The sequence below is a fragment of the Acetobacter tropicalis genome (assembly GCF_001580915.1).
Taxonomy (GTDB): Bacteria; Pseudomonadota; Alphaproteobacteria; order Acetobacterales; family Acetobacteraceae; genus Acetobacter; species Acetobacter tropicalis.
This window is the reverse complement of the sequence record NZ_LHZQ01000222.1, coordinates 57,672-115,342: the sequence shown is the minus strand read 5'-3', so window position 1 is coordinate 115,342 and position 57,671 is coordinate 57,672. Positions and strand designations below refer to the sequence as shown.

General features: G+C 54.3%; 48 protein-coding genes, 1 tRNA gene and 1 riboswitch (1 of these 50 only partly in view). Of the genes, 30 read left to right on the top strand and 19 right to left on the bottom strand.

The features are described from left to right. Window positions 1–23 precede the first annotated feature (23 nt). On the top strand, window positions 24–1,364 hold the full coding sequence (locus tag AD944_RS15345; protein WP_201785456.1) for a cation:dicarboxylate symporter family transporter: 1,341 nt from the start codon (window positions 24–26) through the stop codon (window positions 1,362–1,364). Between the two features lie 62 nt (window positions 1,365–1,426). After that, complete coding sequence (locus AD944_RS15340; RefSeq protein WP_045542976.1) at window positions 1,427–3,796, top strand: TonB-dependent receptor; 2,370 nt, start codon at window positions 1,427–1,429, stop codon at window positions 3,794–3,796. A gap of 322 nt (window positions 3,797–4,118) precedes the next feature. Here AD944_RS15340 and AD944_RS15335 read toward each other — a convergent pair whose 3' ends face one another. Then, the gene (locus AD944_RS15335) at window positions 4,119–5,639 is read right to left on the bottom strand and encodes a UvrD-helicase domain-containing protein (protein ID WP_045542975.1); all 1,521 of its coding nucleotides are present in this window, start codon (window positions 5,637–5,639) and stop codon (window positions 4,119–4,121) included. Between the two features lie 66 nt (window positions 5,640–5,705). Further along, on the bottom strand, window positions 5,706–7,070 hold the full coding sequence (locus tag AD944_RS15330) for a retropepsin-like aspartic protease (protein ID WP_082741282.1): 1,365 nt from the start codon (window positions 7,068–7,070) through the stop codon (window positions 5,706–5,708). Window positions 7,071–7,283: 213 nt separating this feature from the next. Here AD944_RS15330 and AD944_RS15325 point away from each other — a divergent pair, with 213 nt between their 5' ends. The 4 genes from AD944_RS15325 (at window position 7,284) to AD944_RS15310 (ending at window position 11,960) form a co-directional block, all read left to right on the top strand. Beyond that, complete coding sequence (locus AD944_RS15325) at window positions 7,284–8,747, top strand: AMP nucleosidase (RefSeq protein ID WP_035377945.1); 1,464 nt, start codon at window positions 7,284–7,286, stop codon at window positions 8,745–8,747. A 46-nt stretch (window positions 8,748–8,793) separates the two neighbouring features. Continuing rightward, the gene (locus tag AD944_RS15320; protein WP_006558448.1) at window positions 8,794–9,222 is read left to right on the top strand and encodes an acyl-CoA thioesterase; all 429 of its coding nucleotides are present in this window, start codon (window positions 8,794–8,796) and stop codon (window positions 9,220–9,222) included. Between the two features lie 459 nt (window positions 9,223–9,681). Beyond that, a complete protein-coding gene (locus AD944_RS15315) occupies window positions 9,682–10,506 on the top strand; it encodes an acyl-ACP desaturase (protein ID WP_006558449.1) in 825 nt (274 codons plus the stop codon). Between the two features lie 413 nt (window positions 10,507–10,919). Beyond that, window positions 10,920–11,960 (top strand): SDR family oxidoreductase, encoded by a 1,041-nt coding sequence (locus AD944_RS15310; protein WP_045542973.1) that lies wholly within the window; start codon window positions 10,920–10,922, stop codon window positions 11,958–11,960. Window positions 11,961–12,282: 322 nt separating this feature from the next. Here the strand turns inward: AD944_RS15310 and AD944_RS15305 are convergent, their stop codons facing one another. The 3 genes from AD944_RS15305 to AD944_RS15290 all read right to left on the bottom strand — a co-directional run bounded on the left by AD944_RS15305 (window position 12,283) and on the right by AD944_RS15290 (window position 19,296). Beyond that, window positions 12,283–14,907, bottom strand: a complete 2,625-nt coding sequence (locus AD944_RS15305; protein ID WP_045542972.1) for a TonB-dependent receptor plug domain-containing protein — start codon at window positions 14,905–14,907, stop codon at window positions 12,283–12,285. Between the two features lie 399 nt (window positions 14,908–15,306). Then, entirely contained in the window at window positions 15,307–16,626 is a 1,320-nt protein-coding gene (locus AD944_RS15295; protein WP_052427231.1) for an alpha/beta hydrolase family protein, read from the bottom strand. A 120-nt stretch (window positions 16,627–16,746) separates the two neighbouring features. Next, complete coding sequence (locus AD944_RS15290; RefSeq protein WP_045542971.1) at window positions 16,747–19,296, bottom strand: TonB-dependent receptor; 2,550 nt, start codon at window positions 19,294–19,296, stop codon at window positions 16,747–16,749. 519 nt (window positions 19,297–19,815) lie between these two features. On the opposite strand from AD944_RS15290, the gene AD944_RS15285 reads away from it, so the two are divergent. Then, window positions 19,816–20,202 (top strand): VOC family protein, encoded by a 387-nt coding sequence (locus tag AD944_RS15285; protein ID WP_035377939.1) that lies wholly within the window; start codon window positions 19,816–19,818, stop codon window positions 20,200–20,202. A gap of 28 nt (window positions 20,203–20,230) precedes the next feature. Here the strand turns inward: AD944_RS15285 and AD944_RS15280 are convergent, their stop codons facing one another. Next, entirely contained in the window at window positions 20,231–20,665 is a 435-nt protein-coding gene (locus tag AD944_RS15280) for a CrcB family protein (RefSeq protein ID WP_035377936.1), read from the bottom strand. 90 nt (window positions 20,666–20,755) lie between these two features. After that, window positions 20,756–20,821: riboswitch (Fluoride riboswitch) on the bottom strand. Between the two features lie 278 nt (window positions 20,822–21,099). On the opposite strand from AD944_RS15280, the gene AD944_RS15275 reads away from it, so the two are divergent. Together AD944_RS15275 and AD944_RS15270 are read left to right on the top strand one after the other, a co-directional pair. Continuing rightward, complete coding sequence (locus tag AD944_RS15275) at window positions 21,100–22,071, top strand: DMT family transporter (protein ID WP_176364844.1); 972 nt, start codon at window positions 21,100–21,102, stop codon at window positions 22,069–22,071. A 245-nt stretch (window positions 22,072–22,316) separates the two neighbouring features. Continuing rightward, window positions 22,317–23,090 (top strand): prephenate dehydrogenase, encoded by a 774-nt coding sequence (locus AD944_RS15270; protein ID WP_045542970.1) that lies wholly within the window; start codon window positions 22,317–22,319, stop codon window positions 23,088–23,090. A gap of 128 nt (window positions 23,091–23,218) precedes the next feature. Here AD944_RS15270 and AD944_RS15265 read toward each other — a convergent pair whose 3' ends face one another. From AD944_RS15265 to cobW, 5 genes are all read right to left on the bottom strand, one after another. Next, window positions 23,219–23,986 carry an SDR family NAD(P)-dependent oxidoreductase gene (locus tag AD944_RS15265; protein WP_145912872.1) on the bottom strand — a complete coding sequence of 256 codons (768 nt, stop codon included), beginning with the start codon at window positions 23,984–23,986 and terminating at the stop codon, window positions 23,219–23,221. 215 nt (window positions 23,987–24,201) lie between these two features. Beyond that, window positions 24,202–25,770 (bottom strand): cobyric acid synthase, encoded by a 1,569-nt coding sequence (locus AD944_RS15260; RefSeq protein ID WP_045543048.1) that lies wholly within the window; start codon window positions 25,768–25,770, stop codon window positions 24,202–24,204. Between the two features lie 14 nt (window positions 25,771–25,784). Next, a complete protein-coding gene (gene cobO / locus AD944_RS15255) occupies window positions 25,785–26,411 on the bottom strand; it encodes a cob(I)yrinic acid a,c-diamide adenosyltransferase (RefSeq protein ID WP_035377932.1) in 627 nt (208 codons plus the stop codon). A 196-nt stretch (window positions 26,412–26,607) separates the two neighbouring features. Next, window positions 26,608–27,195 carry a histidine phosphatase family protein gene (locus AD944_RS15250; protein WP_035377929.1) on the bottom strand — a complete coding sequence of 196 codons (588 nt, stop codon included), beginning with the start codon at window positions 27,193–27,195 and terminating at the stop codon, window positions 26,608–26,610. Between the two features lie 418 nt (window positions 27,196–27,613). Next, complete coding sequence (gene cobW / locus AD944_RS15245; protein WP_045542968.1) at window positions 27,614–28,663, bottom strand: cobalamin biosynthesis protein CobW; 1,050 nt, start codon at window positions 28,661–28,663, stop codon at window positions 27,614–27,616. A gap of 572 nt (window positions 28,664–29,235) precedes the next feature. On the opposite strand from cobW, the gene AD944_RS15240 reads away from it, so the two are divergent. From AD944_RS15240 to AD944_RS15220, 5 genes are all read left to right on the top strand, one after another. After that, a complete protein-coding gene (locus AD944_RS15240; protein ID WP_045542967.1) occupies window positions 29,236–32,439 on the top strand; it encodes an efflux RND transporter permease subunit in 3,204 nt (1,067 codons plus the stop codon). Beyond that, window positions 32,439–33,638, top strand: coding sequence for an efflux RND transporter periplasmic adaptor subunit (locus AD944_RS15235; protein ID WP_045542966.1), 1,200 nt, complete (start codon window positions 32,439–32,441; stop codon window positions 33,636–33,638). The genes AD944_RS15240 and AD944_RS15235 overlap by 1 nt, the downstream gene beginning before the upstream one ends. Beyond that, complete coding sequence (locus AD944_RS15230; protein ID WP_045542965.1) at window positions 33,635–35,248, top strand: efflux transporter outer membrane subunit; 1,614 nt, start codon at window positions 33,635–33,637, stop codon at window positions 35,246–35,248. Before AD944_RS15235 ends, AD944_RS15230 begins: the two co-directional genes overlap by 4 nt. A gap of 251 nt (window positions 35,249–35,499) precedes the next feature. After that, window positions 35,500–35,979, top strand: coding sequence for a MarR family winged helix-turn-helix transcriptional regulator (locus AD944_RS15225; RefSeq protein WP_061474885.1), 480 nt, complete (start codon window positions 35,500–35,502; stop codon window positions 35,977–35,979). Window positions 35,980–35,992: 13 nt separating this feature from the next. Next, the gene (locus tag AD944_RS15220) at window positions 35,993–38,221 is read left to right on the top strand and encodes an FUSC family protein (RefSeq protein ID WP_045542964.1); all 2,229 of its coding nucleotides are present in this window, start codon (window positions 35,993–35,995) and stop codon (window positions 38,219–38,221) included. Window positions 38,222–38,228: 7 nt separating this feature from the next. On the opposite strand, the gene AD944_RS15215 is transcribed toward AD944_RS15220, so the two are convergent. After that, window positions 38,229–39,281, bottom strand: a complete 1,053-nt coding sequence (locus AD944_RS15215; protein ID WP_045542963.1) for a glycosyltransferase family 61 protein — start codon at window positions 39,279–39,281, stop codon at window positions 38,229–38,231. A 147-nt stretch (window positions 39,282–39,428) separates the two neighbouring features. Between AD944_RS15215 and AD944_RS15210 the strand changes: the two genes are divergently transcribed. After that, entirely contained in the window at window positions 39,429–39,920 is a 492-nt protein-coding gene (locus AD944_RS15210; protein WP_052051153.1) for a hypothetical protein, read from the top strand. Here AD944_RS15210 and AD944_RS15205 read toward each other — a convergent pair. Beyond that, window positions 39,883–40,902 carry an enoyl-CoA hydratase/isomerase family protein gene (locus AD944_RS15205; RefSeq protein ID WP_045542962.1) on the bottom strand — a complete coding sequence of 340 codons (1,020 nt, stop codon included), beginning with the start codon at window positions 40,900–40,902 and terminating at the stop codon, window positions 39,883–39,885. The two genes, AD944_RS15210 and AD944_RS15205, sit on opposite strands and share 38 nt — an antisense overlap. A 60-nt stretch (window positions 40,903–40,962) precedes the next feature. Here AD944_RS15205 and AD944_RS15200 point away from each other — a divergent pair, with 60 nt between their 5' ends. Together AD944_RS15200 and AD944_RS17620 are read left to right on the top strand one after the other, a co-directional pair. Beyond that, complete coding sequence (locus AD944_RS15200) at window positions 40,963–41,457, top strand: flavin reductase (RefSeq protein ID WP_035378175.1); 495 nt, start codon at window positions 40,963–40,965, stop codon at window positions 41,455–41,457. A gap of 85 nt (window positions 41,458–41,542) precedes the next feature. Further along, window positions 41,543–41,674, top strand: a complete 132-nt coding sequence (locus AD944_RS17620) for a hypothetical protein (RefSeq protein ID WP_254907003.1) — start codon at window positions 41,543–41,545, stop codon at window positions 41,672–41,674. A gap of 268 nt (window positions 41,675–41,942) precedes the next feature. Here the strand turns inward: AD944_RS17620 and AD944_RS15190 are convergent, their stop codons facing one another. The 3 genes from AD944_RS15190 to AD944_RS15180 are packed head-to-tail and all read right to left on the bottom strand — an operon-like array spanning window position 41,943 to window position 44,468. Continuing rightward, window positions 41,943–42,791: a metal ABC transporter permease gene (locus tag AD944_RS15190; RefSeq protein WP_045543046.1), complete on the bottom strand. Its 849-nt coding sequence runs from the start codon at window positions 42,789–42,791 to the stop codon at window positions 41,943–41,945. Then, a complete protein-coding gene (locus AD944_RS15185; RefSeq protein WP_045542960.1) occupies window positions 42,784–43,596 on the bottom strand; it encodes a metal ABC transporter ATP-binding protein in 813 nt (270 codons plus the stop codon). Before AD944_RS15185 ends, AD944_RS15190 begins: the two co-directional genes overlap by 8 nt. Further along, window positions 43,593–44,468: a metal ABC transporter solute-binding protein, Zn/Mn family gene (locus AD944_RS15180; protein ID WP_035377910.1), complete on the bottom strand. Its 876-nt coding sequence runs from the start codon at window positions 44,466–44,468 to the stop codon at window positions 43,593–43,595. The genes AD944_RS15185 and AD944_RS15180 overlap by 4 nt, the downstream gene beginning before the upstream one ends. Before the next feature lie 328 nt (window positions 44,469–44,796). On the opposite strand from AD944_RS15180, the gene AD944_RS15175 reads away from it, so the two are divergent. From AD944_RS15175 to AD944_RS15165, 3 genes are all read left to right on the top strand, one after another. Continuing rightward, window positions 44,797–45,360, top strand: coding sequence for a Fur family transcriptional regulator (locus AD944_RS15175; protein ID WP_045542959.1), 564 nt, complete (start codon window positions 44,797–44,799; stop codon window positions 45,358–45,360). Between the two features lie 189 nt (window positions 45,361–45,549). After that, window positions 45,550–45,966, top strand: coding sequence for a hypothetical protein (locus AD944_RS15170; protein WP_145912871.1), 417 nt, complete (start codon window positions 45,550–45,552; stop codon window positions 45,964–45,966). An 8-nt stretch (window positions 45,967–45,974) separates the two neighbouring features. Further along, window positions 45,975–47,000, top strand: a complete 1,026-nt coding sequence (locus tag AD944_RS15165; RefSeq protein WP_045542958.1) for an asparaginase — start codon at window positions 45,975–45,977, stop codon at window positions 46,998–47,000. 228 nt (window positions 47,001–47,228) lie between these two features. On the opposite strand, the gene AD944_RS17290 is transcribed toward AD944_RS15165, so the two are convergent. Continuing rightward, window positions 47,229–47,909 carry a hypothetical protein gene (locus AD944_RS17290; RefSeq protein ID WP_052427229.1) on the bottom strand — a complete coding sequence of 227 codons (681 nt, stop codon included), beginning with the start codon at window positions 47,907–47,909 and terminating at the stop codon, window positions 47,229–47,231. Window positions 47,910–48,214: 305 nt separating this feature from the next. Between AD944_RS17290 and mtnA the strand changes: the two genes are divergently transcribed. The 3 genes from mtnA to AD944_RS15145 all read left to right on the top strand — a co-directional run bounded on the left by mtnA (window position 48,215) and on the right by AD944_RS15145 (window position 51,293). Further along, entirely contained in the window at window positions 48,215–49,309 is a 1,095-nt protein-coding gene (gene mtnA / locus AD944_RS15155; protein WP_045542957.1) for an S-methyl-5-thioribose-1-phosphate isomerase, read from the top strand. A 433-nt stretch (window positions 49,310–49,742) separates the two neighbouring features. After that, window positions 49,743–50,237: a Cys-tRNA(Pro) deacylase gene (gene ybaK / locus AD944_RS15150; protein ID WP_045542956.1), complete on the top strand. Its 495-nt coding sequence runs from the start codon at window positions 49,743–49,745 to the stop codon at window positions 50,235–50,237. Window positions 50,238–50,393: 156 nt separating this feature from the next. Continuing rightward, window positions 50,394–51,293 (top strand): DUF2272 domain-containing protein, encoded by a 900-nt coding sequence (locus AD944_RS15145; RefSeq protein ID WP_045542955.1) that lies wholly within the window; start codon window positions 50,394–50,396, stop codon window positions 51,291–51,293. A 41-nt stretch (window positions 51,294–51,334) separates the two neighbouring features. On the opposite strand, the gene AD944_RS15140 is transcribed toward AD944_RS15145, so the two are convergent. Continuing rightward, entirely contained in the window at window positions 51,335–51,760 is a 426-nt protein-coding gene (locus tag AD944_RS15140) for a rhodanese-like domain-containing protein (RefSeq protein ID WP_236709262.1), read from the bottom strand. A 119-nt stretch (window positions 51,761–51,879) separates the two neighbouring features. Here AD944_RS15140 and AD944_RS15135 point away from each other — a divergent pair, with 119 nt between their 5' ends. Together AD944_RS15135 and AD944_RS15130 are read left to right on the top strand one after the other, a co-directional pair. Continuing rightward, entirely contained in the window at window positions 51,880–52,920 is a 1,041-nt protein-coding gene (locus AD944_RS15135) for a cysteine synthase A (RefSeq protein WP_045542954.1), read from the top strand. A 73-nt stretch (window positions 52,921–52,993) separates the two neighbouring features. Beyond that, the gene (locus tag AD944_RS15130; RefSeq protein WP_052427228.1) at window positions 52,994–53,515 is read left to right on the top strand and encodes a DUF3574 domain-containing protein; all 522 of its coding nucleotides are present in this window, start codon (window positions 52,994–52,996) and stop codon (window positions 53,513–53,515) included. A gap of 124 nt (window positions 53,516–53,639) precedes the next feature. On the opposite strand, the gene guaA is transcribed toward AD944_RS15130, so the two are convergent. Further along, a complete protein-coding gene (guaA, locus tag AD944_RS15125) occupies window positions 53,640–55,241 on the bottom strand; it encodes a glutamine-hydrolyzing GMP synthase (protein WP_045542953.1) in 1,602 nt (533 codons plus the stop codon). 220 nt (window positions 55,242–55,461) lie between these two features. On the opposite strand from guaA, the gene AD944_RS15120 reads away from it, so the two are divergent. The 5 genes from AD944_RS15120 to AD944_RS15100 all read left to right on the top strand — a co-directional run. Continuing rightward, window positions 55,462–55,929, top strand: a complete 468-nt coding sequence (locus AD944_RS15120; protein ID WP_052427227.1) for a TMEM14 family protein — start codon at window positions 55,462–55,464, stop codon at window positions 55,927–55,929. 74 nt (window positions 55,930–56,003) lie between these two features. Beyond that, a tRNA-Arg gene (locus AD944_RS15115) sits at window positions 56,004–56,080 on the top strand. 237 nt (window positions 56,081–56,317) lie between these two features. After that, window positions 56,318–56,731: a hypothetical protein gene (locus AD944_RS15110; RefSeq protein WP_045543039.1), complete on the top strand. Its 414-nt coding sequence runs from the start codon at window positions 56,318–56,320 to the stop codon at window positions 56,729–56,731. A 97-nt stretch (window positions 56,732–56,828) separates the two neighbouring features. Next, window positions 56,829–57,230 carry an Ivy family c-type lysozyme inhibitor gene (locus AD944_RS16490; RefSeq protein WP_236709261.1) on the top strand — a complete coding sequence of 134 codons (402 nt, stop codon included), beginning with the start codon at window positions 56,829–56,831 and terminating at the stop codon, window positions 57,228–57,230. 166 nt (window positions 57,231–57,396) lie between these two features. Then, window positions 57,397–57,671: the beginning of an MBL fold metallo-hydrolase gene (locus AD944_RS15100; RefSeq protein ID WP_201785455.1), read on the top strand. 616 nt of this gene lie beyond the right edge of the window; the window shows 275 of its 891 coding nt (coding positions 1–275); the start codon lies at window positions 57,397–57,399; the stop codon falls past the right edge of the window.

The following is a 57,671-nucleotide window of genomic DNA, read 5'->3' as shown; positions in this document are numbered from 1 at the left end:
GCCAACGCTATGGGTCTGTCATTGTGAAAGCCTTTTTTCCCATGCGCTCCCTGTTCCTGCAGATTGTGGTCATGACAGTGCTCGGTGTGCTTGCAGGCGTATTCACGCCGCACGCCGCTCAGCATTTCAAGCTGCTGAGTGATGTCTTCCTCAAATTGATCTCCATGATTGTCTCTCCGCTTGTTTTCTGCGTGATTGTGCAGGGCATGCAGGGGGCAGGCACCATCCGCACGGTCGGGCGGCTGGGCAGCAAGGCGCTTCTGTATTTTGAGGCCATGACAACTGTGGCGTTAGGTGTGGGGCTTCTGGCTGCCGTCACCCTGCATCCCGGAACAGGCCTATCCCTGCCGCAGCAGGATCTTTCTCAAGCCGCCCAGCAGGCACATCAGCAAGCCTCTGCCCTGAAGACAGGTGGCGTGGACGCGTTCATTCTGCACCTTATCCCCAAAAACCCTGCTGATGCCTTTGTGCATAATGATGTCATGCAGGTGCTGGTTTTTGCGCTTATCTTCGGGTGCGCCCTGCTCCTCGCCGGGGAACAGGCAGCCCCCGTGACACGCCTTGTTCAGGCGCTCAGCACCATCTTCTTCCGTATCATGGGTATTATCGTCCGCTTTGCACCTCTGGGGGTGTTTGGGGGCATCAGCTACACCATCAGCCATTACGGTCTTGGCTCTATCGAGCCTCTGCTCCGCTTCCTGTTTGTCTATTTTCTGGCCGTCATTCTGTTTATTGGGCTGATACTGGGCGGCCTGCTACGCTGGTATTGCGGCGTCAATATCATCTCTCTGCTGCTCTATCTGCGTGAAGAAATGAGCATCGTGCTGGCCACAACATCGTCTGATGCAGTTCTCCCCCAGATCATGCAGAAGCTGATTGATATGGGCGTGGGCCGCAAAACGGTGGGGATTGTCATTCCCGCCGGTTATTCCTTCAATCTTGATGCGCTCTCCATTTACCTGGGCCTTTCCATTCTTTTTCTGGCACAGGTTGCGCAGGTTACGCTGAGCTGGCCCCAGTTGCTTCTGGTGATTGGCATGGCACTCATAACATCCAAGGGGGCTCATGGCGTACCGGGGGTGGCAATTGTCATTCTTGCCGCCACTGTGTCTCTGGTTCCTGAAATTCCTACCGTTGGCCTTGTGCTTCTGGTGTCTGTGGACTGGTTTGTGGGAATTGCCCGCGCCTTTGGCAATATTGTGGGCAATTGCGCCGCCGCCATTGTGGTCGCAACATGGGAAAAAGACATAGACCTACAGCATGTTCGCAAAACGCTGGCCCATGCGTCTACCTCAGAAAACACCAGACGAACCAACACGCATACTCTGAAAAACATCCCTAACGACGATATCGGGGGAGAATGAGATGTAACGCTTCCGCGCCCCCATCCTTTCCCCACCCGTTCTGTTTTCCCCTGAGGTTGACGATGTCTCTTCGTGCGCCAACGCCCAAGCTTTGCCTGAAACTTGTTCTCTCCTGCACCTGCCTGAGCGCCATTCCGCTTTTTGAAACAATGGCGGCCACAACGCCTTCGCATCATGCTGCGCCCCGCACCGTGCAGGCAAGCACGCACCATGCAGGCCCCACGGCCAGAAAACCCACCCACGCACGCCGCAACACCGGGCCGCTCACCGCGTCTCAGGGCGAAGATGTGCAGGTCAGCATTCATCGTGATCCTTTCCGCAATCAGCAGCATGTGCCTGATTCCGCCACCCGCTTGACCGGCAAGGATTTGCAGGAACGCAACGTAAGGCAGATGACTGATCTGATCCGCGTTGCACCCAACCTCACCGTCCAGCCCTCCAACGGATCGGCCGGGCTGAACTTTGCCCTGCGCGGCGTAGGCATGGCGGACCTGACCCAGAACAACCTGCCCTCCGTGATGCCGTATGTGGATGATGTGGCCATGCCCATCAGCATCATGACCTCCGGCATCATGTTTGATATGGACAATGTGACCGTCAATCCCGGCCAATCCGGCCTGACACATGGGCAGGTTACAACCGGCGGGGAAATCAACTTCCATACCGCAGACCCGACCCGCACTTTCCATGCTGGCATTACAGAAGATATTGCCAGCTATGGCCGCAACCGGGTTGAAGGTTATCTGTCCGGCCCCATTGGCAAATCACTCTCCTATCGTGTCTCCGGCCAGTCCCTTACCGGCGGCGGATTTCAGCACAACACGCAAGGCAAAGGTTTTGGTAATGCGGATCTGGGCGCGTTACGGGGCAAGCTGCGCTGGCAGATAGATGATACCACCCGGTTGGATATTGGCGGCCACTGGACAAGTGACCAGTCCGACGCCCCCGCGGGCGCCATCATGACCAACAGCTACGGCATTCCCACCAACCAGAATGACATCATGGCCACCAACTGGGGGCTAAGCCAGCAATTTGCCAACGCCATTGGTATCAGCGCCAGCAATCAGAAACCACGGGAAGACAATCTGTTCTGGGGCGCGAATGTCCGCTTCACCAAGGATTTCTCATGGGGAAGACTGACCACTGTCAGCGCCTATGAAAGCATGGACGAACATGAACTGTCAGACCAGACCAACACAGTTGGGGCCTATGGCAACATGTACCGCAACAATCAGACCAACTTCTTCTCGCAGGAAGTAAAACTGGCATCCAACAACATGGCAGACCGCCTGCAATGGGCTGTTGGCATGTATTACAACCGCGGCAGAACCAATTCTAATTTCTGGTATGACATGTCAGACCGTTATGCCTCCACAGATAACGGGCTGTATTTCTACAAAACGGCATACGGACAGAACCAGCAAACCTTCAACCAATATGCACAGGTTTCCTACCGGCTGATCAAGGGATTGCGTCTGATTGGCGCCATCAGCCATGAATCTGATGATCGCCAGTTGCTCAATCTGGTTGGCACAACCTACAGCGGGGCCAAAGCCACAACGTCCACCGTATTTGGCTCAAGCGGTGCGCTGGCCAACCAGTTCTCAGGCCGGGTGGGGCTGGAATATCAGGTAACACCGCACATCCTCACCTATGTTGACTTCCGCCGTGGCTTTAAGCCTGGTGGGTTCTCTGCCAACATGACCAGCGTGCCCGAACAACTTAAACCCTTCAAACCGGAACAGGTTCTGACCTATGAAGGCGGTTTCAAAACCTTCTTCCTGAACGATAAACTCCGCTTCAATGCGGCCGGTTTTTATTATGACTACCGAGACCAGCAACTTCTTGGCAGTATTGTGGTGCCTGTTTATGGCGTGCAGGGCGCATATGTTAACGCCCCACGGTCCTATATTTATGGTGCGGAATTCAACGCCCAGATCCGCCCCTTCCGTGGCCTGACACTGACCCAGAATTTTGGCTACCAGCATGGTGTTTACAGCCAGTTTCAGGGCGTGGACCGTTCCGCAACCACAGCCCATTATAACCAGACTGGCCAGTGGTCGGCGTTCTACACCAACTATAACGGCGTCGATATGGGGCTGGCCAATCTGACCCTCAGCGGGTCCGCCATGTATACGTGGAAGGTTCTGCGTGACTATCAGATGACGTTTGACGTGGACTACAGCTATCGCGGTGCGCAAACACAGCCGCAATATATTGGGCTTGGCGGATATTACCGTGCGCCCGCCTATTTTCTTGTCAACAGCTTCCTGACCTTTGCATCACCCAAACAGCATTGGTCCGTCACCGTGTATGGGCAGAATCTGGCGGATCGTCGTTACTGGCTGTCTGGCGGCACACAGTCCACTTTCTACTCCGTTATTCCCGGAAACCCGCGCTTTGTGGGGGCCAAACTGAACTTTACTTACTAATATTTTTGGGAAAGCCAGCGTTCACTGATCTGATTTTTCAGGAAAAGAAAACGTCCTGTGGCTTCCCCAGATACATCAAAAGGCGTCCCACGAAGAGGACGCCTTTTTTATTATGCTCATCTCAGGATACTATTTTCATGATCCCTACAAATATATTTTCCACACCACCCCATTTACTCTCTGTTTCTCAAACGACACGTAAATCACATCCAAAAAGGCATCATGTTTTATTTTCACATGACCGTATCAAATCAATACACGGTACAGGCCATGACACATCCAGGCATAGATAAATGCTATTCCTGTCGTAAACTGCCCTTATTCAGGCACGTTCCTGCCAAAATTTATAGACAGGTTCTGGAACATACAGAAGGTTGCGTGCACGGGTACACGCCACATAGAGAAGGTTGATTTCCTGATCACACTCTTCCACGCGTCGAAGAAGCTTCTCCTTCTGGCGGGCCAAGAACTTTTCAGAAAGGTCTTCCTGCTCCTCCAGTTTCAACAGACGCGCCAAAGCACGCTCCCGTCGGGCAGCCCATTCTGAAGGCGCTTGAAAATCATCCAGCATGATAACGGTGTCAAACTCGCGGCCCTTAGCTTTATGCGCCGTTGAGCAAACAAGGCTAACATCGTCCGGGCTTTCACGGTGCAACGCCTGAATGGCCTTCACCTTCGTATCCAGATCATGATTATGCCTGTCTATAATGGTAAAAAGTCGCTTGGCGGTTGGGTCCGCATTTTCACCATCCTTGGCGGCAAGCAGTTCCTTCCATGATCCAAATGGCAGCGCGCCTTCCGTCCCTCTGGCCATAGGGTTGGTGTGGCGCCGGTATAATGTCAGCGCTGCCCGAATTTCCTGCATCATATCCAGAACACCGCCCAGAACATGAAAAGGCGTCTGGATGTTTACAAGGCTTTCAAACAGGCGCGCATTGGTACGTGCCAGAACCAGCGTATTCCGCGCAGGACGGATTTTCCCGGTGTAATGACGGATTGTGCTCGGCTGCGCCGGGTTTCCGCGTAGCCGATGCCGCACTGGTCTGGAATGCTGGGCCAGGGTCGCGTTTGAAAGGCGGGCAATGTCTTCCCCAAACCGCCAGCTTTGCGTTAAAGGCAATTCCTGCACCTTCAGCGCTCCCATGGCATCAATGGCTCCCCGGAACGCATAAATGGACTGATGCGGGTCCCCTACCGCCACAACAGGCAAACCGGATTTTTCCAGAATGGAGAACAGCACAGGGTTCAGATCCTGCGCTTCATCCACCATGATATAGTCATAACCCGTGATTTTGCGGTCCATTTCAAACCGCTTGAGATACACATCATGCGTTATAGGAAAGGTGGTGTTTTCAAACCGAATAATATATTTGAAAGCCTGCGCCACAAAAGTGCGGATAGCGCGGTTCCGTTTGGCATCCTTTTCCGGACAGTGAGCCTGCGTCAGTTTGGTGCCCCCACTGATGAGAAAAGCCGTCAGTGTTTTCAGCACCGTTTCCGCACTTCCGGCGGGGGCGGTCATCCGCAGTTCCTGTTCAAGCTGCCTGATATGCCGGGTCGTGTAGCGCGGAATGATGCGCTCGCGCTCCAAGGCACGAATATTCAGGTCCTGATAAGCATAACTATGGGCGGTGCGGGCCTCAATATGCCGCGGAAACCGGCTACGGGCTTCGCGTGCAATGGCACTGTTGAAGGCCAGATAGAGCCCTTTATATCCCGCCCATTTTTCACTGAACAGCACCAGCGTGGTTGTCTTGCCACACCCGGCTCCGGCCACCACCTTGAAACTGCTTGTGGGGCTCTTGGCCAGAATTGCCAACTGCTCGGGTGTACATGCACTCATTCACCATACTCATCTCTACGTACCAACGCTGGGGCCTTGTAACCCAGATTGCGAAATGAGGGAGGTTTATTTGTAACATAATGTGTGGGTGGGAAAATCGAAGTAAAACGATCCATGCTGCAAGAGTGCCGAAGTCAGCAAAAAGTCCGGTATGAGGCTTGGAATATGCCGGAGGGCTTTCTGGACCTTTCCCGTCAGTTTTACGCCATCAACCGTAGCTGTCATGGGCCGGTATACGGCAAGAAACGTCCCTGCTCCCGTAGTTGTCAGAGCCCTGAAAGATGTTGCCTGTTTTTGTTCTTCTGGAGAAAAATACGGCACATGCTCAAAAAATAAAGCGTCACCAATATTACCGCTATCCAAGTATGCATAGCGCACCGACTGATCTGAAACGACAGGAAAAACCAGATATGCCGAGTTTGCAGACGGATCACTCGAAAGAAGCATTGGCCTGTGACAATCATACTCCGCTGCCGGGCCGAAAGTCACCGCAGTATCGGTCATATGAAAATGAGGAAACTGTTTTAAAATCTGCAAGCCAAGAATTGTCTTTTTCGCCGTCGTTGTCTGAAAAATGATATTATGAAAAACAGTTTTCCCAATCGTCAGATTATCCACCACAACAAGCGGACCAGTATCTGATCGACCTTCAGCATCAAAAGAGTTAGATACTTTTCCAATACTCTTAAACCCGCCTGATTTAAGATACTCGTTTGGTAATATACTGATAAATGCACCGGTATCCAGAACGGCATCAACCTTTTGCTGATTGATCAATACCGGTACAACCGGATTGATACCAGGCACGGCTTTTCTTTGTAAGGTTTTTACGTAATCCACATGGTTAACGGGTGCCCAATCAACAGAAGGCGTTGGTAAATCTTCTGTCGGGACATTGAGGGTAATATGATCCATATTTATAAATTTTAGTGATGGAATACGGAAGAAATCCCTTAAAGGCTTCTCATATTTTCCTTGCAGACCATGCAAGGCCACAAGCCAGTCTTTCCATGATCCAGCCAAACCAGCATTTCCAGCCTTTAGAATCTCAGCATACATAACAAGCGGTTCAAGATCACGGAGCCCTCCCTCGCGCTCCAGATACGCCACCATACGGTTTGCCTGTTTGTCCGATTGTGTAAAGTCGCCCTGCATGCGTGCAAGCACTGATGCAGCCAGTAACGACCAAAAGGGAGTTTGGCTCGCCAGCATTGTCTGCACCGCGCGCGGGTCCCCCGCATGCATCCCTTGAACAATACCCGCCTTATCCCCCATACCCAACGTTACACTTCCATCGGGGTTGTGTCTTATGGTCCGCATGAACTCTGGTGAAATTGTCTGAGCCTCTGCCGCGACCGAAACCGCCATCCATAGACACACGACACCAAGAGCTTTCCAAGCAGGCATTCTTGAAAAATAACGATACATCATAATAATAGACAATCCAGAATTAAAAATACACTTTTACCTTAATTCAATCATAGAATTGATTCTATAAAATACACATCCAATTACCACAAATTTTATACCTTGGGTTTTTAGATGTAGCTGGACCAACACTCTTGCCCCTTGCACACGATCGCCTACCGCGGCTTAATTCCAATTACAAAAAGGAAGACTCTGATCAGTCCGGTAAGGAGTAGAATGGCTCACACAAACATGGCGGCCCTTCGTGAAGCCGCTGGCACAAACTTTGAAGCGTTTACTTCGGCCGATGCCGCTGTGGATCAGCTCTGCGCCCTTTACAAAAACAGCACACAACGCCTGCATACCCAGTTTGCGGCGCGGCAGGGGTGCCCTCCGCATGAAGCCACATACCCCTGTCTGGCTTTGGAATTGCCCGCGGGAACTGCCATCAAAGGGCGTCCCCCGTTTGATGTGATGCTGGAGCCGGGGTTTTATTGCTCCACCATCACGCAACCCGCCCTGTTCCGGGATTATCTGCGCGAACAGATCGGCCTGCTGCTGCACCACTATGGCCAGCCTGTTCTGGTTGGCTGTTCACACCGGCCTGTGCCGCTGCCTTACGTCATGGAAGAAGCCGTAACCGGCCTGACAGAGACAGACCTGCGGCTGCTGCAAGAACAGTTTGTGCTGCCTGATCTCCATTACACGGATGACAGCATCGCCAATTGTGAATTGCTGCCAGACCCCACCCGCCCACGGCCTCTGGCGCTCTTCACAGCGGAACGCACGGACTACTCCCTTGCACGGCTGCATCATTATACGGGCACCAAACCGCGTCACTTCCAGCGCTTCATTCTGCTGACCAACTACCAACGCTATGTAGACACCTTCCGCGATTACGCACGCACGCAGGTCGATGATCCGAACAGCCCCTACACCGCCTATGTCGAACCGGGAGAACAGATCTACACCGGGCCGGACAGCGCGGAAACGTTCACGCCGCTTACCAGCCTGCCACAGATGCCCGCCTACCATCTGTGCCGCCCGGATGGGGATGGCATTACACTGGTCAATATTGGGGTCGGTCCCTCCAACGCCAAAACCATTACAGACCACCTGGCCGTTCTGCGCCCCCATTGCTGGATCATGGTCGGCCATTGCGCGGGCCTGCGCCGCTCCCAGATTCTGGGCGATTATGTGCTGGCCCACGGCTATGTTCGGGACGACCACGTGCTGGACGACGATCTCCCGCCATGGGTGCCCGTGCCCCCTATTGCCGAAGTTCAGGTGGCCATGCAGGAAGCCACCGCCCGTATCACCGGCCTGCACGAGTCGGAAATCAAGACTCGCCTGCGCACCGGCACGGTCATGACCACGGACAACCGGAATTGGGAACTGCGGCTGCGTCAGCTCTTCACACAGATCAACATGAGCCGCGCCATAGCGGTGGACATGGAATCCGCCACCATTGCGGCCAATGGCTTCCGCTTTCGCGTGCCATACGGCACCTTGCTCTGCGTTTCAGACAAGCCTCTTCACGGAGAACTGAAGCTGCGCGGCATGGCAAATGCGTTTTATCGTGAGAGAGTGAGCCAGCACCTGATGGTCGGCATTGAAACCATGCATATGTTGCGTGAGGAAGGCGTTGCCCGCCTGCATTCACGCAAACTGCGCGGGTTTGATGAGCCCCCGTTCCGGTAATGGACAATGAACAAACTGCAACGAGCCTGGAAAGGGCCTGAACTGTATGCCTAGCGCCACACCTTCCACCATCCCTGAAGGGGTTCCTACCATCCGCGTTGTCGCCATGCCAACGGACACCAACCCGGCAGGGGACGTGTTTGGTGGCTGGATCATTTCCCAGATGGATCTTGCCGCAGGCACCACCGCAGCCTTCCGGGCCAACGGGCGTGCCGCTACGGTCGCCATCAACGGGCTGGTGTTCCTTGAGCCCGTGGCCGTGGGTGATGAGGTGAGCATCTATACGGAAATCACCCGTGAAGGCCGCACATCCATGACCATTCATGTGCAAACATGGCGGCGCGCCCGCCATACGCATCTTACCTCCAAGGTGACGGAGGGGGATTTCACGTTCGTCGCCCTTGACGCCAACCGCCGGCCTCGGTCCCTGCCCCCCATCAAACCGGGCGACGCCCCCGTCAATCCTGAAATCTGAGGCCGTAATCCCGGTAGCCACTGCCCAAGGTTACCGGGATGCCTCTCCTTCTCCCCTGCGCGCAAACCCTGTTTGGTCCGTCGCGGCCCATAATCGGGCGAAGCAGCCCGCGCTATCCTGCCATCTATTTTCCCGATCGCTTCTGGACTTCTTTTTTGCGGCAGAGCATTCCGTCCGGCCCGGATTTAAGCTAGAGCGTTGGCAGACATCAGGTTGAGTGTCAGCCTGAGTGTGTCATCAGGCATCCATCTTCCCTCTCTACCGTTACGTTAACGGTAGAGATTTCGCCCTGTGGCGGAGCGCATCAGGAGTCCAGCCCTCTTGCGTCTGGAAGAGCAAAGGCTAAGGATCAGCCGCCGCGCAAATTCTCTCTTGCGGGGTGGTTTCTGCACGGCCAGCCTTTTAACCACAGGCTGGATGGCAGGGTAGCAAGCAGTCAGGACGGGAGACCGGGCGCGTATGAAACATTGGCAGATTGATCAGTTACCGTGGGACAGCTTTGATCCCTCCAAGGTGGACCCTGAACTGGTGAAGGCCGTGAAGGCAGCCTCTGTTGTGGAACGCAACAGCGTGGACTACGCCCAGTATCTGAATAACGTGTTCTATGATGATCCGGATTTCCGGCAGGCGGCCGATCATTGGGCCGTGGAAGAAATTCAGCATGGGGATGCACTGGGCCGCTGGGCCATGCTGGCTGACCCTGAGTGGGACTATCAGGAGGCCTTCCAGCGCTACCGTGATTTCTACAAGATTCAGTTGGATGTTGATCAGTCCATCCGTGGCTCCCGCACGGGTGAACTGATTGCGCGCTGCATGGTGGAAACCGGCACGTCCTCCTTCTATACGGCGCTGGCGGATGCAACGGACGAACCTGTGCTGAAGGCCCTGTGCAAACAGATTGCAGCGGATGAATTCCGCCACTTCAAGCTGTTTTATGACCACATGCACCGCTATCTGAAGCGTGAGAAGATCAGTACGCTACAGCGCGCCCGCATCGCCCTTGGCCGCGTGACAGAAAGCGAGGATGATGAACTCGCCTCCGCCTATCATACAACCAATGAACCGGCGGGCATGCCTTACGATCACAACCGCTGCATTGCCAACTATATGGCCCGCGCCATGAAGACCTATCAGCCCAAACACCTGAAACGAGTAACGGGCATGATCTTCAAGACCATCGGCCTGACCCCGCACAGCAAATTGCAGGATCTTGCCTTTTATGTTGCTGAAAAACTGTTTTTCAGCCGCCAGAAGAAATTCGCCCGCATGGTGGGGCTCACTTAGCATTCCTGCTTTTCAGAGCCTCCACGCACGAAGCAACAGAAAAAAACCTGCGAGCGGCCACCGTGCTCACCGCAGGCATGTTCCGTCCTGTCTCTTAAATTACGCAACGCAAAAGAGACCAGACACCAACAGTTTCTAATCGCTAGCAGCGTGAGTGAATACTTATTTATCTTCTTCTGGGTTTCTCATAACATTGAACGAGCCAAATTAAAGAATAATCCAGCTCCCTATTTCAATTTATACACGATATTCATTACAGATATTCTTCCCCTCTGCTTTCAATAAAAACGGAACTTCCTGGCACCACCCGCGTCTGTCTACACAAGACATGGCCCCGCCTAAGGGATGGAGACTTTTACAGTCTCTCTTGGCTCCTTGCCTGCCCCCAGCTTTTTCAGAGAGGAGAAGTCGTCATGACGGATAACACGCATACCCCCGAGTATGATCCGGTGCGCCGCCGCCTTTTTAAAGTTGCCGGCATTGCCGCCGCTGCCGGGGCATCATCCTTGCCATTTTCCACTTCTGCCGCGCCATCCCAGAAAACAGGAGCTTCCATGCCCAACGCCTCCAATACCCCGCTGGAAGACCCGCGCTCCCTGTATCCACATGCGCCGTTCAAGGCACAGCCACAGGAATGGCCCGGCCTTGCATCCAAAATGACGCCACTGCCAGACCACGGGGAAAAGAGCTATAAAGGCAGCGGACGCCTCGCCGGACGCAAAGCGCTGATTACAGGCGGAGATTCCGGTCTAGGCCGCGCCGCAGCCATTGCTTACGCACGCGAAGGTGCGGATGTCGCCATCAACTATCTGCCGCAAGAAGAAGCGGACGCCAAAGAAGTGGCAGAACTGGTGCGCAAGGAAGGGCGCAAATTCGTCGCACTGCCCGGGGATCTGCGTCATGAAAAATTCTGTCAGGATCTGGTAAAGCGGGCTGCAGAAGAGCTTGGTGGACTGGATATTTTCGTCAATTGTGCCGGACGCCAACAAACACATGACAGCATTCTGGATGTGACAACCGAAGCGTTCGACTGGACACTTAAAACCAATCTTTACGCGCTGTTCTGGCTCAGCAAAGCGGCCATTCCGCTCATGAAGCCGGGCTCAGCCATGATCTTCACTTCCTCCACCAATGCTTACGAACCCTCGGTCAATATTCTGGACTATTCAATTACAAAGGCAGGCATCTCCAATTTTGCCAAAGGGCTCGCCAAGCAACTGGTTGAAAAAGGTATTCGGGTGAACGCCATAGCACCCGGTCCATTCTGGACGGCCCTTCAGGTCAGTGGTGGCCAGACCATGGAAAATGTCGAGAAATTTGGTGAAACTGTTCCCATGAAGCGCCCGGGCCAGCCAGTAGAACTCGCCCCGGTCTATGTGATGCTGGCATCCAGTGAGAGCAGCTACCTTACTGGCCAGGTTGTGGGGGCAAATGGCGGTGTGGGCCTCCCCTAATCCGAGAAATTGCCCCTTGCGTGGATGACGCAGCTTTAAAAGCCTGCAAGAAGCCGTTTCCTCCACGGACAGGAAACGGCTTTTATCCTGTTATCCTTGCGCCAAGATCTCAAACCTGTCTTGCCGGTTTCAATGACCCCACGCCATCCCCTCTTTACGGACTGTGCAAAGGGTCACAAAAAAGGCCATCTCCGTTAACAGAGATGGCCTTTCCTTTATCCTGCACGATAAACGGGTTTTCAAAAAATGGCCTTCAAAGTGTTTCCTGACGCCATCCTCTGAAAAGAAGCGGCTTTTATCAGCCGCTTCCAGTAAGAACCCTTTAGAACGTCGCGTTCACGCGTCCGTAGTAATAACCACCCGTCATTGGCACCTGAGAGGATGACTGATCATAGATGTAGGCACCAAGGTAGTTCACACTTTGCGGCACGCGCCGGGGGCGGATATTGAACAGGTTGTTACCACCTACTGCCACATGCCAGTTCTTGTTGACCCGATACCCAATTTCCAGATCTGTCAGCCAGCGGGGCGAATTTTTGAACTGGTAGAAATCGGTCACACTATATTGCAGCGCCTTTGGACCCCAATCCTGATACTGGAGCATGTTTGTGGTTTCACCGTAACGGGTCTGGCGAATATTCACATCCCAGTTTCCGACCGTGTAGAAGGCATTCAGAATGATCTTGCTACGCGGATAAGCTGTGGTGATGTAACCAATGTTCTGGGCGTTCAGCAGTTCCTCCCCATTGGTGCCCAGACCGTTATGATGCAGGCGTGTGCGGTTGAGGTCCAACGCCATGGTTGTTGTCAGGGTGCCATATTTTCCCATACGGAACGTGTAGTCCGCGTTGATATCCAACCCCTGCGTACGGGTGCTGGCACCGTTTGACAGGTAATAGGCCTGAATGTTGTCCAGTGACGCATCGTTCGCCGGGGGCGTGAAGCCCATGGACTGAATGGCCGAGACAGCAGACAGGCCGCTCACTGTTCCACCCTGCACAATGCGGTCACGAATATTGATCTGATAAACATCCACTTCCACGTGGAAGCCACGAACAGGCTCAACCACAATCCCGCCTGACACGTTGGTTGAACGTTCCGGCTTCAGCCCAGGTGCCCCAAGACTACGCGCCGCTGCAGAGTCAGCCGCCAGCAACCCGGAAGCCCCGTTGGGGGAAACGTTCATGGCGCTGTAGTGCTCTTCAGCCAGCGTGGGCGCGCGGAAACCGGTGCTGATTGTACCGCGCAGGGCAATCCGTTTGGTAATGTCGTACCGGGTGGAAACCTTGCCGTTTTCCGTATTGCCTACGTCTGTATAGTGTTCAAACCGCCCTGCAAAATCCAGTTCCCAGTTCTTGAGAAGATGGAAATCACCATCCACATAAGCGGCCCAGATGTTACGATACCACTTGCCCGCGTTCTGCGGGGCCAGACCAGCAAACCCCTGTGTTCCACCAAGCGCATAGGAATAGGGATTTCCAGCCCAGATTTGATAGGATTCCATACGGTGTTCACCACCAAATGCCAGCACCACGGGAACCGTATCTGCAATCTTGAAATTACGCCGCAGATCAAGATTGTTTGTCCACTGCGCCATATTGAAGCTTTCAGCCCGTACATCCGTTGGGCTGGTTCCGCATCCGGCAGGAGAAAAATTTGCACCTGCATTGGGGTCAGTTGAACAGGTGGACTGTAGAACGCCGGTATTAACGGTGTTCTTGTTCCCAATCTTGTTATAGTCCGCGCCGTAGGTGGAAGAAATGTCCCACTGGAAACCGAGAAGATGGTCGCCCTTGGCTCCTACAGTTGCGGCGTAATCATTTTCTTCCGCTGTTTCAATCGGTGTAAAACCCCATGGCCAGTAAGGAAGCGCAACACCACCCCCTACGTTTGGCACACGATAGTTCTGATACGTTTCAGCATGACGGTGCGCGTAAGTGATGCTGCCATAGAACATCACATTTTCATTCAGCGGCTTACCCCAGTCCAGACCAAAGCTTTCCCGCGTTTCTTCTGCTGTGCTCAACACTTTATTGGAAGTAGCAGGAATATGCGCGCCGGTGCTGACATAGGATGCCACATCATGATCAGCCGGTTGTTCCCCTACCAGACGATGATCGCGCACGTTTTTGGGCACCATGTGGTCCGTATGGTACATCTGGCCGGAAAGATGCAGGTAGCCATCATTCCCCAGTTTCATGCCCCCATCGGCATTGAACTGATACTGCCAGCCATCCCCGTTATAAGCATTGGCCCCTGTCTGCGCTGAAACATTCAGGCCATGATCCTGCTTTTTGGTAATGATGTTGATCACACCGGCAATGGCGTCTGACCCATACATGGCCGCCGCGCCATCTTCCAGCACTTCAATATGATCAATCATGTTGGCGGGAATCATGTTGAGATCAACGCCGGTCGTACCAAAGTTCGGGCCGGAAGTGGCTGTAAACGTTGTTGTTGTATGGCGGCGTTTTCCATCCACCAGCACCAGAACCTGGTTGGAGCTCAGCCCCCGCATATGAATGGAGGAAACAAGGGCCGCCGCATCTGTGCCCATGGCTTCCACGTTGACGGACGCATAAGTGCGGGTCAAGGCATCAGCCAGGTTCATCTGGCCAGACCGGCGCAATACCGCGCCGCTTACCACTTTAACCGGGCTCATGCTCTGCCGTGCATGACGATTTTCTGAGTGTGTGCCAGTAACAATCACATTTTCACCGGAATCCGCCACACGATGGCTTGGACGTGGGAGAGAGCGGGCCGGTACAGCAGGCCGGGTAGCGGTTGCCGCACCGGCTGTATGGGGGAGATCGCGTACTGTCGCTTTTTTGTGGGGAGATTTATGCTGGGTGCCCTGGGGCACGGTAGCAGCAAACGCCTGTGATGCCATTCCCAACATGGGAACTGCCAGAATAGTAGCAGAAAATAATATTTTCCGGGATGTCATGTGCCGCCAATCCCTACTGCATTTGAGTGTGTTGCCCACTCATGGGATATCAGCCACGTGTTTTTTGCAATTCCAAAGTTACGATCCCGTATCTGTTTGGAAGATTTGTTGTCTTTTTGCAACATACTCTCTGTTACAACAAATCTTCTACAGAGAGGAACCTTCTTGTCCTTCATGTTTCACAAAAACGGACAGAACAGTCTTCCTGTGGCGATAGCCCTCGCCCAAGCTGCTCAGTCTCTCTCATTCGCCTTGAAACGTTTTGGGGAAGAAAGGACGGGACACACCCGCAATCACCCTGGCTGGCATATGCCGCAAACAGCCGTTTTTGCTTTGTCCGGCCTAAATTGAAGCCGTCATGCAGTAGGACGGACTCTCTCCGAGTCCGTCGTTACAGTTTCAGAGCGTGTTGCAGTTCTGCTCAAATGGTTTGCCTGCAAAGCGATCCTTGATCCAGACAATTTGATCCTGAGTGGAATTGATCATGGTCGGATCATGATCCAGGCCGGGATAGAGGTGAAAGAATAGCTTGATGCCATTTTTACAGGCTTTCTGAGCCGTTTTTTTCACACCGCCGGGTGGCACGGACACATCTCCTCCTCCCGTCAGCACCATCAGCGGACCTTTTACCGGCTTATCGCCAATAATATCTTCCTTCAGCATGGCCTGAACCGCAGGTACTTTGGTCCAGTTCGGTTTCATGATCTGTGCGCTGGTTTTGCCCAGATACGCCGCATACCCCGTAAACCAGCACCCCTTGGTGGCAATCAACGGGTAATGTTCATAGCCTTCCTTGGTCAGGACACTCTTTACATCAAAGTCCGGATAACGGGCCTTCAGGCCATATGCCACCATAGGGAAGTAAAACGGAGCCCCCACTTCTTCTGGCTTGGGGTCAATAAAATCAAGCATATCCACTGTACCAGACACAGAAACCGTACCCAGATAATCCGAGTTGTTCATCTGCTGCTCCATTTCCCCCACACTCCAGGATGCCATACCTCCCTGTGAATGGCCATCCGCCACCCACTGCTTGCTCAGCACACCCGGCAACGCCGCATGGGCTGCCGCCACGGAATAAATGACATCATACCCCTGAGCCAGCTTGTTCATATACTGGTGTGCGCCGGGCGTGCCTTGCCCATGATAGTCCGTCGCCACAACAGCCAGCCCCGCTTTGGGAAATTCAAACAACCCTTCATCCCCGTAATAGAGATCTTTCATCAGAGAAGGCGCGCAAGGTTGCGCCACACCGCTGGTGCCGTGGGCCCACGCCACCACAGGCCATCCACCAGCAGGCGCTGGCCCCGCAGGCAACAGCACGAAACCAGATGTCACAACATCATGCCGTTCCGCATCCAGAGAGTGGTACAGAATACGCCATACCGTCATCCCCGCCGGGATGGCATAATCCGTGACCTTTTCCGCCCGGATCAGTCCACCGGGCCATGTGGGCGCATCAGCCGATGGAGCATCTGTATAGAAAGGCGTAATGGGAAGCGCCTGTGCTGCCTCCAGCTTCAAGCCCTCGGGGATGGTTTTGGGGAGGTCAGCCTGAGCAAAGGCAGCCTGCGACACACCACATGCCATGGCAGCCACACCCGCCCCGGCCAGAAGCACCTTACGCACCGCACCATTTTTGGGTACCGCCGCCTTTTTCAGACACTGCGCCAGAAGGTTACGTTTTTCAGAAAGAATTTCGGGGTGAGTGAAGGACATAACCTACGCCATTTCTGTTTCGAGAACGCTATAAAACCATGACTGACCGCAAAAATCAGCCAGGGCTTGCATTTAATTAAACAGGAAGCGGATTTTCCCTCCGCTTCCTGCTCTCGCCGATCAGCGGTTATACGTCAACAAGACGCCAGCATAACGCGGCCGCATGGTAGAGTTCAGTTGCAGCAGAGACCCCTGTACCTCGTTTGAACTTGTGACCATGGGGTGCAGATTGGGCAGATTATTCACATAGAAAGACAGGTTCATATTATTATTGAACCGGGCCCCCACACGCAGGGTCAGGTAATGCTGGGCCTGTGTCAGGTAATAGCCCGAATTGTACATCAGCGTTTCTGAATCCCGAATGGGTGTGGTGCCACTGGGGCGGCTGATATACTGGTAATCCGTCCGCACATACAATTGTCCATGACCAATGGAGATGATGTTCTTGGGAATATTGTACTGAACCCCAAGGCTATAGCTCCAACCCGGTGTGCCCAGTGTATCGCCTTTACGGGCAAGCAGGCCGTTCTGGTTGGTGCCCACATACGCATTTTTGGTATAATGCGCATCTGTATAGCCAAGCGTGGTATCGATCGAGAGGCCATCAAACGGATACAATGTGGCCTGAAGATCAAACCCTTTGCTAACCGCTTCACCCAGATTAGTCGTGTACTGCACGCCGCATCCCGGCAGATAGGCATTCTGCTGAATGTTGGACCAGTTGATGTAATACAGGCTTCCTGAAATTTGCAGACGATTATGGAAAAACTGGTTCTTTGACCCAACTTCCCAGCTTTTTACCGTGTCTGATTTGTATTTTCTGGGTGCCGAGGTCATGCCAAAATTATTCAGATCATTCTGGCACAAAAGCTGTGGCACGGGCGCGTTGGCACCGCCCACACGCCACCCTTTGCCCCAGCCCGCATACACCATGGAGTGGCGGTCAATCTGGTAACTCAAGGTAAATTTGGGGGTCACCGGGTTTTCAGTAATCTGACCACTGGCTGTTGTGCGGTCACCATTATGGCTGCCATCTGCAAAGTTGTGGAAGTGATAATTGGCATTGGCATACCGCACACCTGCATCAAACTTCAGCCCTTTGATAATTTCCACCGTCGCGTTGGCAAAAACGGCAACCTGCTCATCCGTGGCGCGTGTCTGGTTGATGTAGGCGTTCTGCCCTGCATTGGGCCAGCCGCCCCAGAAATCGGAAGCAGACATATCAAACAACGCCTGTGTCAAAACGTTTGCGTTGGGTTCCTGCAATTGCTCGGAACTCATCTGCTTGTCGTTCTGATAGTATACACCGGCCACCCACATCAGGCGGTTAGCCACCGGATTGCGGGACTGCACACGAAATTCCTCGGTAAAATTACGCTGCTGGTTCAACACGCGTGAAGGACCATAATAATATGGCGTGTTGGGGTTGATCCCTTGCTGGGTCAGCAAGGGATAGTACGGGCTGCTGCCATCCAGAAATTCATTATAATAGGAAAGCTGATAAAGCGTGCCGTTATAGCCCGTAATATTGTTACGGTGCAGATAGGCCGTGTTCGAAATCAGCGAGACATTCCCGATATCATATTTGATATTCAAAGACGGCAGATAAAAACGGTCCGTGTTCTGCTGGCATTCGGGCGAATTGGTGCGGTATTCACTTTTACCAGGATTGGAAAGACCCGCAAAATAGGTATCACTATCCCCCACCAGACGCTGTTGATACATGATGGACGGCGTAATGCTCAGGTTTTCAATCGGTTTGACCAGAACAGAACCACGAAACACGTTCACATCATCATTATTGGTGTTTTTGTCTGTCTTTTTCCCGGTTCGGTAATCAAGGTGGTCGATATAACCGCCCTGCCCCTGCCGTTCCGCACTGACGCGAAACGCCAGCTTGTCCTTGATGATCGGCCCGCCAAGCGCCACGCCCAGATCATATGTCGGCGCTCCGTACTGTGATGCTGAGACATCCGCACGGGCATAGGATGTATATTTATGCAGGTTCGGTGCGGGCGTGATGTAACGCACAGCTCCGCCTTCCGCACCGGCCCCAAACAGGGTGCCCTGCGGGCCGCGCAACACTTCTACCCGTTCCATATCAAACAGTTGCGGCACCGTGTTTTCCGCACTGAAACCCAGATTACGGATCTGGATGGGTGTATCATCCAGATAAATTCCGGTGGTGGCTGACCCTGCGCTGGATGCCAGACCACGCACAACCGGCGTTTTGGATGTGGGGTCAAATGTCAGGCCCGGCGTAAAGCGGAGCACATCCTGAATGGTTTTGGCGCCCTTCATATCCAGATACGCCTGATTATACGCGGCAACACTGACCGGCACACGCATGATGGAGGTGGTGCGACGGGTGGAGGTTACCGTCACCGCTTCCATGGCCCCTGCTGCGGATTCCGCCTTGGGCTTCTTATGCGGCTGAGAAACCTGCCGTGTGGAGGCTTCCTGTTTCCCCGGTGCCTGAGCAGCATGCAGTTTGCCTGATGAACGTTTTTCCACGCTCTCCCCTGCTGCAAAAGCCGCGCCTGCATAGCCCGACACACAGGCCCAAACAGAAAAAGCCCCGACCAACGCAGTAGAATACGAACGGACAGAACACAAAGAACGTTTACGGCACACAAGGGGCGTATAAAGGGAAACAGGTCTTTTGCTCACGTGTGTCTCTTATCATTTAAGGGCAAGGGGAAAGCGGCGTTCACAACATCAGGCCGAAGGGGCAGAGCACTTAATTTTATATCCAGTCTCTGTCCAGACATCTGTTGGCGCATAAGGCCCTGTTTCCTGACGGGAACAACACCAGTATTAAAAACAAGATAAAACCGAGTTCAAAAATATAATGCCTATAGCATCAGAAAAAAATTTCATGACCGTTCCAGAAGGACGGATGGTACTTATCCGCAACAGTGTTGCATTTTTTTACGCTAGTGCTGGAAGAAGAAAAAAGACGTTAGCTGGTCATGATCCTGCATCGTTTTAACACCCCATCTGACAGGCCCTTCTATCGCTAGAAAAATACCGGGCCGTCCCGCAATGTCTTTCTGGTGTTTTCTCAGAACTTTAACAAATCCACCCTGTCATAAAGAATGCCCGTTCATAAGCGGCCTGCATTTGACGTCTTTAAACAGAGGGGTAAGGTGGCGTCTTCCTGAACGTTACACGGAATGACGATTTTTCATGTTCAGTCACATCATGTTGGGCAGCAACGACATTGCCCGCTCCAAAAAATTCTACGATGCAACGCTGGGTGTTCTGGGCTGTGAGCCCGCAACCCCTAACGCCAAAGGCCGCCTGACCTATACGCATGACGGCGAACGCCTGGTGATCACCACGCCGCTGGATGGCCAACCCGCCACGGCAGCCAATGGCGGCACAATCGGCTTTGCCATGACCAGCGCAGAGCAGGTTGAAGCCTGGCATAAGGCAGGTGTGGAAAATGGCGGAAAAACCATCGAAAATCCGCCCGGAGTGCGCCACACGGCAATGGGAGACTTGTATCTGGCCTATCTGCGGGACCCAGACGGCAACAAACTGTGCGCCATGTATAAAATGCCGAGCGCCTGAGGCGCATCCTTATAGAGAGGAAACTTTCTTACACTTCTTCTTCAATATCCGCCTGAGCAACCATAATGGCATGGTGGTTCAGGCGGGATGCCAGAACATGCCCCACAGACGCGGCCCCTACGCACAAGAAAACTGACAGCCCTATAGTCAGCAGAGCCCGCCCCCAGGCCCCGATACGCAGCAGATCAAGCGTTTGCAGGCTGAAGGACGAAAAGGTGGTGTAACCACCGCACAGGCCGATCATGACAAACAGCCGCATGTTTTCAGAAACAGGATAACGCCCGCCAGCCAGTGTCAACGTTCCAAAAAATGCGATGATGAAAGACCCCACCATATTCACGGCGAGTATGGTACCCCATGGCATCATCCGGCTGTATGGGCCAGTCAGCACGGACACAACATACCGCGCCAGTGTGCCCAACGCACCGCCCAGCATAACAATAAGACAGGTATAAAAAGACATCACACCCGACCCTCTTTCTTGCGGCGGGCCATGTCTCTCCCGCCGTTATGGCGATAGACGCAGCCCAAGGCCCCGGCTTCCACCACGGTTATAACGGCAGGAGTCATCAGCCCCGAGCGGGCGGTTATAAGGGGGAACCCCATCCCCTGTGCCGCGCCTTATAGGGCAGAGAAAGCAAGTGCTCAAGCAAACACGCACCAGAAAATCTTCGTCCTCCGCACTGCCCTGCTGCCTGCTTGTACCGTCACATAAAAGGCTGCTCGGCCGCCCATCCCGCCAGAACAGTCCTGCCGCAGTCAAAAAACATGTAAAAACAAACTCCTTTTACTTTATGTGTTTTGGAGGTATTGGCCCTCCCCTGCGCAGCGCGTCACCATAAAGGGACGAGCCAGACATCCTGCCTCTTTGGCACCACTGATACGGCTTTTACGGTAATGGACCCCAAAACCCTTTTCTCCGGCATGGCGCTGGCCTTTGGGGCTTACGCCTCCTTCGCTATCAGCGATGCCTTCTCCAAACTTCTGGCGGGCCAATTAAATCCGTTTGAAGTTGCGTTTTCCGGCGGTGTCTTCGGATTTCTGATTCTTCCCTTTCTTCGCAAGCCGCATGAATCCTATCTGGATATCTTCCGTCCACAACAGCGGGCCATGTGGGTGTTACGCGCCTTCTGTGTTTTTCTGGCTACAGCCGCCAGCGTGGAAGCCTTCATGCTGCTTCCCATGCCAGAAGCACTTTCGCTCATGTTTCTGATGCCCCTGTTTGTCACCATTCTTTCTGTTGTGTTGCTGAAAGAAAAAGTAACGGCCTGGGCGTGGCTGGCAGTTGTGCTGGGATTTGTAGGCGTGCTGATTGTGCTTCGGCCGGGTGTACGCGCGCTTCATCTGGGTCACCTGTGCGCACTGGTGGCAGCATTTGCCAACGCAGGTAGCGTGATTGCCTACCGCCTTGCCAGCAAGGAAACCGTTCGGCTTTCCCTCTTTGGCTCCAGCCTGATCGGGCCGTTGATTGGTAATGGTCTACTTATGGGGCTACACGCTACCTGGCCCCCAACCGTTAGCTCCTGGGTGTATCTGTTTGGGTATGGTTTTCTGGCAGCGCTCGGTCAGCTTCTTATGATGCTCGCCACAGCACGCGCGCCCGCCAACCGCGTCGCTCTGCCCCAGTACAGCCAGATGGTCTGGGGAGTCGTGCTCAGTTATGTGGTGTTTCATCAGCCGCTGGATAGCTGGACTTTTGTGGGGATTATCGTGCTCACGTTCTCCGGTATGCTCAACTGGGTGCGTCAGCGTATCCGGTACGAACGCATGGCCTTAAAAGAACGACTGGAACGGCAAAAAGCCAAAAAGGCAGCCAAACTGGCGGCAAAGCAGGCAAGCAAACAAGCTGCTGCCGCCTCCAAACCCTGAGCCCCTCCCTCACTACAGAGGGAGCATATACTGCGTCCTCCCCTTATGGAGCAATTTGACTCCCACAGTATTTTCCTGCAGGCTCTTGGTCATGGCAACGCTCACACACAACAGTGGACTGTATTATTCACCGCGCACATAGCGGTGAATGTTGTCTATTATTGGTCAACCGCCGCCCTGCCAGCGGTTGACGATGTTTCTCGAACACCCTTGGCTGTTGTCGGCACGCTAAGGAATGTTCGTTTATGAGACACTCTCTTCCCTTGCCCCATGATGAACCACCATCCGTTGGCCTCATCGGCTTTGGTGCCTTCGGGCAATTAGTCGCGCGCCATATTGCCCCGTACGCGCCGGTCTTCGCTCATGATAGTCGAAACTCGCTTGAAGACACCGCACAGGCACTTGGCGTCCAACTGACTGACCTAAGATCTGTTGCCCGGTGTCGGATTATCATTCTAGCCGTTCCTGTTCAGGCAATGGCTGATGTGCTTGAAAGCATTGCCCCCTTACTCAGGCCCGATGCGCTGGTGATTGATGTTGGTTCCGTAAAAGTCAAACCAGTAGAGATAATGGTCAGTCTGTTGCCATCCACTGTCAGCATTATTGGCACGCATCCCTTGTTCGGCCCACAGAGTGCTGGCCAGACAACAACAGGTTTGAAAATCGTACTGTGCCCTGCACGCGGCCCCTATCACACAGTAGCGGCCTTTTTGCGCAAGACTCTCCGGCTGAACGTTATTATCTGCACGCCAGAATACCATGATCAGAACATGGCCGTTACGCAGGCACTTACACATTGGCTGGCTCAAGGCCTGAAAACACTTGAACCTTTCTCCCCCCACCTGACAACACGCAGTTTCGATCTGCTCCGAGACGCCATGAAAATGGTAGAAAAAGATGCTCCACAGGTCTTTGAAGCTATAGAATGCCTCAATCCTTACGCCTCTTCTATGCGCAAGCAGTATCTTGGCCTACTGAATACTCTGGACAAAAAACTGGATACGCTCACCCCCGCCTAAGCCGCGCAACCGCTCCTTCTCTGCCTTGCTCTACACAGCAACTTAACAGCGTGGTCAAAGGATTTGTATGCCTCTTTCGCGCCTGCAACCCGGCACCGCAGGATGCCATACCGGGTTTATTATCGCCCTTAACCAGCCATGGTCCGATCAACAGCCAGCCCGGCTGAAGCCTGACAGGTTGGCATCATTTCAACCATATTGATATTCACATGCGGCGGCAGTTTCAGCACCCAGGCCACCGTTTCTGCAATGTCTTCCGGCAGAAGAGGCTGCGTCTTATCATACACTGCTGCCGCTTTCTGGCTGTCACCCAGCCGCACCTGACTGAACTCGCTCCCTCCACACAGACCAGGGGCAATATTGGTTGCCCGCACCTGTTTGCCCAGCAGATCACTGCGCAGATTCCGCATGAATTGATCCACAAACGCCTTGGTGGCCCCATACACATTGGCCCCCGGATAAGGATAGATACCCGCCGTACTGCCCAGCGAGATCACATGGCCTGCGTTGCGTTCCACCATGCCGGGCAGCAAGGCACGGGTAATTTCAACCAACCCGGTCACGTTGGTCGCAATCATCTGCTCCCAGTCAGAAGGATTGGTCTCCCATGCTTTTTCAAGCCCCAGAGCCAATCCGGCATTATTCACCAAAACATCCACCTGCTGCCATTCAGCAGGCAGACTGCCCGGCAGAGCTTTCACGGCATCCAGATCGGTCATGTCCAGCTTGAAAGGCAGCAGGTTTTCGCCTGCCTCCCTGGCTAAAGCCTCCAACCGTTCCTGCCGGCGGCCGGTCGCAATAACCCGAAACCCTTCCTTTACCAGCCGCAATGCAATGGCATGACCAAAACCGGCCGTAGCTCCGGTAACCAGAACCGTTTTAAGCGGATGCGCCATGAATGATCTCCTCTGAGTGAACGTCATGCATCACCTTAGCATTGGAGCCGCATGCCGCAATCACCCCCTCATTTTCAGGCCGAACTCTGAACAGAGGCGCTTACCGGGCGGACATCCAGCAGAAATGACCAAAGCTGGAAGAGGCGTTCACCCGAAAACGGTCACCCATGAAGTCTGAGAGGCCGATAGACCTGCGTCTTTCCAGCCCAAGCTTTTTACACTTTCTCCGCAACATGGGCTGAACACGGTGGCACAGCTAGCGCCAGAACGGCATCCAAATCCACATACATTTCCATATGAGCAGCCAATGCATCCAGAGCCTGCTCTATGGCTGCGTCATGATGATCCGGCACGCAGCCTCCGCTTCTTCCACGACCAATTTCATACCACTGGCCACCGGGCGCAAAATCCGCTCCACCAGAACGGGCCAACAACGCAAGGCGTGCAGCACGGTTTGCAAACACGCCATGCAGATAAGTGCCGTATATCTGCCCGCTTGCTGAAACTGCCCCTTCCGGCTGTGTTTTCAGGCGCAATAAAGGCCGCTCTCTGCCCACGCCAAACGTCCGCCCCATATGCATTTCATAACCGGAGACAGCTGTATGTGTGCCTTCAATAAAGCCGCTTGTTTCTTCAAGATTTTTTTCATGGCTCAAGACGGTTTCCACGTCCAGAAGCCCAAGGCCTGCCACAGATCCGGGTTCTCCTTCCGTGCCAGAAGGATCAGCAATCGTCCGCCCGAGCATCTGATACCCGCCACACACACCCATGACATGATCTCCCCGCGCAACATGAGATAAAATATCCTTATCCCATTCTTCCGCACGCAAAACAGCCAGATCAGCTATAGTTCCTTTTGATCCTGGCAAGAGCACCAGATCGCATTCGGGCAGGCGTTCCCCCCGTTTTACGGGCAAAAGTGTGACACCCGGTTCCGAGCGAAGAGGATCAAGGTCATCAAAATTGGCAATCAGCGGCAGAAGAGGCACCGCAATGCGAAGAAGAGGGGCAGGACGCCCCCTCCCGTTACCATCAACCTGCGCCCCATCTGAAGCAACGGAGGCCAGATTAACCATCAGATCAGCTGCATCTTCGGCGGGCAGAGTTCTCACGGCAGGAAGATCAGGCACCAACCCAAGAGGAGCCCAGCCTGTCCGCTGGGCTATAAAATCCATACCATCATGAAACAGCGTGATATCACCACGCATTCTGTTGACAATAAACCCTTTTATTCTGGCAGCATCTTCTGGGGCGAGCACAACCTGAGTGCCAACCAGACTGGCAATAACACCACCACGGTCTATATCTCCTACCAGCACAACCGGCGCATTGACCGCCTGAGCAAAACCCATATTGGCGATATCCCGCGCCCGCAGATTAATTTCTGAAGCTGAGCCTGCCCCCTCCACCACTATCAGGTCCGCACGCGCCGCCAGTCTGTAAAAACTCTCCAATACAGCAGGAAGAAGTTTTCCTTTCTGTTTCTGATACGCGCGTGCGGCAACCGTATCCTGCCTGCGCCCCTGCACAATAAGTTGCGCCCCCGTCTCACCCTGCGGCTTGAGCAGAACGGGGTTCATGTCCACATCTGGCAACACCCCACACGCTCGCGCCTGCAACGCCTGCGCCCGCCCAATCTCTCCCCCATTGGGCGTAACTGCCGCATTGTTGGACATATTCTGAGGTTTGAAGGGAAGAACCTTTAATCCACGCCGCGTAAACGCCCGCGCCAACCCGGCCACTAAGGTTGATTTTCCAACGCTTGAGCCCGTGCCCTGCACCATAAGAACGCGTGCTGTCAAAACTCCACGCCCTGCTGCGCTTTCACCCCATTTTTAAAGTGATGTTTCACTGCCCCCATTTCTGTTACCAGATCAGCAGCCTCCATCAGGTCTGGTTTTGCATTCCGCCCTGTCACCACCACATGCTGGCCGGGCACGCGCGCTGCAATATCTGCCAACACCTGCTTTATGGGCAAATAATCATACCGGAGCGCCACATTCAGTTCATCCAGCACCACAAGCGCCACATCGGGCCGTGCAAACGCCTGTCTGGCTACGGCCCATGCGCGCTCACACGCGGCAATATCCCGGTTCCGATCCTGTGTTTCCCACGTAAATCCTTCGCCCAAGGCATGCCATTCCACCAGATCATCAAACCGCTCCAAGGCGCGACGTTCACCTGTATCCCATGCCCCTTTAATGAACTGCACCACCACTACATGCTGGCCATAGCCTAATGTTCTCAGCACCATTCCAAATGCAGCGGTTGATTTCCCTTTGCCCGGCCCGGTGTTGACCATCAATAATCCCTTTTCTATGGATTTTGAGGCCACTTCCTGATCCTGCATTTTCTTGCGTTTCTGCATTTTCTCACGATGGCGCGCCTGTGCAGCTTGCTCTTGTTCAATCGGTTGATCTGGCATGAGTTTTTATGGTCTCTTTTGTCTTATCTGTATTTTTCATAGAATCTCTCTGACAGAAGCCTTAAAAATCTGTGAGATTTCTGCCAGGAGCACAGAACGGGGAGAGGCTTCCGGATATCATAACTCCCCATCATGCCATACTATCCACAATGGCACCGTCTTGATCCGTCTCCTGCCACTGCCCCCTCATACCCTTTTATTCTGCTGCACAACTGGCTTCCGCCAAAAGTTCCTGCTGGTGCGCCACCATAAACAGGCGCGCAGACCCCTGCGGCATGGACGGAGCCAGCAGTTCCGGCTGTTTTCCTTCCGCCAATGCGCTAAGCACGCGCAGCGGACCACCATGAGACAGAACACAGGCGGGCACACCAGCTTGCTTGATATCCTGCCAGAAAGCGCGGGCACGCTGACTAAGCGCCATGCCACTTTCCCCGCCCGGCGGGGCAAAGCGGGCGGGATCTGCCGCCCATTCATCCAGTTGAGCGCGGCTGATTTCCTGCCAGTTCATACCCTCCCAGTAGCCGAAATTCAGTTCGGCCAAACGCTCATCAATTTTCAGTTCCATACCTGTGGCGGTGGCCAGTTTCTGCGCCATCTCCCGGCAGCGCATGGCGGGCGAACTGTATATTATGCGGCATACTGCCCCCTGTGCCAGCACAGCCAACCCTGAGGCAAGCCCTTCCCACCCGGGCCGGAGGGCAACATCCTGCCGTCCGTAACATACCCCTTCCGGCAACAGGACCGGAGCATGCCGAACCAATAAAACAGGGAAAGACTGCGCCATTCTTCTCTCCTTGGGCTTTCGGCCCATCTCATTCAACCGCTGCCCATACTCTGGCGTAGAGTTATCTTACGGCCCCATACAACAGGATCATACCCGTTCAGCGCCTGCTTTTTTGGCAAAGCGGATATGAGGCAGAAAGGCGGAACCACACGTAACTGTGTCCTCCCCTTTTCAAAAGGGAGGAGGGTCTTACCTTTTCGGGAAAGCCGCGCTCGCTATTCGGAACCGTATGCTGGCACCTACCGCATATTAAGAGACTATGCCGCACACCATGCCCTCCCATGCTTCTTCCATCCTTAGACCGCTCTATCATATTGTATGGAGGGACGTTCTCAGCAAGCCTCATGTAACAGCCACAACGTTGGGGGAAGGCTTTTCTCTCGGCCCGATATACTCCACTCACATTTCAGCGTACGGATTAACCCGCATCCACCAACGCTGCCCGCAGCACAGCTTCCTTCAATCCTTTCTGACCGATCATGACAATACGTCCCATCCGATCGGCCCCTGCGGCTAAAGAACGGTCAAACTCGTGCCGAAAGCGCGTGCCGACCCCTTGCACGGCCAACCGTTTGGATTGCCCCTGCACCGCCGCATAGCCTTTTGTGCGCAGCACATCATATTTACGGGCCACGGCCTGCAAAAGTGTCAAAAACCCCTCCACACTGGATTGCTCTGGCACCTTGATCACAAACCTTTCAAAATCGTCATGTGCAAATACGTGGCCATCTCCCTCTGAAAAAGCAGAGTATGCGCCGGGATCAGCCTTCGCATCTGCGCCCACACCCAGCAGGATGGCAGGATCTACTTTCCCCTCGCTCGCGCGCAATATTCTGGCAGCCGGAGGCGCAACCTGCCTGATGGCTTTTTCCACCGTATCTATCCCGGCCGCATCCAACAAATCCGTTTTGTTCAGCACAATCAGATCTGCCGCACTTAATTGGTCTTCAAAAATAGCCACCACAGGGTCATCATGATGGGAGGCTTTTGCGGCGACTGTCGCCCTGCTCTCCTTGGCGGGTCTGTCTCCAAAACGACCAGACGCCACGGCAAACGCATCCAATACAGTTATGACTCCATCAACCGTGACGCGATTACGCACGGTAGGCGAACCAAAAGCCTTCAGAAGTGATCTCGGCAAAGCCAGACCCGATGTTTCAATCACAACATGTTCAGGAGGGTGCTCAAGATCCAAAAGGGCTTCCAGAATAGGAAGGAAATCCTCTCGCACAGTACAACACAGGCAGCCGTTGGGAAGTTCTATAATCTCTTCCCCACAACATCCCTCCATGCCGCATTTCTGCAGGAAATCCGTATCACTGCCGATTGCCCCATCAGCCTGCACCACAATCGCTACCCGATGTCCCCGCACATTCTGAAGAATATGACGCATCAGGGTTGTTTTTCCTGCCCCCAAGAAGCCTGTAATCAGAGAGACAGGAACCCGTTTGGCAGATGCAGCACTCATGGTTTTGTCCTGCTCATTGGTTCAGAAGGATAATAACGGGACCGCCCATTTCACATCCACGCCACAAGAAAAGCTAACGCCTACCTGCAATCACAAGAGACATAACGACCAACCCGCAGTTTCTCCATGGTGAACGTGCGAGATTGCATAAGGTTTACCGGGGATAAGGGGTTATTTCCGTCCTTAGGTAGAGGCGCGCTCATCACACGGTTGGGGGTTAGTGTCCTTTCCAAGTAGAAACGGCTCCTCACACACACCCCTTCTCACCATAGGGAAGAAAAAACGGTTACCCCAACCAGAGCAGTTATCCCCTTAACGTTCTGACGGCAGCAATAGAATTGCGGAATGTTTTAGACCGGCAGTTTCAGAAAACAAGAAAGAAAAACCAAAACTGCAAAGTGGAAATCACGTTCACGGTAATTCTGTAAATTCCGCTTCATAAAAACTATTTCTTATAGAGTTCTTTTCATAAAACTCTTTTTAACAGGATAATATTTTTTTTAAAAGATTATTGCATAAGTCCAATTCTATCTTGCGCGGAATTCCACTGATTCCAGCAAGGAAGGAAACGCATGAACGCCATCGTCGTGACGGCGCTGAAGCGACCTTATACATTTGTCGTCCTCTCGCTGCTTATTCTCGCTTTTGGCGTACTGTCCCTTTTTCAGGCGCCGACTGATGTGTTTCCCAATATCCGGATTCCCGTTGTGTCCGTGGTATGGACTTACGGCGGGATGCTGCCTGAAGAGTTTGCTGGCCGTATCACCTACAATTATGAACTGGCCGTAACCTCCACAGTGGAGGGCATAGAACATATGGAAAGCAGCTCCTATTACGGCAGGAGCATTGTAAACATCTATTTCCAGCCGGGCACGGATATTGGTGAAGCTGAGGCGGAAGTAACCGCCATTTCACAAACTGTTATCAAACAGCTTCCTGATAATATACCTGCCCCCATGGTCATGCGGCTGGAAGCATCTTCCGTGCCTGTGCTGGCGCTTCAGATCACCTCTGAAAAACAGACACCGTCTGATCTGTATAAAATTGCCATGACACGCATCCGCCCCATTCTGGTGACCGTGCCAGGGGCCGTTCTGCCACATCCTTATGGTGGCATGGACAGTTTTATCATGGTGGCGCTTAACCAGAAGCAGCTACAGGCCCATCATCTATCCGCCATGGATGTGCAGAACGCCTTGCGTAAGCAGAATATTGTTCTGCCCGCCGGGGATCAGAAAATCGCCACGACGGACTGGATGGTGCAGACCAACGCCACCCCGCGCTCCATGAAGGAACTGGGAGACATTCCCGTAAAACGTGTGGGGAATGCGGTTATTTACGTGCATGATGTTGCACAGGTTTACCGTGGCGGGCACCCACAGACAAACCTTGTTCTGGTCAAAGGCCGGCAGGGGGTGGAAGTAGTGGTCATGAAAAGTGGTGATGCCTCCACGCTGGATGTCGTGGCACGCACCAAGGAACTCCTCCCGCGCATTCAGAAACTTGTTCCGCCAGACGTGCATATTTCCATATTGAGTGATGCCTCGATTTTCGTGAAAGACGCCATTCAGGATGTGGTGCGGGAAATGGCGACCGCAGCCGTTCTGACCGGCCTTGTCGTGCTTCTGTTTTTGGGTTCGTGGCGGTCCACGCTCATTATCGCCACATCCATACCGCTGGCTATTCTGACCGCCATTATCTGCCTTCTGATGGCTGGTCAGACCATCAACGTCATGACTCTGGGCGGCCTGGCTCTGGCCGTGGGGATTCTGGTGGATGATGCCACGGTGATGATCGAAAACATTGATACGCACCTTGAAGAAGGGAAAGAACTGGAGCCTGCCATTATTGATGCAGCCAACCAGATTGTTATTCCCACGCTGGTCTCAACCCTGTGTATCTGCATTGTGTGGACACCCCTTTTCCGCCTGAGTGGCGTGGCAGGGTGGCTGTTCATGCCCATGGCGGAAGCCATTGTTTTCGCCATGCTGGCCTCCTTCATTCTCTCCCGCACTCTGGTGCCAACCATGGCCAAATATCTTCTGGCCGGACAGGTGCATCCGGGCTTGCATAGTGATGAACATCTGGCGTTACCGAAAGGTGTTCTGGGACGTTTCCAGAACAAATTCGAACATGCCTTTCATAATTTCCGCATAAGTTACGGGAGACTTCTGGAACGGATTATTGTGCGGCGCGGCTTGTTTGCAGCCTGTTTTCTGGGCGCATCCGTGCTCTCTCTGGGCCTGTTCCTTATGGCGGGACAGGATTTCTTTCCCGAAGTCAAATCCGGCACGATGCAGATGCACATGCGCACACCGCTGGGTATGCGCATTGAAACAACCGGGCGCATCGTGGCTCTGGTGGATGACAGGATTGAGCAGATTCTGCCCGGAAAAGTCTCGGGTATTATCAATAACTGTGGCTTGCCGGAAGGCCCGCATAATCAGGCATTTATTCCTACTCCATCCATTGGCACGCAGGATTGTGACCTCACTATCTCCCTCAAAGATGAAACGTCGCCTGTCTGGAATTATCGCAAACTGCTGCGTACGGATCTTTCTGCCAGATTTCCCGGCTCTGTCTTCACCTTTCAGCCTGCAGACCTGACTGAAAAGATTCTGAATTTTGGGTCTCCTGCTCCCATTGATATTCAGGTCTCTGGCCCGGATATTCGTGACAATTACCAATACGCACGTCTGTTGGTAAACAAACTGCGTGCCATTCCCGGCGCGGTGGATGTGGTTGTTCAGCAAACCATGAAAACGCCCACGTTGTTTGTGCAGGGCAACCGCACCTTCGGACAGGCGACCGGCATGACGGAAGCTGATATTGCCAATAATGAACTGATGACTCTTTCAGGCAGCCAGACGGTTGATCCGCAATACTGGCTGGACCCCAAAAGCGGCATTACATTCCCACTGAATGTCTATGTCTCGCAAGACCAACTCACACATTACAATGATCTGCTGACCATTCCGGTTGATAAAGGAGATAATGACCCCAAGGGCACAGACATGCAGCTTCTTGGCAGCATCAGCACCGTAACGCCAACCGGCACACCGGGGCAGGTTTCACACTATAATTCCATGCCGGAAATTGATGTGTATGTTTCAACAGAAGGCACTGACCTTGGCTCCGTTCTGGCCCGTGTCAAGAAAACTGTTGCTGACAGCAAGGCTGATCTTCCCTCAACCGCTGCTGTGGATATCCGCGGTCAGGCCGTTACCATGCATGGTGCCTATGTGGAACTGATAGCAGGGTTAGTAGTCTCCATTGTGCTGATCTACATGCTGATTGTGATCAATTTCCAGTCTTGGCTTGATCCTTTCATTATTATCTCCGCACTTCCCGGTGCCCTTGCTGGCATTGCCTGGAGCCTGTTCCTGACCCAGACCCGTCTTTCCGTTCCGGCGCTGACAGGGGCCATCATGTGCATGGGCACGGCCACCGCCAACTCCATTCTGGTGGTCTCTTTTGCCAAGGAACGTCTGGCCCTGCATGGCAACGCACTTTCTGCCGCCGTAGAAGCTGGTTTTGGCCGCATCCGTCCTGTGATCATGACCGCATCCGCCATGGTGATTGGCATGGTGCCCATGGCGACCAGCAATTCACAAAACGCACCTTTGGGCAAAGCGGTGATTGGTGGACTTATTTTTGCAACAGTCTCCACTCTGCTGTTTGTTCCCTGTGTTTACGCAATTTTTCACAATACCTCTCACACCAAACCCCGCCGCCCGACAGATACGGGCCACGAGAACGGGAAGGAGGCTGCATAATGTCCACCCTTACCAAAAAACGTCTTTTTGTCGGCGCCCTGCTCTGCACTCTGGTTGTGTATGTTGGCTATCTGGAAATCCAGCATCTGCACAATGAAGTTGCGCTGCAAGCGGATGCCACACACGCCAGCGTGCCGGATGTTGCTGTTGTGCAGCCCAAACCTGCCCCATCCACGTTGTCCATGACACTGCCGGGTAATATCAGCGCATGGTACGAAGCCCCCATTTATGCGCAGGTCTCAGGCTATGTGAAAATGTGGTATAAGGACTACGGTGCCCCGGTCAAAAAAGGGGATGTTCTGGCTGAAATCAACGCACCCGGACTGGATGCACAATATGCTCAGGCCAAAGCGGACCTTCAGGTAGCACAGGCCAAATATGGGCTGGCAACCGTTACGGCTGACCGCTGGCGGTCCATGGGGAAATCACAGGCTGTTTCAGGGCAATCCGTGTCCGTGCAGAACGCCAATGAACAATCCGCCCGCGCTGCGCTGGAAGCCGCGCAGCACAATGTGGACCATTATGATGCGTTGGAAAAATTCAAAACCATCATAGCGCCCTTTGATGGTGTTGTGACCGCCAGAAACATCAGCGTTGGGGACTATGTTGCGGCGGGCGGGGGGAACCTGAACGCCAACGGCACAGCCAGCGAGCTCTTTACCGTGGCGGACACACACGAAATGCGGCTTTTTGTCTCGGTGCCAGAGGTGTTTTCCTACGTTCTGAAACCGGGTTTGAAAGCACGTGTCACCGTGCCGCAGTACCCTAATCAGGTTGTTACGGCCAGTTTCCTGACCATTGCCAAAGGGTATGATCCCAATACCCGCACGGCAGTAACGGAATTCACCATTGATAACGCAGACCAGAAACTCTGGCCTGGCACCTTTGCTTCTGTCGCTCTTTCCGCACCGGCGGAAGGGGGCATTTACACCATTCCCACAGGGGCGCTGGTTTTTGAAGAAAAAGGTATGCAGGTGGTCACGGTCGATGCGCAAAACAAGGCGCATTACAAGGCAATTACCGTGGGCCGTATGTCTGATGCCTATACGGAAGTGGATGCAGGCCTGAGCCCGCAGGATCGTATCATCAACAACCCTCCTGCGGATCTTCTGGAAGGAGAAAGTGTTCGGCTCAGCGTGCCGGAAAAAGGCTATCTGGCAACGGCGGACAGCCAGACCGATGGGGATGATGACGAATGAGCAAGCACATCCTTCTAAAAGGCACCACCCTTGCCGCGCTGACAGTCCTGAGCGCCTGTGATCTGGCCCCCACCTATCAGGCTCCGCATTTTATTGTGCCGGCCTCATGGCATGGGCAAGGATTATTTCGGGAAGCCCAGCCGCAGGATACAGTCCTGCGGTCTGACTGGTGGACCCTGTTTGCGGACCCCACCCTGACAACGCTGGAAACACAGGCCACAGAGAGCAATGCGGACCTTCAGGCCGCCGCTGAACGTTTTATTCAGGCCCGCGCCATTGTTATGGAAGCACGGTCTGATCTGTTACCCCATTTTGCGCTGGCATTCGGGTCAAGCGATAATAAGAGTTCAGCGGACAGGCTCTTCCGATACAAAGGTCCTATCACTGCAACTGATGAATATTATGGTGGTCTGGCAAGCTGGGAGCCTGATATCTGGTCCGCTATTCGTAACCGTGTGCGGGCGCAGAAATATTATGCACAGGAACAGGCCGCCCAATACGCAGCAGCGCGCCTGAGCCTTCAGGCTGAAGTGGCAACGGATTATTTTGCCCTTCGTGGGCTGGATGCACAGAACGCGATTTATAGCCAGTCCATCAGCTATTATCAGCAGGCGCTGCATGTGACCCAGACACGGCTTGATAATCAGGACGCTACGGGCATTGATGTCGCCCGCGCCAAAAACCAGCTTTACATGACACAGGCTCGCCAGCTTGACGTACAGGCACAACGCGAAGTGCTGGAACATGCCTTGGCCGTACTGGTCAACGCCTCCCCTTCCTCTTTCCATATTCCTGCTGTTGCGCAGCAGGACGATGCTGAACCGACTGTGCCGCTAGGCCTTCCCTCTGAGCTATTGCAAAGGCGACCGGATATTGCCGTTTCTGAACGCGAAATGGCGCAGGCAAACCGTACAATCGGCATTGCCCGTGCAGCATTTTATCCCCACGTTTCCTTCAACGCCAACGGGGGCTTTGATGGCAACGGCTTTGATCTGGCCAATCTGGCAAACAGTATGTGGTCTTACGGAGCCTCCGCCACCATGCCTCTGTTTGAAGGAGGACTGCGGCGCGCGCAGTTACAACGCACATGGTCCGCTTATCGTGAAAAGCGGGATCACTACCGTATAACGGTACTCTCCGCTTTCAGGGATGTTGAGAATGGCCTCTCCCTTACCGCACGGCTGCGGGCGGAAAACGCACGACTCAAACAGGCGGTTGAGGCGGCCATGCAGTCTCAGAACCTAACGATGACTCTTTATAAAGGAGGCGCGGACGGATATCTGGATGCCTTGATTGCCCAAGTGAATACACTTGATGCCCGGATTGAGCAGGCGCAGATTCAAGCGCGTTCCCTTCAAGCTTCTGTCGGACTGGTGCGGGCTCTTGGTGGCGGCTGGCAGGACAAACTGCTGCCCACGCCAAACCAGACCATGACCTTTACCGGCTTCCAGTATGAGGGGTTACGGCATCCAACACCCTCTGGCGGCATTGATGTCCCATCCACTCCCGAACAGTATGAAAATCTGGACAGGCCCGGACCAGCCCCCTCCCCACGCGCTGCAGGATTGGATATTTCTGATCCCGCTTCGGCTGCTCCTCAAAAGGGGTGAGGCGGCACTTGCACCCGCAGAAGCATCTCTGATGTACACGGCCCTTATGTATGACGCATAAGGGCCTTTTTCGTGAGGGAGGCAATGTAAAAACGGGTTCGACCACCTTCTGCATAGCTCTTTTCACCGGCGCGGAGTGTGGCCGAATTGTGGAAAAATGTAAGGTCGTTGACCGTTCTGGCGGTTCTGATATATTCATATCAATATATTTTTCATGTCAAATATATCTATGCTAACTATGGAGCCGCACAATGGAAGCCCTGCGTGGCCTTTCCGCTCTTGATGAAACGCGCTTTCAGGACATGGCGCTGACATTTCGTGTCATGCGGCTGGCGGCAATATGGCGCACCAAACTGGAGCGCGCCCTGCGCCCCCATGGCATGACAGTGGCTCTGATGCGCCCCATGGCGTACCTTATGATGATGCCTGATGGCGCAACCCAGCGTGATCTGGCAAACGCCATGGATACAGACTGCTCCGCTCTTGTTCGGGTTCTGGATCTTCTGGAGAAAGAAGGGCTGATCTCCCGCCAGACCGACGCAGGAGACCGCCGCGCAAAACGGCTTATTCTGACCTCACAGGGCCAGAAAAAATGTGCGCTGTTTCATGATATTTCAGCACAGGAGGAAAAGACCATTACGCAAGGACTTCCCTCCGAGGATATCCGCAGCCTTATCGGGCAACTCGACCAGCTTCTGAACACCCACTCCGCTCGGCCCGACCTTTCATGAAAACCGTCTCACCATGACAGACACCCTCTCCACTTTGATACGCCCTTGGTTCCCCAGCATTTTTACGAATGATGAGCGCTGGCGCGCAACGCTGGCCACTGCTGCCTATACAGCCCGTGTTTTTCTGGCGATCGGGATTGCCCTGTTTCTGGCGTTCACCTTTCAGCTTCAGTCTCCCATGAGCGCCGCCACAACTGTTCTGATTGTGGCAAACCCCACTGTTGGGGCCATGGTTTCCAAAAGCATGTGGCGTGTCATTGGCACGATTATTGGGGCAAGCATCAGCGTAGGTGTCATGGCGGCATTCGTGCAGTCTCCTGTGCTATATTATGCAGCACTCGCCTTTTTTGTGGGCCTGGCCTGTATGGTGGCCACATTTCTGCGGCTGTTCCGGGCCTACGCTGCGGTTCTGACCGGCTACACCATTGTTATTGTGTCCTCGCCAGCATTTGCGCACCCGGACTCCATTTTTCTGGCGGCAATGGGCCGTCTCTCCGCTGTCACAACAGGCGTTGTGGTCACCGCCTTTGTGTTCATGGTGACAACACCCCGCAAGCCCTCTCAGGTTCTGAGCACTTTGGGAGACGCCTTTCGGGAAACCGTACGCCACGCACTTTCTTTCCATTCTGCTGAAAGTAACCGCTCTTCTCCGGCTCAAGCCGCAGAGGCCATGGAAGACCAGATGCCTGGACTGGAAAATACCTCTTCCACGCCCGCCTTCCGTGGCCTGCCCCAACCATTATATGACAGCAGAGGCCGCCTGCTGGCACGCATGACGGGCCTTGGCCCCGCCATTGAATATGCCGCAGCTGATGATCGGGACATGCAGGCGCGTGTCAGCCGCCTGCGTATTGGACTAAGCCGCCTGACCGGCCTGATTGTGACTTATCACCCGTATTGGCTCAACCTTTCGCTTGCCAACGGTGCCTCCTGTCAGGTTCATCAGGAAGTGGCACAGACCCTCAAAAATATTCTGGATCTGACAGAGCAGCCCGGATGGCAGGATAACCCCAAACCCGTTTCAGACTGTATCCACGCAACATTGAGAAAACTGGATTTTCTGGAACATCAGAACCCCACGCCAACTGTTCTGGCATCGCTGGACAACACACGTGATGTCCTGGTGCAACTCGATATGGCACTGCATGACATCACAACCCGCCGCCCGGGCAGAACCTCTGTGAAGATGGCCACCTATCTGGAATGGCCCATGGCATTGCGCAACGGCACCCGTGGCATGTTTATTGCCCTGCTAGCTGGCATGTTATGGTATGTTCTGCACTGGAGCGCGGGGCCCATGCTGATGCTATACGTGGTTGCCGCATCAAGCCTGCTCTCCACGACACCTTCAGCCGCAAAAACCAGTCCCCTTATGGCTATGGGCACGGCCCTTGCCATTCCAGCGAGTTTTCTGTGCCATGTTATCGGCCTGCCCAGAATAGACGGGTATCCGTTGTTATGGATGACGGTGTGCCTCTTTCTTCTGCCGGGCGTGTGGCTGCAATTCCACCCGCGCTACAGTATTGGCGCGTTTGGCTATGCCGTTTTCTTCACCATGATGCTCTCTGTCACCAACCCTATTGTGTATGATGACATGACGCTGACCAATAACTGGATGACCATGGTTGCAGCCTGCGTCCTGCTGGTTCTGGTCTTCCGCGTTATTCTTCCGGCGGATCATAGGCTGGATGCTGCCCGGCTTGTCTCTTCCCTTACCCGCAGTGTGCAACACCTTGCCGCTGCCCCACAAAAACGGCCTATTTTATGGGTGGTGTGGGAAAGCCTGCAATTACAGAAAATTGCGCGCCTGATGATGCGCCTTTCGTTTCTTGATGAAACTGTTGACCGCAAAGGCTATACAGACGCCGCGTTTGCCTCACTCTCTCTTGGACGATTGATTGTACGCCTTCGCTGGAACGCTGGCCATACCGTTCTGGCCCCCTCTGCCCATACCGCCCTGCTGGATGCACTCAAATCTTTCAAAACATTACACCACGCACCGGAGCAGACTGCTGCTGAACTTCTGAAAACTGCGCGTATCATCAGCACCATCCCACACCCGGAAGCAGCCTGCCTTGCACGGGAACGGGTCGTCTCCTGTCTGGAACAGGCAGCTTATATCATCTCATCCGTTCCGGGCTTTTTCCATCGGTACGGCCCGTTACAGCTTTCCCGTGATATTCCCGGAGCCAATGCGGGCGTTACTGCCGCTGTTCCCCACCGCAACCCGGTGTTTGGATAACAGTCTGCTACCCCTCCAGCAGGGCTGCAAGCTGGGCTGGCATGATGGAGAATGGTCCATCCCACTGGGTGGTATCGGCCTCCATCATCTGTCCACGGATTTCATGATAGTATAGGCCCCGCAACCTGGCGATAAACGCAAAAAAAGTATCAGGCATGGTGGCAGGTGCAAGAGTTATAACCTTGGCCCCACGCGGGCAGAAAAGGGTGTTGGTCATACCTGCCCCCATCACCCCCACCACACATTCCGCACTTTTAAAAAGCTGCACCTGCTCCAGAAATGTCAGTTCAGCCGGGTTTACCACCCGAAACCTGTAATGCTGTAACAGCGCGCGGATTTCTGGCTCCTGTACTACGGCCCGAGGGCTGCCGGACCGGACAACATAAAGACGTTGCGATGCCACTTCTGGAACACAGGCCCGCATAGCATCCGTTTGGGCAAAGACAAGGGGAGACATATAAACGCCGTGGTCAGTCAGCCCCTCCACAATGCTCAGATCCTTGAAAAAACACACGGCTTGATTGTCCAGTGCCAGAAACTGATGCGGCTGGGTGGAAGATAACGCTATGGAATCCCGGATCACGTGGGTCATAGCGTTTCCTGCATCTGGAACAACCAGACGCTGCGGCGTCATGAACTGCTCCGCCAGCCATAATCTGGGAAGCAGCTCCACCATCCAGTGTCCGTAATTATGGTCTCCCCGTTTCCGCAGCAACAAACTAGACTCAGTTACTTCAACCACATCCGTCACGGCATGAAGACGCTCAAAAGCACGCTGACATTCCTCTGAACTATGCTGCGCAATGGTCTGGGCAATCAGCTTCTTGTCGTGCGTAAAAACCAGACCTTCTTCTGTCACATACACATCAAACAGCTTTGTCACCGTGATCGGCCGTTCAGCGTGTGTGCCTGTCAGCCAGCCTGCACGCATGGCTTCCAGAACCGGCTTTGGGACAAGATGCACGTTCTGCACACGCGGAACCGGCACACTAAAACTGGGCGAGACGATGGTTGCCACCACGTGTCGATGCACATTTTCCAGATCAGTATAATCCACCATGCCGCATTCCCTGCCTCGCCCGTTTTTCAAATAGTAAGGCAGTAGGGCCTCTTCCCCAACACCCCGCATGGTCAGTGGGGAAGGTTGACGGGCATAAAGCTTTTGTACAGATTAAATTAAGACTTTATTAACATTTTTGCGACAACAATGATTCCCTGCTCTCTTCTTTCCCACGCGCTGGGTTACAATATTTTTGCTGTGGAACAGGAGAACGTCCCGGTCCCTCACGCTCTTCTGCTGTTCCTTGTGCAACAGTACATGGCGCACGAACCGTTTAATGAAGCCAGCTATCTGCACGCCAACCCGGATGTCGCCTTGGCTGTGGGGAGAGGAGAGTTCAGTTCCGGCCAGCAGCATTTTCTCCAACGCGGTTATCAGGAAGAGCGGGAAGGACACCAACCCGCTTTTTCAGAGCACTGGTATCTGCAACAGAATCCGGATGTAGCCATTGCCGTACAACTGGGGGATTGGCCATCTGGTCAGGCCCATTATCAGACCCACGGCAAAACAGAATGGCGGAGCCCCTCACCGCAGGCTCAGCCAACATATGCTCTGTGGCAGCGTCTTCTTTCACCCTGCGCCGCCCGCACTACGCCTTCCGTTAATCCTGAAAGCAGGCCCGAACCTCATCCAGATTGACTTCTGCCAAAGTCCCCGGTGTCCAGCGCGGCTGGTTATCCCGGTCAATCAGGCGGGCTCTTATACCCTCGGCAAAATCAGCGCGCCGGACAAGATGATTGACCAGTGTCCCTTCCTGCTGAAAAACTGCGGTTAGAGAGGACAAATCTCGTGCTCGATGCCATGCCTCCCATGTCAGTTGCACGGAAAACGGGCAGGCACAGGATAACGCAAGCAGATCCTGTCTGGCCTGTTCGCTTCCGTTTTCAGCAAGATTACGCACCACATGCGCCAGATCCGGGGCATCGTAACAGGCGTCCATCTCTTGCACATTGGCCAACTGAGGCAACGGGTTGATAAGGGCGAACACATCCTCGGCCGAGCGCGTTTCGAGCAGCCCCAGCAAGTCGGGCAGGCTCTCAGAAGGCACAAGTCTATCGGCAAAGCCGATCATGACTGCGCCTACCCCATTCATACGGTTTCCTGTAACGGCCAACCTCAATCCGGACAAACCGGGGGCACGGCTGAGAATCCAGGAGCCTCCAGCATCAGGCGTCAGGCCGATCCCCGTTTCCGGCATGGCAACAACAGAACGCTCCGTCACAACCCGATAACGCGCATGGCCGCCCAACCCAATGCCGCCGCCCATGGCTACTCCGTCCATGAACGAGATGGTGGGTTTGGGGTAAGCCGCAATCTGCTGCATGATCTCATACACGCGGTTCAACTGCCGGAAGGCTTCATCTGCGCCTTCTATCTGGAGCAGTTCACAGATTTTTTTCAGATCCCCGCCGGCACAGAATGCTCGCGGAGCAGACCCTTCCAGCAGCACATGCTGTACGGATGCATCTTCCTGCCACGCATCCAGCACACGGGCTATGCCCTGTGCCATGTCCAGATCCACCGCATTCAAGCGGTTGGGACGATCCAGAATGATACGGCCCAGATGGCCTGCACGCCGGGTTTTGACACTGGGCGTGCCTGAAAGAACGTCCTCAGTCATTGCTTTCCTTCTTTATTCATGCACAAAACACTCTGTCTGAACATGTTTGAAGGAGAGCAGATGTTGGCTCTGGAGACCAGCGCCTTCCGCGATGCCATGGCCAAACTTGGAGCGGCTGTGAATATTGTGACTACAGGAACGCAGGCACACCCGGTTGGTTTTACGGCCTCTGCCGTATGCTCCGTTACAGATACCCCTCCCACATTGCTGGTCTGCCTGAAACGCGAAAGCCGGGTCAGGCCTGCTTTTACGGAAGGCGGCCCTTTATGCGTGAATGTCCTTTCCTCCGCACAGCAGGCGTTATCCAGCCATTTTTCCGGCCCGACCACCATGGAAGACCGGTTTGCCATAGGCCACTGGACAACACTGGCAACCGGGGCTCCGGTGCTGGAAGAAGCTGTGGCCACGTTTGACTGCCGCATCAGCCAGATTGTGGAAGTGGGCACCCATAGCGTCATGTTCGGGATTGTTGAAGCGCTCCGCATCAACCAGCATGTGGGCGGGCTGGTATATTTTAACCGCGCCTATCATTCTCTGCCGCATATAGCCTCCTGACAAGAAGCAACGGCATCCGTTTTTATGAGTTTACAGCTTTGTCGGTCGCTTCACTCTTTCCGGCAAACAGGCAGGATTATCGCCCATGGCACCGCCGCCCAAAAAAGATTTGTCAGACGTTCCAGTCATCACCCTCAAAGGGTTGATCCTTATCCATGTGGGGCTGGCTCTCTTTTTACTGTTCTGGGGATGGCTGGACTGGTCTCTGCCCCAGTAAGAGATTTTTTACTCCCACACTGCTTCTGGCTACGTGCGCGCCCCCATGGGCACCCCTGCTATGGTGCTGCCGGAACTGGGTAAAGATTACGCCTTCAAACACGCTCGGCGCAGTTTCCGCCATTTTTTCGACAGGAAGCTCCCTGATTTTCAGACCAGCATCACGCCATCGCGCTTTCAGACAGGCCTTCTCATCCTCCAAAATTTTACGACAAACCACCGGGCGGCTGCCTCTTCATCCGATACCCGATAGCCTAAAAACTGCGCTGTCAGAGATCATTCATATCCAGCGCCCCGGCTTGATCTGAGGCGGCCTGTTGCGCGTGCCCATTGAGCCAGGATGCAACAAGCCCGGCCAACAGGAACCCTACTCCTCCCAGCACTGCAATCCAGAAGGATGTTGGGTAATCCGTCTGCCATGAGAGCATAAGCCCCCCCCACGCTTCCACCACAGCCAAACCCGCAGCCGCCAGCAGCCCAACAAAAGGTGGCAGACCCAGGCGGAGAATGGCCGCGGCAGGCGCAACCATCAGCGTGAAAACCAGTAAAACGCCAGTTATCTGGGCGCATTCCGCCGTAGCAATGGCAACAAGAGCCAGAAACAGCACGTCCAGCAATGCCGTCCGCACACCTTTGGCTTCCGCCAGTTCGGGCTGCAAGGAAGCAAATAACAGAGGGCGCGCCATACCCCCCAACGCCAGAAGGCACCCCCCACTCAATATGGCCAGCCAGCCCAGCATGGAAGAACTGATACCCAGAATATCCCCGAACAGCAGGGCCGTTGCCGCGCTGGCTGAATGGGTCAGGAAATGCAGAAAAAGAGCACCAGCCCCCATGGCGACGGACAGGACAAGACCAATCATGACATCCCGCCCCGCCACTCGGTCTCCCGCCAGCCCCATCAGCACACCCGCACCCAACGCGCCCGCCGTAAGGCCTGTCAGAGGGGAAAGCCCTATCAGCAGCGCACCTGTAGCGCCTGCAAATCCCACATGAGAAAGCGCATGACTGGCAAATGTCTGGCCGCGCAGAACCAGAAACCAGCCCACCGGCCCACATACAACCGCCACCAGAAAGGCGGCCAGAAAGGCCGTGCGCATGAAATCATACTCAAGCATGCGTGTGGCCCCCCAAGCACTCATGGGGTTGCAGAATGGCGCCACCACCTTCCGCCACCACAAACACACGTCCTCCCGCGCGCACCACATCCACGGGTGCTCCGTACAGGGCGGTCAATGCCTCGGTGGTCAGTACGTCTTCTACCTTACCCAACAGAGCCTTACCGCGGGCCAGATACAAAACATGGTCCATCAACCCGAGCAACGGATTGATATCATGAGCCGACATCAGAACCGTCATGCCCCGAGAGCGCGCAAGAGTATGGATTCTGAGTGCTGTCTCCCGCATTCGGGCCGGGTCCAGACTGGCCAAGGGCTCATCCAGCAATAACAGAGTAGGATCATCCAGCAGAGCCTGCGCCAACAGCAATCGCTGCCTTTGCCCACCGGAAAGAGTGGCAACAGGCTTGCGGGCCAGATCAAGCGCATCTACTGCTTCCAACGCCGCCTGCACGGATTTTCGGCCCTTTGCCCCGCACCAAGGCAGGCCCCAGCATTCCCCGCGCCGTGCGGCTGCAACCATGCTCCACCCGCTTAACTGCCCGCCTATCAGCTTACGCATCTGGGGCATGTACCCTATGGATCTATTACCACGCCTTACAGAAGCTCCATTCACACAGATGACGCCACCCTGCGCGGGTTCCAGCCCCAGAAGCCCGCGGAACAGCGTAGTTTTTCCCGCGCCGTTGGCTCCCAGAACCCCCACAAAACTGCCAGGCGGCACACTGAAACTGATATCCTTCAGAACAGTCTGGCCACCACGCGTCAACGTGACATGGGAGAGATCAAGAGCAGGAATACTCACTGGTCTTGCCCGAGCGCCTGCGCAACCTGCGTGACTGTTTGCTGAATCCATGTCTGCCAGTGTTGATCGGGCGGCATAATTTCCAGCACAGGCAGCACCGGTATGTTTTGCTGCCGGGCCTGTGCAATCAAACGCTGGACGGACGGTCTGTCGGCTTGCGCATTATAAGCCACCAACCTGATAGCATGCTGGCTGATATCCTGTTCAAATGCCGCCACGGCAGAGGCCGGGGGCTCAACATCATTCATAATAGCCTGTTGAAAAGCCTGCTGAGTCATGCGCAAGCCCAGACTATCCGCCAAGGGGGTAAACACGGGCTCTGTTGCCGCTACCGGCTGCCCTTCCGTTTTGGGCCTTACCGCAGCAATCTGCTCCCGCACCTGATTGACTGCCGCAAGAACGGTCTTTCCGCGCGCTTCGTAAGCGGGGGCATGGGCTGGATCAACCTCCTGACACACCACAACAAACCGCCCCACAAAAGAGGCAACAGCCGCCAGATTATACCACAGATGAGCGTTATCCCCGGCATGCCATCCGCTCCAGCCATCCGCCCTCACCACGGGGGCTGATTTCCCTCCACGTGCCTGCGCCAGTCGATCAATCCACGCATCATACCCGGCCCCATTGGCCACAATCAGCGCTGCATCATGCACAAGCCGCCCTTCCGCCGGACCGGGCTCATAAAGATGCGGATCAAGGGCGGGGGAGGCCAATATGGAATGGACATGCATGTCTGGCTCAGCCACCTGAGCCGCCAGATCGCCCCACGTATTTTCCGCAGCAACAATTGTTGGGGCTTCAGCAGCCTGAACAGCAACACTACCCGCACATGCGGCAATAAGGCAGGAGAAAACTGACACGGCAAAACGCATAAAACAGACTCACACCCTCAGTTATACCGCATAAAGGCGCATGCACCCTCACAGAGGCCCGAAAAATCGGCCAGACCACTCTGGCAAGGCTTTGTTCTTGCTCGTACCAAAGCCTTTTTTACCGCCCGATCCTCTTGTTTTGTGGCGTCAGACTGGCCACATCCCCGATCGCCAAAACACCCTTCCGCCCCAGCTACCTGCCCGACAACACTGCATATCAGGTTGTGTGATACTATAACATACCTCTTTCTCCGCAGAAACCTTCCTCCTGCTACGCTTTGCCTTCCCTGTGCTGCATGGCTAAGATACGGATAGAACGGATGTAATCATGAAATCTGCCACTCAGCCTGCACTCATCTTTCCTGAAACGCTTTCTCCCGCCACGCAGGCTCTGCTGGACAGGGCAGAAGCCCTTTGCACACATCAGGGCGCGCGACTAACACAACAGCGCCGCGAAATTCTGGGGCTGATCCTGAGTGTCAATGCGCCAGTAGGGGCCTATGATCTGCTGGAACAGATGAAAAGCCCCGACCGCCGCCCCGCACCGCCTACAGTCTACCGTGCGTTGGATTTTCTGCTGGAACACGGACTTATTCACCGCATTGAGCGGCTGTCTGCGTTTGTACCCTGCACCCACCTTCTGCATGATGACCACGCAGCCGGGTGCGATCATGACCACGATCACGACAGCATCTGCCTGCACACGGCCCAGTTTCTTATCTGCCGATCCTGTAAAAGTGTGATTGAAATCACTAACCCCAGCATTCTGGAGGCCGTGCGGGCAACCTGCCGGGAGCAAGGTTTTGTCATTCAAAGCACATCCATAGAAATTGAAGGGCTTTGCGCTCAGTGCGCCTCACAACGCAAAACGCCTGCACATCACCATTTGTAACGGCGTTACTTGCCAAAACACACCCGGCGCGGTGCAAAGCCAAGCACCCTTCCCCTCCAGAACCAGTTCCGGTTGCCTGTTGCCCTGCCTGAAAAGAAACGCAGGCCTCTTTCGCCAGAAAAACTGTGCCCCGAAAAGAATTTGGAAAAACCACCAGCCGCTGCGATAGAGGCAGTCCAATCGGGCAGCATGCATCAAACGGACCTGTTTTTTTACCCTTTTCCGCCCCTCCCCACATCACCCCGCACGCATTTTACTGCGGAAGAATTGCGGCTCTCCTATAGCCCACCCCAACATTTCACGCCCCAAATCACGCCCGATAGCTGGCTTTATCTGGTCAGCAACAAAGAAAACGTTCAGCATCTTCTCTCCAGTGGTGTGCATCTGGCCAAAACGGAGCCGCTTTTACTGATAGAGCGCAATGGCGTTTGTGCGTGGCGGGATAAACTGGCAGAAGACCCCGCAACAGCAACTGCCTCTCCCTGTGTTCTGCGCTTACGCCGAAGCATGGTGGCAGACATGCTGGAACCAGACCCGGATCATAGCGCCGAATTTTCAGCAGAATGCTATCTGCTAACCGGTGCCCCACAAGAACAGGACAGGTAAACGCAGCAATGCCCCACGATGTACTTTTGGCTGAAGCAACCCGCGGTAATCGGGTGGAATCCCGTCATTATGGTGCTGCCGTGGTTGTGGACGCCACCGGGAAAACCGTCTTTGCCGCCGGGGATGTAGAAACCCCCATTTACCCCCGTTCCACCGTCAAGGCATTGCAGGCCCTGCCACTGCTGACAGAGGGCGCTGCTGACAAATATAACTTGGGGCAAGAAGCTCTGGCCTTGGCCTGTGCCTCCCACCAAGGCGAACCTGCCCACGTGGCCGTTGCAGCGGATATGCTGGCCCGCACGGGGCGGGATGCAACCTCTCTGGAATGTGGCACGCATTGGCCGCTGGATGCCCGTGCGGCACGCGCTCTGGCCGCCAGTGGAGAACAGGCCTCCGCCTTGCATAATTGCTGTTCGGGCAAACATGCCGGGTTCGTCTGCCTGTCCTGCGCAACGGGGCACGACCCGGAACATTACACCCGGCCAGAGCATCCCGTCATGCAAGCCGTGGCCCGGACACTGGAAGACGTAACAGGCGTTCCCCACACGGATGATAACCGGGGCACCGATGGCTGCGCCATTCCCACATGGGCTGTGCCCCTTCATGCTCTGGCAAAAGCTTACGCCCGCTTTGCAACTGGCCAGAACCTGACACCTGAAAGAGCACAGGCTGCCACCCGGTTACGCTCCGCCATGGCAGCCAATCCTTTTATGGTTGCCGGAACCAACCAGTTTGACACACGTGTCATGCAAGCCCTTGCACCGCGTGTTTTCACCAAAATGGGGGCCGAAGGCGTGATGATTGCCATGCTTCCTGAAAAAGGTCTTGGCATTGCCATCAAATGCCGCGATGGCGGCGTTCGCGCGGCTGAAGCGGCTGCTGCCGCACTCATCGCCCGTTTTGGGACAGAAAATAACCCGGAGCTGGCTCATTTCATGCGCCAGAACCTGAAAAACTGGAACGGGCAAAGCGTGGGAGAATTCAGAGCGTCTGCCACATTAGCTGAGGACTATTATCCATCCGCTCCCTCCTGATGGGGCGGTGTTTTTCTTTTGTTCTCTTTATATTTTTCAAAACTGATACAATCAGCGGCACAGTGCCACTAAATACCGTCTCAGGCTTTGCAACTTTCTGACACCATCCACAGAATGCTGCCACTACCCATACAGATTTCACACATGAGATCACAAAAAAGGCCGGGGAACATACTTGTTCCCCGGCCTTATTCTTTTTCTGAACCTGTCTAAAGGCAGAAAAAAGGCTTATGCCTTGCGTGCACGCGGCTTGCGAGCCGTTGTGGTTGCCTTACGGCCACGGGCGCCTTTGCTGGAGGTTGCTTTTTCAGTTTCAGCAGCCTCTGCAGCCAGACGGTCATACCGTTTCTGACGGCGTGTTTCCTGCACAATCCGCAGCTTTTCAACAGCAGACAAACGCACTTTTTTCTCAGCCGGAGCGGCTTTTTTTGCACGTGCCTTAACAGGAGCTTCCGCAACCACCTTTGCAGCCTTGCGCGTGGCTTTGACCGGAGCAGCTTCCGCCACCACAGCAGCTTTGGGGCGACGGCCACGCGGTGCAGGCGTTGCTACAACTGTTTCCACCTCAGCAGCCTTACGGCGGGTCTTGCGGGGAGCCACTTCTACAGGCTCAGCCACCTTGCGAGAAACGCGCTTTGTTGCCTTGGGCTTTTCTTCGCTCACAACGGCAGCTTTCTTGGCGGTCACAGCTTTTGTTTCTTTAGCGGCCCGTGCCGGCTTGGCAGGAGTAGCAGGAACCTTCAATGCCTTACGACGGGTCTTCGGAGCTTCTGATTTTGGAGCAATTTCTTCCTCCACCACATCTTTTTTCACAGCCGCCGCACGCGTGCGGCGTGTTGTGACAGGGGTGGCACGGGTTGCGGCAACCTTGGCGCGGGGGGCTGCGCGGCGCTTCTTCACTTCACTCATTCAGAACTCCTGTAATTCTATAAATTTCAAAAATACAAGAACATATAAGCATATTCCGTAAGATTGTTCATCCTGACACTTTCAGGACCATCTTGAAAAACATGCTTCTGCACTTGGAACTTCAGCCCTTCATAACAAAAACGCCAAAAAATGCAAAAAATACTTTCGGCTTTCAAGAATAGTCACAACAGACATTACTTTCCCTTCATCTCCCCCCGCCTCCTTGCGCTTGAGAGATGGTAGCCTAGATTGGAAAGGACGCTTATATCCCGTCTTGTTTTGCTCCGAACTCTCAGGTGATACACATGAAAATTGATGGTACTTCATACCGTAGTGTATGGGTGGATGAGAAAGACGGCTGGTCCATCCACATTTTTGATCAGACACGCCTCCCTTTTTCTCTGGATATTCTGCAACTCACCACGCCTGCAGACGTTGCACATGCTATCCGCACAATGCAGGTGCGCGGTGCACCGCTTATAGGTGCAGTTGCTGCCTATGGGCTGGCTCTGGCGCTCAGGCAGAACTGTTCTGATCGCGCCATGGAGGAACAGGCAAATCTTTTAGCGGCCACACGCCCTACCGCCATAAACCTGCGCTGGGCTATTGCGCGTATGCTGTCTCACCTGCGTCCGCTTTTGCCTGAACAACGCGTAGAGGCCGCTTACGCGGAAGCTGGCCGCATCTGTGATGAAGATGCAGAACAGAACGAAGCTATTGGCCGCCATGGTCTTTCCCTGATCAGGGATATTGCAAAAAGCCGCCCACCTGGCGCGCGCATTAACCTTTTGACGCACTGCAACGCTGGCTGGATTGCAACCGTGGATTGGGGCACCGCCCTTGCCCCCATTTACATGGCACATGATGAAGGCCTGAACGTGCATGTATGGGTTGATGAAACACGCCCACGCAATCAGGGGGCTGCCCTGACAGCATGGGAACTGGGTAGCCATGGCGTGCCCCACACCGTTATTGCAGACAATGCTGGCGGCCACCTGATGCAACATGGGCAGGTTGATCTGGTTATTGTCGGCACGGACCGCGTAACCCGCACAGGAGATGTGGCCAACAAGATTGGAACTTACCTGAAAGCGCTGGCAGCGCAGGATAATGGAGTACCGTTTTGGGTCGCGCTGCCTTCCACCACCATTGACTGGACTGTGGCAGATGGCATCCGTGAAATTCCTATTGAAGAACGCGCAACGTCCGAGATCACCCATGTTGCGGGCCGAACGGAGAATGGTATTCTGACAAAAGTGCAGATTACACCAGATGGGAGTTCTGCCGCCAACCCAGCTTTTGATGTCACACCCGCACGGCTTGTAACTGGCCTGATAACGGAACGTGGCCTATGCCCGGCAACAGAAAGTGGCCTGCGCAGCCTTTTTCCCGAGCAATAACGCGTTCTCCTTCTGTTGCAGGCGGAACAACGCTCCGCCTGCAAACCAGACTCCTCCCCAAAATCAGATTGAAACAACCAACTATTTTTTCGAGCCTCTCACTATCTGACACGGTTTAACTGTCCTCGTCTTTTCAGGTCTGTTCTCATTTGGGAAGCGACACACGCAGCCGTGGTGGCAGATCATCTCTACCCAGCCGCCCAATAAATAAGAACATTTTGAGAACATACGCTCTCTACATCTGTTTTTTGTATCCTATGGGCTGTTATTCCTCTCCACACTTCGTCAAGAGCAGCGCCCCCACCACCCCGTAAAACGCCATGCATATGCCTATGCGCACCTCTTTTCTTGACGGGCCAGATACGCCGCCTGATAAGAAAAACGTGATTTTTTACGGTTCCGTACTGTCGAAGCATTCTGAAAGGACTGCGCTATGTCAGAGACAGCTATTGATACACCTTCAACCCGTTTTCTGACGGCGCACGGTATTGCCTATACTGTGCATGACTATGAGTATGTCTCCGAACCTGGTAAAATTGGCATACAGGCAGCCGCAGGGATCGGAATTGATCAGGAAAAGGTCTTCAAGACCCTGATGGTCGAAATCGATAAAAAGCAGATTGTCTGTGCGGTTATTCCCGTTCATCAGAAAATGAACCTCAAAAAGGTTGCTGCCCTGTTTGGGGGCAAGAATGCCCGCATGCTCAACGCGGAAAAGGCCGAAGCCCTCACCGGCTTTCAGGTTGGCGGTATCAGCCCATTTGGCGCACGCACACAGGTTCCCGTTGTGTTTGAAAACGCCGCCCTGAAGCAGGATGTCATGTACATCAACGGTGGTGGTCGGGGCATTGTGGTCGGGCTTTCCCCCAAGGAAGCCATTGCCAGCGTAAACGGCCAGACTGCCGACCTGACTGTTGAAGCCACCTGATCAATTTGCCCGCGCCTGAGAAAAGAGTGGAAAAACACGCCCCCTCTTTTCGCTGACAGCAGAGCAGCTTATGGATATTAAATTCGGGCTCTGCTGATAAAGAGAGCTCCTGCACGCTTCGGGCCCTCCGGGGCGACGTGTCTGAATGGAGACGAGATGTCACGTAAGCTCTCTGTTGCCCTGCTGGCCCCTTTATGCCTTGCAGCCTGCGCCACCCAGTCCTCGGTGCCAGGTGCCACCCCAACGGCCAGTGGACAAAATGGGGCGGCAGGCGGTGCATATGGCTATGCCAGCCATGTTCCAGATTTCGCGACCCGTAATTTTGAACCCTTCAACCGGCAGGATCTCGTGGCTATCGCCATGCGGGAATGGCGTCTGTTCGGCAGCCCGGTAAACGACGATGATCCGGAAGATCGCCCAGAACCGCAGACCGCCGCCGTAAAACCAGAACGTGCTCCCGGCCTGTGGGAACGGGTGGGTGAATATTGGTGGATCGGCATGGAGCCGGGCACATCAGAAGCCTCATGGACAGGCAAGCACGATAATAATGGCCAACTCACAAACTTTGTGCAGGATGGCAATTATGCTTGGTCGGCCGCGTTTATTTCCTATGTCATGCGGGTTTCGGGTGCCAACAGCCGCTTTCCCTACTCCCAGAATCATTCAACCTATATCAATGCGGCAGCTTCCGGGCAGTCTCCCATCCTGCGAGCGCATGATCCGGCCAGCTACACCCCCAAGCTGGGAGACCTGATCTGCGTTGCCCGTGGACGCGCCAAAACCATGGTCCGGTTTTCCAGCCTCCCTACCTCTTACGGCTTTCCCGCCCATTGCGGGTATGTCGTGGCAACCGGTCAGAACGGTCAGCCTTTTGGCAGGCAACTGAGCATTATTGGCGGCAATATTGACGATGCCGTTGCGCTGACTCACGTGCCGACAGACACACAGGGCCGCATCTCCTCCCCTTCCGGCCAGAGCTATGACACGCGCTACCCATGGTGCGCCGTGCTGGAAGTGCTCTTTGACGCAGAAGCCGAACCAGACGCCGGCATGTAACCGGAAGCGCAGGGCCAGCCCCTGCGCCTGGACTGAAAACCTCAGTTCTGCCGCCATGGCAGGGCTGAGGCTTTCCAACCAGCAGTAGAACCACGGTGACCATGGATATCTAATGGTCCCTCAAACCCATCCGCCACATTATAGACCGTCCGGTAACCCGCCTGCCGCGCAACCTGCGCCGCAGAGAGGCTCCGCACGCCTGACCGGCAAATGAAATAGACAGGCGCGTCTTTTCTGACGCCCACCTGTTCCAAATCTTCCGCGAAGCGCACATTTGGCGTTCCATCCAGATCCTGCCAACTGACCAACACCAGTCTTTGACCTAGTGATGCCAGATCAGGCACCCCCACCAGTTGCCATTCCGCCATGGTTCTCACATCCACCAGTACGGCCTGATCATTCTTTTCGAGTTCTGCCCACACATACTGGGGAGAGACATCTTCAATCATCGTGGTATCCTGTTTCATGACATGGTGGACTCTGCCTCTGTCTGCTCAGTTCTACTTTTTCAAGAACGGAAAAGCAGAGCCTTGGGCTAGAGAGAGAAAGAAGCCTGAGTCCGTTGATAAAAAGAAGGTGCAACTGGATGACTGAAAGCGCAATTCCCGCCTCCCTTCCCGGCTGGGAATCACCCTCCGCAGATATGCCCGCAGCCGTTGGTGGCACGCCACTGGTCCGGCTGCGCAAGGCATCGGATGCTACGGGATGCGACATTTACGGCAAGGCCGAATTCATGAACCCTGGTGGGTCCGTGAAAGACCGCGCTGCCCTTGCCATTATTGAAGATGCTGAACGCCGGGGCATTCTGAAACCCGGCGGCACCTTGGTAGAAGGCACAGCGGGGAATACAGGCATTGGGCTGACACTGGTTGCCAACGCACGCGGATACCGCTGCATTATTGTTATGCCGGAAACCCAGAGCCGTGAAAAAATTGATTTTCTGCGCATGATCGGCGCAGACCTGCGACTGGTACCGGCCAAACCCTATAAAGATCCGGGCAATTATGTGCACGTCTCCCGCCGTCTGGCGGAAGAAGGTGGATATGTGTGGGCCAACCAGTTTGACAACCTTGCCAACCGTGAAGGGCATCGCCTGACCACCGCCCCGGAAATCTGGCATCAGTTGGACGGCAAGGTTGATGCCTTTACCTGCGCCTGCGGAACTGGTGGCACATTGGCTGGCACGGCCATTGGGCTACATGAAGCCGCTAAAAAGGCAGGTGTAAAAACACCCCGTATTGTGCTGGCTGACCCTGAAGGTTCGGGCCTGTATGGCTGGGTTAAAAGCAATGATCTGTCCGTAACCGGTTCCTCCATTACGGAAGGCATTGGTCAATCTCGTGTTACGGGTAATCTGGAAGGGGCTCCTATTGATGACGCCGAGCGTATTCCTGACCCTGAAGCGCTGGAAATTATCTACAGCCTGCTCATTGATGAAGGACTTTCTGTTGGGGGATCATCCGGCATCAACGTGGCATCCGCCATTCGTACCGCACGCAAAATGGGGCCGGGCCACACAATTGTGACCATCCTGTGCGATGGTGGTGCGCGTTATCAGTCTAAACTGTTCAACCCGGAATTTCTGCGCGGCAAAGATCTGCCCGTAGCACCGTGGCTTGATAGATAAAGGATAGACTGTGCCTGCCAGATTCAGATCAGATTTACTTTCTCATCTTCTGGCAGGGAGCGTCATGTTAGTCATGTTGAGCGCCTGTGCCGAGGAAAACGCTCAGCATGACCCTGCACCGCATAATCCCCATCACACACTCTCTACGCAACTTGGCGGACATTCTTTTCATCCCCCCAACACCGCACCAGACGTTTTTTCTGCCACGCACGAAAACGTTGAGCAGGAGAGCCAAGCACGCTCTACTGTCTGCTCTGCCCTGAAAGCTGAGCCCACGCTGACACTTACCCTGATGTTTGGGCTAAAACGTCCTCAGGGGGCGGATATTACGCAGCACGAATGGCAGGAGTTTGTAAAAACTACCATCACCCCGCGCTTCCCGTCCGGTCTCTCCATTCTTCCAGTTGAAGGGCAGTGGCAGGACAGAGTGACAGAAAAAATTGGCCAGGAACCTTCCCGCTTTGTTCTAATCTCCGCGCCCGTTTCCACTCCAAACCTGTCTCAAAACATCGCGGAAATCCGGTCCAGTTATCAGCACCGTTTTAATCAGCAAGCCGTGGGCGTGACAATCACACCTTCCTGCTCGGCCTTTTAGCTACGATGGCCTAAGCCTGACCGAAAACCAAAAACGGCTTGCCAGATTTTTCATCCGGCAAGCCGCCTGAAATATGGGCATCAGACCAGACTGCCATAGACAGTCTGGATCTGCGTGGATGCTCTTATTCCCACTCAATCGTGCCGGGCGGTTTGGACGTAATGTCATACGTAACGCGGTTAATACCGCGCACTTCGTTGACAATACGGCTGGATACCCGATTCAGGAAGCTCATATCAAATGGATAAACATCAGCCGTCATGCCATCCGTGCTGGTTACGGCACGAAGGGCGCAAGCCTGGTCATATGTGCGGCCATCCCCCATCACGCCCACCGTTCTTACAGGCAGCAATACGGCGAATGCCTGCCAAATGGCATCATACAGCCCTGCCGCACGAATTTCTTCCAGAAAGACAGAATCCACACGCCGGAGCAGATCAAGCTTTTCGCGTGTGATATTGCCCGGAATCCGGATAGCCAGCCCCGGCCCCGGGAACGGATGACGCCCTACAATGGTTTCAGGAATATCCAGTTCACGGCCAAGGTCACGCACTTCATCCTTGAACAGTTCACGCAGGGGCTCCACCAACTGCATGTTCATGCGTTCCGGCAGACCACCCACGTTATGATGAGATTTGATGGTAACGGACGGACCACCCGTGAAGCTGACGCTTTCAATCACGTCCGGATAGAGCGTGCCCTGCGCGAGGAACTGCGCACCACCCAGTTTGACAGCTTCTTCTTCAAACACTTCCACAAACAGGCGACCAATGGTCTTGCGTTTGATTTCAGGGTCTGTCACGCCATCCAGCGCGTTCAGGAACAGATCAGACGCATCCCGGTGCACAAGCTGAATGTTGAAACGGCCACGGAAGGTTTCTACCACTTCCTCGGCTTCACCCGCGCGCAGCATGCCATGATCAACAAAAATGCAGGTGAGCTGGTCGCCAATGGCTTCATGGATCAGCACGGCTGCCACGGACGAATCCACCCCACCGGAAAGACCGCAGATAACGCGGCCACTGCCCACCTGTTCACGGATGCGGGCTATTTCCATGTCGCGGAAACCGGCCATGGTCCAGGTGCCCGTGCAGCCTGCTACATTATGAGTGAAATTCCGCAGCAATGCGGCACCGTGCGGCGTATGCACAACTTCCGGGTGAAACTGCACACCATACAGGCGGCGGCCTTCATCAGCTATCACGGCGAACGGTGCGCCTTCACTTACCGCCACAATACGGAAACCGGGAGGCAGTTCCGTTACACGGTCCCCATGGCTCATCCATACCTGTTCACGGCCGCCACGCGCCCATGCGCCACGGAACAGAGCACAATCTTCCACAATATCAACAAAAGCCCGCCCGAATTCACGGTGGTCAGAGCTTTCAACCTGGCCGCCCAGTTGCAGGCACATAGCCTGCTGGCCGTAACAGATGCCCAGAACCGGAATGGCCATTTCAAACACCACTTCTGGAATACGGGGGGCATCTGGGCTGATAACGCTGGCCGGACCACCAGAAAGAATAATGCCGCGCGGCGCAAAGGCCCGAATACGATCAGCATCCGCAGTAAAAGGCCAGATCTCGCAATACACGCCGCTCTCACGCACGCGGCGGGCAATAAGCTGTGTCACCTGACTGCCAAAATCCAGAATCAGAATACGGTCCTGATGCAGGGTTTCATCCAATTGGGCGGAGGCAGCGGGCATGGTGTTCTCAACAGACATGAGCTACTGGTCTTTCTGGTCAGCGCCTGAACGGCTTTTCAGGTAAAACGCAACCGCCATGGCGCAAGGCAGTTGCGTGCTAAAAAGCGGATATAAAGCGGCTCAGCCGTGCCGTCACCCTATAAATAAGCTTTTTCCCTGCCAATCAGCCTTACACACGAAGCGTCGCGCCGTCTTGCGTCACACGCGCTGCCACCACACATCTAAGTTCAACAGGAGTGTGTTCATGATAACAGATGCAGCCAACCACCAGCCTTCCCCCACCAAAAGCCGGACATCCCTTCCCTCTCTAGCTGCGGGTCTGACCGTTATTATCGCCCTCTGCACGGCAGCAGGCTCCGCTGCGGATGATCCGTATGGTGACTGGATTGGCACTCTGGTTACGGATCAGGGCCATAATTGCCCCGTTAACAGCACCTCCCTGCTGCAGATCAAACCCAAACGCATGATCTTCAACCCGGAGATGGGGTCACTAGTTCTGCGTGGCAAACCAGACAAGGCAAAGCAGCATTATCATGCCCAGCTTGTGATGGAAGACGCAAACCACAAGCCGCTCCCCATGGTTTTTGAAGCGCATCCGGTGGGGGACACGTTTGAAGGCGTGTACGGCACGCCAGAATGCCGAGCCCATATCACGCTGAAAAGGCCGGAAAGCCGCAGCTGGAAAAACTTCCTCGGGAACGACTGATAAAAAAAATCATAAAAATTTCAAAAGGGGGGTTGCCAGCCCCCCCATATCTCGACTAGAAACCGCCTCACGGCGCACCCGTAGCTCAACTGGATAGAGCACCAGACTACGAATCTGGGGGTTAGAGGTTCGAGTCCTTTCGGGTGCGCCAGAATTTTTCCGCAAAATTCAAAAACGGCGTTTCAGGCAGACATTCTTCGATAATGTCTTCTTCTGCAGCAGACTGATCTCGGTAGTCAGCCTTCTGCCTCTCACTATCTCCAAAATGAAAATCTGGACGGAATATTTGCCGCATCCGCTCCATTGGGCATACTCTCCCACAATGTGGGCTGGAGACCTGTTTTCCTGAGCCCGGTTGCCTGATGTGAATGGAAGTTATCGCACCCTGATGAGACAGAAAGCAGTGGTATGCACCGTGGCATGCCTGCTCCTGACCAACTGCCACAGCCTTGCCCACAAAGCCCGGACAGAGCTTATCGGCCTGACCCGCCCAGAACTTCTTTCCTGCGCAGGCGTTCCTGATGCTGACGAAACACGGGACGGTCAGGAAGTGCTTGTATGGAAACAGGATCAGAATGTGGATGGCGGTGTTTCTGTCAGCACCCCATTCCTGATTGGGGTCTCCATAGCAGGCCGTGGCACATGCCATTTTGTGGCAACCCTGCGTGACGGAAAAGTCAGCCGGGTTTCCTACACCGGACCATCCCAGACACTGTACGGCCCCCTTGCCGCCTGTGAACCCCTGATCAGGGACTGCGAGAAATATGCACGAACAGAACGTGCCTCAGCGGTTTCCCAATAACGAGCCAGATCTTCCTTACTCGCTCACTCTTCCTATAATGCAGAATATGTTTCTGTGCGTAGAAAGAGAGCCTGGACCAGAAATGAAAGAGAACCCGGTGCGACCCATTATAATTAGCCTCCTCACGCTTTGCCTCGCTACACCAGCCCTCGCGCAAAATGGCACTTACACAGCGGAACTGGCACATAGTCCAAAATTCGCCAAAGCCTATCAGGAAATGACACATCTTCCCGCATGGGTAACAGGCACGGATGCGGTTTCCGTTCCCACCAAATCCATCACGCTCGCTGGTCATTCCTATATTGTGGGGCATGTATGCAAACCTCATGATTGCGGTGACAATCAACTGGAGATTGTCTTTTCTGACAATGGAAAAGCCGCATGGGGTCTTCTTTCACGCGTTTACGGTAAAACCGTGTATCAGATGCCTTTAGGTGAGCCCGATGCTACCATTCTGGATGCCCTGCAGGCCTCCTACCGCGCCAACAATCCCAACTAAAAAAAACCTATCCATGTCTTTTACAAAAAGCATTTTCTGCGCGCTCCTTGCTGCCATTGCAGGACATGCTTTTTGGGCACAGCCGGGCCGGGCAGAAGGCAATACCTCTCGAGCAGCCCCCTGACAGAACGGGTTTGATATTCTGGTTTTAGGCGCACGTGGCGGAGTGCAGGACGGTAATCTTTCTGCCTACATGATTATGCCGTATGGAGACCATCATGCCATCATGTGTGATGCAGGAACCCTTGTGAACGGACTAAATGTTTCTGACCACCTTGGAAAATTGACTGATTTTTCTGTAGAAAACACAACACCCCTTACGCCAACAGGCTATATGCTGCATCATGTTATTCAGGGCTATCTGATCAGCCACGCTCATCTTGATCATATTGCAGGTCTTGCCATCAGTGCGCCTGATGATACGCCCAAGCCCCTTTATGC

What these genes read in the sequence shown, in the direction of transcription:
- AD944_RS15340 (WP_045542976.1), top strand. Translation starts at nt 1,427, where the DNA reads ATGTCTCTTCGTGCGCCAACGCCCAAGCTTTGCCTGAAACTTGTTCTC.
- AD944_RS15335 (WP_045542975.1), bottom strand. Translation starts at nt 5,639, where the DNA reads ATGAGTGCATGTACACCCGAGCAGTTGGCAATTCTGGCCAAGAGCCCC.
- AD944_RS15330 (WP_082741282.1), bottom strand. Translation starts at nt 7,070, where the DNA reads ATGATGTATCGTTATTTTTCAAGAATGCCTGCTTGGAAAGCTCTTGGT.
- AD944_RS15325 (WP_035377945.1), top strand. Translation starts at nt 7,284, where the DNA reads ATGGCTCACACAAACATGGCGGCCCTTCGTGAAGCCGCTGGCACAAAC.
- AD944_RS15320 (WP_006558448.1), top strand. Translation starts at nt 8,794, where the DNA reads ATGCCTAGCGCCACACCTTCCACCATCCCTGAAGGGGTTCCTACCATC.
- AD944_RS15315 (WP_006558449.1), top strand. Translation starts at nt 9,682, where the DNA reads ATGAAACATTGGCAGATTGATCAGTTACCGTGGGACAGCTTTGATCCC.
- AD944_RS15310 (WP_045542973.1), top strand. Translation starts at nt 10,920, where the DNA reads ATGACGGATAACACGCATACCCCCGAGTATGATCCGGTGCGCCGCCGC.
- AD944_RS15305 (WP_045542972.1), bottom strand. Translation starts at nt 14,907, where the DNA reads ATGACATCCCGGAAAATATTATTTTCTGCTACTATTCTGGCAGTTCCC.
- AD944_RS15295 (WP_052427231.1), bottom strand. Translation starts at nt 16,626, where the DNA reads ATGTCCTTCACTCACCCCGAAATTCTTTCTGAAAAACGTAACCTTCTG.
- AD944_RS15285 (WP_035377939.1), top strand. Translation starts at nt 19,816, where the DNA reads ATGTTCAGTCACATCATGTTGGGCAGCAACGACATTGCCCGCTCCAAA.
- AD944_RS15280 (WP_035377936.1), bottom strand. Translation starts at nt 20,665, where the DNA reads ATGTCTTTTTATACCTGTCTTATTGTTATGCTGGGCGGTGCGTTGGGC.
- AD944_RS15275 (WP_176364844.1), top strand. Translation starts at nt 21,100, where the DNA reads ATGGACCCCAAAACCCTTTTCTCCGGCATGGCGCTGGCCTTTGGGGCT.
- AD944_RS15270 (WP_045542970.1), top strand. Translation starts at nt 22,317, where the DNA reads ATGAGACACTCTCTTCCCTTGCCCCATGATGAACCACCATCCGTTGGC.
- AD944_RS15265 (WP_145912872.1), bottom strand. Translation starts at nt 23,986, where the DNA reads ATGGCGCATCCGCTTAAAACGGTTCTGGTTACCGGAGCTACGGCCGGT.
- AD944_RS15260 (WP_045543048.1), bottom strand. Translation starts at nt 25,770, where the DNA reads ATGGTGCAGGGCACGGGCTCAAGCGTTGGAAAATCAACCTTAGTGGCC.
- cobO (WP_035377932.1), bottom strand. Translation starts at nt 26,411, where the DNA reads ATGCCAGATCAACCGATTGAACAAGAGCAAGCTGCACAGGCGCGCCAT.
- AD944_RS15250 (WP_035377929.1), bottom strand. Translation starts at nt 27,195, where the DNA reads ATGGCGCAGTCTTTCCCTGTTTTATTGGTTCGGCATGCTCCGGTCCTG.
- cobW (WP_045542968.1), bottom strand. Translation starts at nt 28,663, where the DNA reads ATGAGTGCTGCATCTGCCAAACGGGTTCCTGTCTCTCTGATTACAGGC.
- AD944_RS15240 (WP_045542967.1), top strand. Translation starts at nt 29,236, where the DNA reads ATGAACGCCATCGTCGTGACGGCGCTGAAGCGACCTTATACATTTGTC.
- AD944_RS15235 (WP_045542966.1), top strand. Translation starts at nt 32,439, where the DNA reads ATGTCCACCCTTACCAAAAAACGTCTTTTTGTCGGCGCCCTGCTCTGC.
- AD944_RS15230 (WP_045542965.1), top strand. Translation starts at nt 33,635, where the DNA reads ATGAGCAAGCACATCCTTCTAAAAGGCACCACCCTTGCCGCGCTGACA.
- AD944_RS15225 (WP_061474885.1), top strand. Translation starts at nt 35,500, where the DNA reads ATGGAAGCCCTGCGTGGCCTTTCCGCTCTTGATGAAACGCGCTTTCAG.
- AD944_RS15220 (WP_045542964.1), top strand. Translation starts at nt 35,993, where the DNA reads ATGACAGACACCCTCTCCACTTTGATACGCCCTTGGTTCCCCAGCATT.
- AD944_RS15215 (WP_045542963.1), bottom strand. Translation starts at nt 39,281, where the DNA reads ATGGTGGATTATACTGATCTGGAAAATGTGCATCGACACGTGGTGGCA.
- AD944_RS15210 (WP_052051153.1), top strand. Translation starts at nt 39,429, where the DNA reads ATGATTCCCTGCTCTCTTCTTTCCCACGCGCTGGGTTACAATATTTTT.
- AD944_RS15205 (WP_045542962.1), bottom strand. Translation starts at nt 40,902, where the DNA reads ATGACTGAGGACGTTCTTTCAGGCACGCCCAGTGTCAAAACCCGGCGT.
- AD944_RS15200 (WP_035378175.1), top strand. Translation starts at nt 40,963, where the DNA reads ATGTTGGCTCTGGAGACCAGCGCCTTCCGCGATGCCATGGCCAAACTT.
- AD944_RS17620 (WP_254907003.1), top strand. Translation starts at nt 41,543, where the DNA reads ATGGCACCGCCGCCCAAAAAAGATTTGTCAGACGTTCCAGTCATCACC.
- AD944_RS15190 (WP_045543046.1), bottom strand. Translation starts at nt 42,791, where the DNA reads ATGCTTGAGTATGATTTCATGCGCACGGCCTTTCTGGCCGCCTTTCTG.
- AD944_RS15180 (WP_035377910.1), bottom strand. Translation starts at nt 44,468, where the DNA reads ATGCGTTTTGCCGTGTCAGTTTTCTCCTGCCTTATTGCCGCATGTGCG.
- AD944_RS15175 (WP_045542959.1), top strand. Translation starts at nt 44,797, where the DNA reads ATGAAATCTGCCACTCAGCCTGCACTCATCTTTCCTGAAACGCTTTCT.
- AD944_RS15170 (WP_145912871.1), top strand. Translation starts at nt 45,550, where the DNA reads ATGCATCAAACGGACCTGTTTTTTTACCCTTTTCCGCCCCTCCCCACA.
- AD944_RS15165 (WP_045542958.1), top strand. Translation starts at nt 45,975, where the DNA reads ATGCCCCACGATGTACTTTTGGCTGAAGCAACCCGCGGTAATCGGGTG.
- AD944_RS17290 (WP_052427229.1), bottom strand. Translation starts at nt 47,909, where the DNA reads ATGAGTGAAGTGAAGAAGCGCCGCGCAGCCCCCCGCGCCAAGGTTGCC.
- mtnA (WP_045542957.1), top strand. Translation starts at nt 48,215, where the DNA reads ATGAAAATTGATGGTACTTCATACCGTAGTGTATGGGTGGATGAGAAA.
- ybaK (WP_045542956.1), top strand. Translation starts at nt 49,743, where the DNA reads ATGTCAGAGACAGCTATTGATACACCTTCAACCCGTTTTCTGACGGCG.
- AD944_RS15145 (WP_045542955.1), top strand. Translation starts at nt 50,394, where the DNA reads ATGTCACGTAAGCTCTCTGTTGCCCTGCTGGCCCCTTTATGCCTTGCA.
- AD944_RS15140 (WP_236709262.1), bottom strand. Translation starts at nt 51,760, where the DNA reads ATGAAACAGGATACCACGATGATTGAAGATGTCTCTCCCCAGTATGTG.
- AD944_RS15135 (WP_045542954.1), top strand. Translation starts at nt 51,880, where the DNA reads ATGACTGAAAGCGCAATTCCCGCCTCCCTTCCCGGCTGGGAATCACCC.
- AD944_RS15130 (WP_052427228.1), top strand. Translation starts at nt 52,994, where the DNA reads ATGTTGAGCGCCTGTGCCGAGGAAAACGCTCAGCATGACCCTGCACCG.
- guaA (WP_045542953.1), bottom strand. Translation starts at nt 55,241, where the DNA reads ATGTCTGTTGAGAACACCATGCCCGCTGCCTCCGCCCAATTGGATGAA.
- AD944_RS15110 (WP_045543039.1), top strand. Translation starts at nt 56,318, where the DNA reads ATGAGACAGAAAGCAGTGGTATGCACCGTGGCATGCCTGCTCCTGACC.